At 72.3% G+C, this 56,182-nt stretch carries 18 protein-coding genes; 4 read left to right on the plus strand and 14 right to left on the minus strand.

Annotation, left to right across the window (positions count from 1 at the left end):
* Both ACGFNH_RS31945 and ACGFNH_RS31950 read right to left on the minus strand, forming a co-directional pair.
* On the minus strand, window positions 1-2,528 hold a 2,528-nt coding region (locus ACGFNH_RS31945; RefSeq protein WP_393659775.1), incomplete at its 3' end, for a type I polyketide synthase.
* A gap of 141 nt (window positions 2,529-2,669) precedes the next feature.
* On the minus strand, window positions 2,670-14,648 hold the full coding sequence (locus ACGFNH_RS31950; RefSeq protein WP_393659777.1) for an SDR family NAD(P)-dependent oxidoreductase: 11,979 nt from the start codon (window positions 14,646-14,648) through the stop codon (window positions 2,670-2,672).
* Between the two features lie 392 nt (window positions 14,649-15,040).
* On the opposite strand from ACGFNH_RS31950, the gene ACGFNH_RS31955 reads away from it, so the two are divergent.
* Both ACGFNH_RS31955 and ACGFNH_RS31960 read left to right on the plus strand, forming a co-directional pair.
* A complete protein-coding gene (locus ACGFNH_RS31955; RefSeq protein WP_393659779.1) occupies window positions 15,041-16,216 on the plus strand; it encodes a cytochrome P450 in 1,176 nt (391 codons plus the stop codon).
* Window positions 16,217-16,256: 40 nt separating this feature from the next.
* Entirely contained in the window at window positions 16,257-17,471 is a 1,215-nt protein-coding gene (locus tag ACGFNH_RS31960) for a cytochrome P450 (RefSeq protein WP_393659781.1), read from the plus strand.
* Window positions 17,472-17,553: 82 nt separating this feature from the next.
* Here the strand turns inward: ACGFNH_RS31960 and ACGFNH_RS31965 are convergent, their stop codons facing one another.
* Complete coding sequence (locus tag ACGFNH_RS31965; RefSeq protein ID WP_393659783.1) at window positions 17,554-19,149, minus strand: ArnT family glycosyltransferase; 1,596 nt, start codon at window positions 19,147-19,149, stop codon at window positions 17,554-17,556.
* Window positions 19,150-19,544: 395 nt separating this feature from the next.
* Between ACGFNH_RS31965 and ACGFNH_RS31970 the strand changes: the two genes are divergently transcribed.
* Complete coding sequence (locus ACGFNH_RS31970; RefSeq protein WP_393659785.1) at window positions 19,545-20,462, plus strand: ATP-binding cassette domain-containing protein; 918 nt, start codon at window positions 19,545-19,547, stop codon at window positions 20,460-20,462.
* Window positions 20,459-21,700: an ABC transporter permease gene (locus tag ACGFNH_RS31975; RefSeq protein WP_393659787.1), complete on the plus strand. Its 1,242-nt coding sequence runs from the start codon at window positions 20,459-20,461 to the stop codon at window positions 21,698-21,700. The genes ACGFNH_RS31970 and ACGFNH_RS31975 overlap by 4 nt, the downstream gene beginning before the upstream one ends.
* 194 nt (window positions 21,701-21,894) lie before the next feature.
* Here the strand turns inward: ACGFNH_RS31975 and ACGFNH_RS31980 are convergent, their stop codons facing one another.
* The 11 genes from ACGFNH_RS31980 to ACGFNH_RS32030 all read right to left on the minus strand — a co-directional run bounded on the left by ACGFNH_RS31980 (window position 21,895) and on the right by ACGFNH_RS32030 (window position 56,119).
* Window positions 21,895-22,542 (minus strand): nitroreductase family protein, encoded by a 648-nt coding sequence (locus ACGFNH_RS31980; RefSeq protein ID WP_393659789.1) that lies wholly within the window; start codon window positions 22,540-22,542, stop codon window positions 21,895-21,897.
* Complete coding sequence (locus tag ACGFNH_RS31985) at window positions 22,539-23,438, minus strand: hypothetical protein (RefSeq protein ID WP_393659791.1); 900 nt, start codon at window positions 23,436-23,438, stop codon at window positions 22,539-22,541. Before ACGFNH_RS31985 ends, ACGFNH_RS31980 begins: the two co-directional genes overlap by 4 nt.
* A 15-nt stretch (window positions 23,439-23,453) precedes the next feature.
* On the minus strand, window positions 23,454-24,476 hold the full coding sequence (locus tag ACGFNH_RS31990) for a ScbA/BarX family gamma-butyrolactone biosynthesis protein (RefSeq protein ID WP_393659793.1): 1,023 nt from the start codon (window positions 24,474-24,476) through the stop codon (window positions 23,454-23,456).
* A 21-nt stretch (window positions 24,477-24,497) separates the two neighbouring features.
* Window positions 24,498-25,493: a nucleoside-diphosphate kinase gene (locus ACGFNH_RS31995; protein WP_393659795.1), complete on the minus strand. Its 996-nt coding sequence runs from the start codon at window positions 25,491-25,493 to the stop codon at window positions 24,498-24,500.
* The gene (locus ACGFNH_RS32000) at window positions 25,490-26,581 is read right to left on the minus strand and encodes an SDR family oxidoreductase (RefSeq protein ID WP_393659797.1); all 1,092 of its coding nucleotides are present in this window, start codon (window positions 26,579-26,581) and stop codon (window positions 25,490-25,492) included. The genes ACGFNH_RS31995 and ACGFNH_RS32000 overlap by 4 nt, the downstream gene beginning before the upstream one ends.
* 28 nt (window positions 26,582-26,609) lie before the next feature.
* Window positions 26,610-28,262, minus strand: a complete 1,653-nt coding sequence (locus ACGFNH_RS32005) for a hypothetical protein (protein WP_393659799.1) — start codon at window positions 28,260-28,262, stop codon at window positions 26,610-26,612.
* The gene (locus ACGFNH_RS32010; RefSeq protein ID WP_393659801.1) at window positions 28,259-31,102 is read right to left on the minus strand and encodes a phosphoenolpyruvate synthase; all 2,844 of its coding nucleotides are present in this window, start codon (window positions 31,100-31,102) and stop codon (window positions 28,259-28,261) included. Before ACGFNH_RS32010 ends, ACGFNH_RS32005 begins: the two co-directional genes overlap by 4 nt.
* Before the next feature lie 96 nt (window positions 31,103-31,198).
* Entirely contained in the window at window positions 31,199-32,317 is a 1,119-nt protein-coding gene (locus ACGFNH_RS32015; protein WP_393659802.1) for a beta-ketoacyl-ACP synthase III, read from the minus strand.
* Between the two features lie 294 nt (window positions 32,318-32,611).
* Window positions 32,612-33,625, minus strand: coding sequence for a Gfo/Idh/MocA family protein (locus ACGFNH_RS32020; protein ID WP_393659804.1), 1,014 nt, complete (start codon window positions 33,623-33,625; stop codon window positions 32,612-32,614).
* Window positions 33,625-48,819 (minus strand): type I polyketide synthase, encoded by a 15,195-nt coding sequence (locus ACGFNH_RS32025; RefSeq protein WP_393659806.1) that lies wholly within the window; start codon window positions 48,817-48,819, stop codon window positions 33,625-33,627. The genes ACGFNH_RS32020 and ACGFNH_RS32025 overlap by 1 nt, the downstream gene beginning before the upstream one ends.
* Window positions 48,820-48,913: 94 nt before the next feature.
* Entirely contained in the window at window positions 48,914-56,119 is a 7,206-nt protein-coding gene (locus tag ACGFNH_RS32030; RefSeq protein ID WP_393659808.1) for a type I polyketide synthase, read from the minus strand.
* Window positions 56,120-56,182: the final 63 nt, after the last annotated feature.

Raw genomic sequence — 56,182 nt, forward strand, 5'->3', positions numbered from 1 at the left:
TCGTCCGCCACGGACTGCTGGGCGAGAGCGGTCAGGGTGCCGTCGGGGCCGAGTTCGAGGAAGCGGTGGACGCCCTGGCCGTCCATGGTGCGTACCGCGTCGGCGAAGCGGACGGTACGGCGGACGTGCTCCACCCAGTAGTCCGCCGAACACAGCTCCTCGCCACTGGCCACCTCCCCGGTGACGGTGGAGACGACCGGCAACCGCGGCTGCTCGTACGACAGACCCTCCGCGACCGCACGGAACTCGGCGAGCATCGGCTCCATCAACGGCGAATGGAAGGCGTGGCTGACGCGGAGGGTGTTCGTCCTACGGTCCTGGGCACGGAAGTTCTCCGCGATCTCCTGCACCGCATCCCGGTCACCGGAAATCACCACCGACCGCGGCCCGTTCACCGCAGCGAGTCCCACCCGGTCGTCGAGAAGCGGCTCGACCTCCTCCTCGGAAGCCTCCACCGCCACCATCGCCCCACCCTCGGGCAACGCCTGCATCAAACGGCCCCGCGCAACCACAAGACGGCAGGCGTCCTCCAGCGACCACACACCCGCCACATGAGCCGCCGCGATCTCCCCGATCGAATGACCCGCAAGCAGATCCGGCCGCACCCCCCACGACTCCAACAGCCGGAACAGCGCCACCTCCAGCGCGAACAACGCAGGCTGCGCAAACTCCGTACGATTCAGCAGATCGCCGTCCTCACCGAAGACGACCTCCCGCAGACCGAAGGGGAGTTCCGCGTCCACCGCATCGAAAGCCTCGGCGAAAACCGGGTACCTCTCGTACAACTCCCGGCCCATTCCCAGCCGCTGCGCACCCTGCCCCGCAAACAGGAACGCCGTACGACCACGGACCACCGCACCCCGCACCACCCGCGGATCCGCATCACCAGCCGCCAACGACACCAACCCGGAACGCAGTTCCGCAACATCCGAACCCACGACCACCGCACGGTCCTCGAACACCGACCGCGTCACCGCAAGCGAGAACCCCACATCGGCCACAGAAGACCCCGGCGACTCATCCAACGCCTCCAGCAACCGCCCCGCCTGCGCCCGCAAAGCCCCCTCACCCCGCGCCGACACCGGCCACACCACCACCGAGCCACCACCGGACCCCACAGGCCCCGCAGCCTCCTCGACCGCCCCCGCCTCCGCCCCCGCCTCCTCGAGAATCACATGCGCATTCGTGCCGGAGATGCCGAACGACGACACACCCGCCCGGCGCGGACGGTCGGCGGTCAGCGGCCAGTCCCGCGGTTCGGTCAGCAGGCTCACCTCGCCCGCCGGCCAGTCGACATGGGACGACGGCTCGTCGACATGAAGAGTGCGCGGCAGCGTCCCGTGACGCATCGCCAGCACCATCTTCATGACACCGGCCACGCCGGCCGCCGCCTGCGTGTGCCCGATGTTGGATTTCACGGAGCCCAGCCACAACGGCTGGTCCCGGTCGCGCCCGTACGTGGCGAGCAGCGCCTGGGCCTCGATCGGGTCACCCAGCGTCGTCCCGGTCCCGTGCGCCTCCACCGCATCCACGTCCGACGCCGACAATCCCGCATTCGCCAACGCCGAACGGATCACCTGCTGTTGGGACGGACCGTTGGGCGCGGTGAGGCCATTGGAAGCGCCGTCCTGGTTGACGGCGCTGCCGCGGACCACCGCCAGCACGCGGTGACCGTTCCGCCGCGCGTCCGACAACCGCTCCAGCAGCAGCAGACCCGCACCCTCGCCCCAACCCGTACCGTCCGCACCGTCCGCGAACGGCTTGCAGCGGCCGTCGGGGGCCATGCCGCCCTGGCGGCTGAACTCGACGAAGGCACCGGGGGTGGACATCACGGCGACACCACCCGCCAGCGCGAGCGAGCATTCCCCCGCGCGGAGGGCGTGCACCGCCAGGTGCAGTGCGACGAGGGACGAGGAGCAGGCCGTGTCCACCGTCACCGCCGGGCCCTCCAGGCCCAGGGTGTAGGAGACCCGACCGGAGACCACGCTGCCGGTGTTGCCGGTCAGGATGTGGCCCTCGACTCCCTCGGGGATCTGGCGCAGCCCGGATCCGTACTCCTGGTTGCTGCAGCCGACGAAGACACCGGTGCTGCTGCCGCGCAGGGCGGCGGGGGCGATGCCCGCGCGCTCCACGGTCTCCCAGGCGACCTCCAGCAGGAGCCGCTGCTGCGGGTCCATGGCCAGGGCCTCGCGGGGTGAGATGCCGAAGAAGTCGGCGTCGAAGCGGTCCGCCTCATGGACGAACCCGCCCTGGGCGGCGGCGCTGCCACCGCCGGTGTCGTCGTCCCGGAGCAGCGCGTCGAGGTCCCAGCCGCGGTCGGCGGGGAAGTCCGTCATGGCGTCCGTGCCGTCGGCGAGGAGCCGCCAGAAGTCCTCGGGGGTATCGGCTCCGCCCGGCCAGCGGCAGGCCAGGGAGACGATCGCGACCGGCTCGGTCATCACCTCCTGCAGCTGCTGGTTGTGCTTGCGCAGCCGTTCGTTCTCCCTGAGCGAGGCACGGAGGGCTTCGACGACTTTTTCGGAGGACATGCTCAGCTCCACACTTCGCGCTTCGTTGAAGAGGCAGGGCCGGACGTACGGCAGGGGGCGCGGGAGTTGGCGGGACCTGAGGACCGGCGAACGGCGCGGGACACGACGTGCGGGGGACGTGTGGGGCGGGGGCCCGGGCGCTCAGTCATCGGCGCCCAGGGCCATCCGGACGAGGTCGTCCACGTCCATGTCGTCCACGTCCCTGGTGGCGACGTCCTCATCGGTGTCCTCGTCCGTGATGGGGTCCGAGCCGTTGCGGGCGGCGGGGATGGCCGCCGGTGCCAGGTCCATCAGGGCGTCCAGCAGCCCGGATTCGCGGACCCTGCTGATCGGGATGGACGTCAGCAGCTTGCGGATGGTCGCTTCGTCGGGCTCACCCGCGGTGGCCGTCTTCGCTCCCGCTGCGGCCGGGCCGGGGTCGGTGCCGCCGCCGAAGTGCTCCCGGCAGAGGTGGTCGGCGAGCACGGCGGGGGTCGGGTAGTCGAAGACCAGGGTGGCGGGGAGCAGTACCCCGGTGGCGGCGTTCATCCGGTTGCGCAGTTCGACGGCGGTCAGCGAGTCGAAGCCGAGTTCCTTGAAGGACTGGTCGGGGTCGAGCCGGGCCGCTGAGGTGTGCCCGAGGACGGCGGCGACCTGGCGGCAGACCTCTTCGACGAGCCTGCGAAGCCGGTCGGCTATCCCGATCCCGGCCAGTTCGGCGGCGAGGCCCGCGCTGTCACCCGTACCGGGGCCCGGTACCGGGTCGCTGACGGTGCGCCGGGTGCGGGCCAGGCCGGTCAGCAGCGGGTGTACGGGGTCGTGGGCGCCGAGCCGGGCCGTGTCCACCGCCAGCGGCAACTGCACGGCGGCCGGCTGGTCGAGGGCCTCGGTGAACAGGGCCAGGCCCTCCTTCACGGTGAGCGGCGGCAGTCCGGCGCGCTCCATGCGGCGGACGTCGGCGTCGGTGAGGTCGCCTGTCATTCCGGTGGCCTGGGACCAGGGTCCCCAGGGCAGCGACAGTGCGGGCAGGCCCAGGGTGCGCCGGTGCTCGGCGAGTGCGTCGAGGAAGGCGTTGGCGGCGGCGTAGTTGCCCTGGCCGGGGGCGCCCAGGGTGCCGGCGACCGAGGAGAACAGGACGAACGCGCCCAGGTCGAGATGGCGGGTGAGGTCGTGCAGATGGGCGGCGCCGTCCAGCTTGGGGCGCAGTACGGCGTCCAGCCGCTCGGGGCTGAGCCGGTCCACGACGGTGTCGTCGAGGACGCCGGCGGCGTGGACGACGGCCGTCAGGGGGTGCTGGTCGGGGACGGAGGCGAGGAGCGCGGCCGTCTGCGCGCGGTCGGCGATGTCGGCGGCCTCGATCCGTACGTCGGCGCCCGACTCGGCCAGTTCGGCGGCGAGTTGGGCGGCGCCGGGCGCGTCCTGGCCGCGGCGTCCGGCGAGCAGCAGATGGCGTACCCCGTGCTCGGTGACCAGGTGGCGGGCCAGGAGGGCGCCGAGGCCGCCGGTGCCGCCGGTGATCAGGACGGTGCCGTCCGGGTCGAGGGGTGCGGGGACGGTCAGGACGACCTTGCCGATGTGGCGGGCCTGGGACATGTACCGGAAGGCTTCGGGTGCGTGGCGTACGTCCCACGGGGTGACGGGCAGGGGGGTGAGCACTCCGGCCTCGAACAGGTCGACGAGGGCGGTGAGCATCTCGCCGATGCGGTCGGGGCCGGCTTCGATGAGGTCGAACGCCTGGTACCGGACGCCGGGGTGCTGCGCCGCTACCTCCTCGGGGTCGCGGATGTCGGTCTTGCCCATCTCCAGGAAGTGTCCGCCGTGCTGCAGCAACCGCAGGGAGGAGTCGACGAACTCGCCCGCCAGGGAGTCCAGTACGAGGTCGACGCCGCGGCCGCCGGTCGCGGCGCGGAAGGCGTCCTCGAAGGCCAGGTCGCGGGAAGAGGCGATGTGTGCGTCGTCCAGTCCGGCCGCGCGCAGGGCGTCCCATTTGCCGGGCCCGGCCGTGGCGTACACCTCGGCACCGAGATGGCGGGCGAGTTGGGTGGCGGCCATGCCGACGCCGCCGGCCGCCGCGTGGACGAGGACGGACTGCTCCTCGGTGACTCCGCCGAGGTCGACGAGGGCGTAGTACGCGGTGAGGAAGACGATCGGGACGGTGGCCGCCTGGGCGAAGGTCCAGCCGTCGGGAATGCGGGCGACGGTGCGGGCGTCGGCCACCGCGACGGGTCCGTAGGCGGCGGGGAACATGCCCATGACGCGGTCGCCGACGGCGAATCCGGTGACACCGGGGCCGATCTCGGTGATGACGCCGGCACCTTCCAGGCCGAAGTCGCGGGCCGGGCCGGGGTACATGCCGAGCGCGTTGAGCACGTCGCGGAAGTTGACGCCCGCGGCGCGGACGGCGATCCGTATCTCGCCGTCGCCCAGGGCGCGTTCGGCCTCGGGTGCCGCGACGAGTTCGAGGCCGTCGAGGGTGCCCTTGCGGACCGTGTCGAGCCGCCAGGCACCCCTGGCCGAGGCGTGCGGCGGGCGCAGCGCGGCGTCCGGGTCGGTGCGGTCGATCCGTGGCAGGTGCACGGAGCCGGCGCGCAGGGCGAGTTGGGGGTCGGTGCCCGCGAGCGCGGCGGGCAGCGCGGCGAGTGAGGCGTCGACGCTGTCGGTGTCGAGGAGGACGAACCGGCCGGGGTGTTCGGACTGGGCGGAGCGGACCAGGCCCCAGGCCGCCGCCGCGGCGGGGTGGCGTACGCCGTGCCCGGCGGGTCCCTCCGGCATGATCGCCTCCCGGGTCACCAGCACCAGGCGGGTGGCGTCCAGGCTCCGCTCGGCCAGCAGGTGCCGTACGAAGGTGAGGGCCTGCTGTGCCGCCGCGTGCCCGGCCTGATCGAGGGCGCCGCTGTCGTGGGGTACGACGGCGAGGACGGTGCCGGGCGGGGCCGATGCGGGCTTTCCGGCACCGGTGATGAGGGCAGCGAGCTCGGTGGCTTCGGTGAGGTCGACGGACACGCCCGCGGCGGTGAGTTCGGCGGCGAACTCCCGCCCCGCGGCGTCGCCCAGGACCGTCAGGGCGTCCCGGCTCGGGGCGTCCGGGGCCTGCTGGTCGGCGGACCGGCCGTCGGCGCGTGACTGCGGCCGCCAGTCGAGCCGGAACAGGTCGCCCGATCCCCGGTGCGGCCGTGCGCGCATCCGCTCGGGATCGATCTCGCGCAGGGTGAGCGCGCCGATGGAGGCGACGGCCCGTCCGGTGGTGTCGGCGACGTCGAGGGCGACGGCGTCTCCGCCGCGGAGGCTGAGCCGGACGCGTACGGCGGTGGCGCCGGTGGCGTGCAGGGTCACGTCCCGCCAGGAGAACGGCAGTCGGCCCGGCGCGGAGTCGTCCATCGGCAGGTAGGCGGTGGCGTGCAGAGCGGCGTCCAGGAGCGCGGGGTGCATGCCGTAGTGGGGGGCGTCGGTGTGGGCCTGTTCCGGGAGGGTGACCTCGGCGTACACGTCGCCGTCGATCCGCCATGCCGCGCGCAGCCCCTGGAACACGGGACCGTAGCCGAACCCGGCCTCGGCGAGGCGGTCGTAGGTCTCGCCCACGGGCAGTTCTTCGGCGTCCGCGGGCGGCCAGGCGGCGAGCGGGGTGGCATCGGGCTCCGGGCGGGCGCCGGTGGCGAGGATGCCGTCGGCGTGCAGTGTCCAGGCCCGGTCGGGGGCGGCGTCGGCGGGACGGGAGTGCATACCGAGGGGGCGGTTGCCGTCGGCGTCCGGTGCTCCGAGGCGCAACTGCAGGGTGACGGGCTCGTCCTCGGCGAGCAGCAGCGGTTCGACCAGGGTCAGTTCGGCCACGCGGTCGCAGCCCACACGGTCGCCGGCGAGCAGGGCGAGATCGAGGTAGGCGGTGCCGGGCAGGACGGAGGTGCCACCGACGGCGTGGTCGGCCAGCCACGGCTGGTCCGGCAGGGAGAGCCGGCTGGTGAAGACGTGTCCGCCTGCGTCGGCGAGGTCGACGCGGGCGCCGAGCAGCGGATGTCCGGCCTCGGCGAGGCCAGCTGCGGCCAGGTCGCCCGGGCCGCGTCCTCCTGCGGCCGGCCAGTAGCGCTCCCGCTGGAACGGGTACGTCGGGAGGTCGACGACCGTGCCGGAACTCTGCGTCGCCGCGCTCCAGTCGACGTCGACGCCATGGGCGTGGGCACGGGCCAGACCCGCCAGCAGGCTGCCGGGTTCGTCCCGGCCGGGCCGCAGCAGCGCGATGGTGGGAGTGCCGGCGGGGTCGGCGAGGGCGTCGGCCGCCATCGCGGCCAGGGTGCCGTCGGGGCCGATCTCGAGGTACCGGCTGACACCGAGGTCCTCCAGCGTCCGTACGCCGTCGTGGAAGCGGACGGCGTGGCGCACATGGCGCACCCAGTAGTCGGGAGAGCCGAGCTCGTCGGCGGTGGCGGGCCGCCCGGTGAGGTCGGAGATGACGGGGATACGGGGCTCCTCGTATCGCACCGAGGCGGCGACCTTGCGGAAGTCCCCGAGCATGGGCTCCATGAGCGGCGAGTGGAAGGCGTGGCTGACGCGCAGCCGCTTGACACGCCGGCCGAGGCCCTCGACGTGGGCGGCGAGGTCGAGGACCGCGGCCTCCTCGCCGGAGACCACCACGGACCGAGGGCCGTTGACGGCGGCCACGCCCACCCGGTGGTCCCGGCCGTCCAGGAGCGGCAGCACCTCGTCCTCGGTGGCCTGGAGGGCGACCATGGCGCCGCCGGCGGGGAGGGCGTCCATCAGCCGGCCGCGGGCGGCGACCAGCGCGCAGGCGTCGGAGAGGGAGAGGACTCCGGCGGCGTGCACCGCCGCGAAGGAACCGATGGAGTGGCCGAGCACATGGCCGGGCGTCGCACCGAGGCTGCGGACGAGCCGGTAGAGGGCCACTTCCAGCGCGAACAGGGCGGGCTGGGCGTAACCCGTGCGGTCGAGCAGCCCGTCGGTGCCGTCGCCGAGGACCGCCTGATGCAGCGGGACGTCGAGTACGTCGGCGCCGAAGTGCGCGCACACCTCGTCGAAGGCTTCGGCGAAGGCCGGGAAGGCCGCGTACAACTCGGCTCCCATGCCCGGGCGTTGGGCACCTTGCCCGGTGAACAGGAACGCGGTGCTTCCGCCGCGCGCGGCGGCGCCGGGTTCATCGGTGCTCAGTTCGCCCGAGGCGAGACGGGCGAGGTCGGCGAGCAGGTCGTCGCGGCCGGCGCCGAGCAGCACCGCCCGGTGTTCGAACGCGGGCCGGGTGGTCGCCAGGGAGCGGCCGAGGTCGGCGACGGAGAGATCGGGGCGCCGGGCCACGTGGTCGAGCAGCCTCCCGGCCTGGGCGCGCAGCGCCTCGGGGGTACGGGCGGACAGCGGCCAGGCCGTGATCCCGTGTGCCGCCGCCGGGGCGGGGGCTGTCGCGGCCGGGGCGGGCGGTGCCTCTTCCAGGATCACATGGGCGTTGGTGCCGCTGAAGCCGAAGGAGGAGACCCCCGCGCGCCGTTGCCTGCTCTCGTCCTGCGGCCACGGCTGGGCCTCGGACAGCAGCCGTACGGCGCCGGAGGTCCAGTCGACGTGGGTCGAGGGACGGTCGGCGTGCAGGGTCCGCGGCAGTTCACCGTGACGCAGCGCCAGCACCGTCCTGATGACACCGGCGACTCCGGCGGCGGCCTGGGTGTGGCCGAGGTTGGACTTCACCGAGCCGAGCCACAGCGGCCTGTCACGGTCCTGGCCATAGGCGGCGAGGAGCGCCTGTGCCTCGATGGGGTCGCCGAGAACGGTGCCGGTGCCGTGCCCCTCGACGGCGTCGACATCGGCCGGGGTGAGCCCGGCGTCCGCCAGCGCGGCCCGGATCACCCGTTCCTGGGAAGGGCCGTTGGGGGCGGTCAGACCGTTGCTGGCGCCGTCGGAGTTGACGGCGCTGCCGCGGACCACGGCGAGTACCCGGTGCCCGTTGGCGCGGGCGTCGGAGAGCCGTTCCACCAGCAGCATCCCGGCGCCCTCGCCCCAGCCGGTACCGTCCGCGTCGTCCGCGTACGCCTTGCAGCGCCCGTCCGGTGCGAGGCCGCGCTGGCGGCTGAATTCCAGGAACGCCGCCGGGGTCGACATCACGGTGACGCCGCCCGCGAGCGCCAGGTCGCACTCGCCTGCGCGCAGCGCCCGCGAGGCCCAGTGCAGAGCGACGAGGGAGGAGGAGCAGGCGGTGTCGACGGTGACGGTGGGCCCCTCGAGACCGAGGGTGTAGGAGATGCGGCCGGAGACGACGCTGGCGGCATTTCCGGTGCCGAGGTAGCCGTCGACGTCCTCCGCCGAGGTGCGCAACAGGGCCGTGTAGTCCTGGCCGTTGGTGCCGGCGAAGACGCCCGTACGGGAGCCGCGCAGGCTCCGCGGGTCGACGCCCGCACGCTCCACGGCCTCCCAGCACACTTCGAGCAGCAGCCGCTGCTGGGGGTCCATCGCCAGCGCCTCGCGCGGCGATATCCCGAAGAAGGCGGGGTCGAACCGGTCGACGCCGTCCAGGAAGCCGCCGGTGCGGGCGTAGCTGGTGCCCTCGTTGGCGGGGTCCGGATGGTACAGGGACGCGAGGTCCCAGCCCCGGTCGTCGGGGAAGCCGGTCACGCCGTCGCTTCCGGAGGTGAGCAGGTCCCACAGCGACTCGGGCGTATCGGCACCTCCGGGAAGCCGGCAGGCCATGCCGACGATGGCGATGGGCTCGTCCGCGCCGGGGCCCGCGGCGAGGGCCGGGGTGGTGCCTGCTCGGGCCCGCGGGTCGCCGGCCGGAAGGGAGCGCAGCAGATGGCCGGCGAGCGCGGCCGGGGTGGGGTGGTCGAAGACGACGGTGGGCGTGAGCCGCAAACCGGTCCGGCGTTCCAGCGCGTTACGCAGGTCGACCGCGGTCAGCGAATCGAAGCCCAGGTCACGGAAGGCGCGTTCGGGGTCGGCGGGCGGACTGTCCGCGGCATGGCCGAGGACCGCGGCGATCTCCGCGAGGAGCAGGCGCAGGACGGCGGCCGGGCGCTCGGACTCCGGCAGCGCGGCGAGCGTACGGGCCAGCCGCCCGCCCGACCGTGCCGCGCCCGCGGTACGGCGTGCGGAGGCGACGGGGTCGCGCAGCAGGGCAGGGGTGGGAGTGGCGGCACGTGCGGCAGCCAGGTCCAGCCGGACCGGCAGCAGCACGGCCCGGTCCTGCGCCAGCGCAAGGTCGAGCAGGGCCAGGGCGTCCGCGGTGGGCAGGGGCGCGACGCCCGCGCGGGCCATCCGGGTGCGGTCGGCTTCGCCGAGCCCGGAGGTCATGCCGCTGTCATCGGCCCACATGCCCCAGCCGAGTGCGAACGCCGGCCGGCCCTGCGCGCGCAGTGAGGCGGCAAGCGCCTCCAGGAACGCGTTGGCTGCGGCGTAGTTGCCCTGGCCGGGACCACCGAGCCTGGCGGCGGCGGACGAGAACAGGACGAACGCCGACAGGTCCATGTCCTGTGTCAGCCGCTCCAGATGGACGGCTGCGTCGGCCTTGGGCCGCAGTACGGCCGAGACGCGCTGCGGGGTGAGCGCGGAGATCACCCCGTCGTCGATCACCCCGGCGGCGTGGAAGACGGCACCGAGCGGATGCTGCCGCGGTACGGCGCCCAGCAGCGCGGACAGGGCGGAGGGATCGGCGACGTCGCACGCGGCGGTCGTCACCTCCGCTCCGGCTTCCCCGAGCTCGGCGCGCAGTTCGGCGGCACCGGGGGCGTCCGGGCCGCGACGGCTCGCGAGCAGCAGATGGCGTACTCCGTGCTCAACGACCAGGTGCCGGGCGATGGCTACCGCGACGGTGCCACCCGCGCCGGTGATCAGCACGGTCCGCTCCGGATCGAGAACGGGCGCGGCGGACCCGTCCGGGAGGTGCCGGGTGAGGCGGGGGGCGTACGTACGGCCTGCGCGCAGGGCGATCTCCGTCTCCTCCCCGTCCACCGCGTCGGCGACGGCGGCGAGGAGGACCTCCGCGTCCGAGCCGGACTCCGGCGTGGTGTCCGTGCCCGTGTACGTGTACGTGTCCGGGTCCGTGTACGTGTCCGCGGCGGTGCCGTTGGCGGTTCCGGAGCCGGTGTCGGTGTCGGTGTCGGTGTCCACGAGCAGGAAGCGCCCCGGGTTCTCCGACTGGGCCGAGCGCACCAGACCGCGTACGGCTGCGGCAGCGAGGTCGGCGACCGGCTCACCCGGCCGGATCGCCACCGCGTTCCGCGTGACCAGGACCAGCCGCGCGTCGGCCGTCCGCTCGTCGGCCTGCCAGCGTTGCAGCGCCTCCAGAGCCGCGGTGGCCGACTCGTGTGCGGCGGCGGGCAGGTCCGCATCGCCGCCCCGACAGGACACGAGGACCAGTTCCGGTACGGCGGCGTCCGCGGCCTCGATGGCGGTGAGGAACCCGTCCAGGTCCGGATAGCGGTCGGCGTCCGCGGGAGCGGGTACGGGACCCACAACGGCCACCGGCGGGCGACGCACGGGCCGTGCGGTGGTGGGCAGTTCGGCCCATTCGACGGCGAACAGGTCGTCACTCGACGGGCCCGCGGCGGGCAGGGACAGCTCGGCGGCCGGGGTGAGGCCGACCGCGCCCACGGAGGCGACCGAGGCACCCGACTCGTCGGCCAGGTCCAGCGACAGCCCACCATCGGGCAACGCTCGCATCCGGACCCGCAGCACCTCCGCGGAGGCGGCGTACAGGGTGCAGTCCCTCCACGTCACGGCGAAGCCGCCGGAGTGCCCGAGCGCGGGGGCCAGATGCAGAGCCGCGTCCAGCAGTACCGGGTGCAGCGCGACCCGCAGGGCGTCTGCCCGGAACTCCTCCGGTACGGCGACCTCGGCGCACACCTCTTCCCCGGTCCGCCACACGGCGGTGAGACCACGGAAGGCCGGGCCGTGGTCCAGCCCCCGCTCCCGCAACGCCTCGTAGATCTCGTCGACTTCGTCGGCGTCGAGCGCCTGGGCGCCGGGCGGCGGCCATGTCCCGTCCCGCTCGTCCTGCCGCGGGTGGATCGCCGTGGCATCGGCCGGAGCAAGCACACCGCGCGCGTTGCAGATCCAGGGCCGGTCGGACTCGTCCTCGCCGACCGCCGCGGCGACGCCGGTCGTGGCCGGCCGGGAGTAGCAGGCGAACGGCCTGACGCCGTCCTCCCCCGGGCCGTCGAGCACGGCCTGGATCTCCACGGGCGCACGGCCGTCGAGGACGAGGGGCTGCTCCTGGCCGAGTTCGACGAGATGGTCGCAGCCGACCCGGCCGCCGAGATGCAGGGCGAAGTCGAGGTACGCGGCCGTGGGCAGCACGACCGCCCCGGCCACGGTGTGGTCGGCCAGCCACGGGTGGGCACCGGTCGAGAGCACGGTGGTGGAGAGCACGGCCGAGGAGTCCGCCAGGGTCACCGCGGCACCGAGCAGCGGATGCCCCGCTCCACGCCGCCCGCCCCCGGGGACGGGGTCGAGCCAGAACCGGCGCTGCTGGAAGGCGTAGGTGGGGAGGTCGACGCTGCGGGCGCCGGGGAAGAGCGCGGACCAGTCCGGGCTCTGCCCACGCACATGCAGGGCACCGACGGCCGCGAGCAGGCTTTCCGCCTCCGACCCGTCCTTGCGCAACGCGGGCACCAGAATGCGACGGTCGTCGTCGAGCAGGGTCCGGGCGAGAGCGGTGAGGGTGCCGTCGGGACCGAGTTCGACGAACCGGGTCGCCTTGCTCTCCGCGAGGGTGCGGACGGCGTCGGCGTACCGGACCGTCCGGCGGACGTGGTCCACCCAGTACTCCGGCGAGCACAACTCCTCTGCCGTCGCGGCTTCACCGGTGACCGTGGACACGACGGGCAGGCGCGGCTGCTCGTACGACAGACCCTCCGCCACCGCACGGAACTCGGCGAGCATCGGCTCCATCAACGGCGAATGGAACGCATGACTCACCCGCAGGAACGTCACCTTGCGGTCCTGGGCACGGAAGTTCTCCGCGATCTCCTCCACCGCATCCCGGTCACCCGAAATCACCACCGACCGCGGCCCGTTCACCGCGGCAAGACCCACCCGGTCATGCAGAAGCGGCTCCACCTCCTCCTCGGAAGCCTCCACCGCCACCATCGCCCCACCCTCGGGCAACGCCTGCATCAAACGACCCCGCGCCACCACAAGACGGCAGGCGTCGGGCAGCGACCACACACCCGCCACATGAGCCGCCGCGATCTCACCGATCGAATGACCCGCAAGCAGATCCGGCCGGACCCCCCACGACTCCAACAACCGGAACAGCGCCACCTCCAGCGCGAACAACGCAGGCTGCGCAGACTCCGTACGACTCAGCCGCTCCGCATCCTCACCGAAGACGACCTCCCGCAGACCGAAGGGGAGTTCCGCGTCCACCGCATCGAAAGCCTCGGCGAAAACCGGGTACCTCTCGTACAACTCCCGGCCCATCCCCAGCCGCTGCGCACCCTGCCCCGCAAACAGGAACGCCGTACGACCACGGACCACCGCACCCCGCACCACCCGCGGATCCGCATCACCAGCCGCCAACGACACCAACCCGGAACGCAGTTCCGCAACATCCGAACCCACGACCACCGCACGGTCCTCGAACACCGACCGCGTCACCGCAAGCGAGAACCCCACATCGGCCACAGAAGACCCCGGCGACTCATCCAACGCCTCCAGCAACCGCCCCGCCTGCGCCCGCAAAGCCCCCTCACCCCGCGCCGACACCGGCCACACCACCACCGAGCCACCACCGGACCCCACAGGCCCCGCAGCCTCCTCGACCGCCCCCGCCTCCGCCCCCGCCTCCTCGAGAATCACATGCGCATTCGTGCCGCTGACACCGAAGGCGGAGATACCCGCAGACCGCGTACGGCCTTCCGTCTGCGGCCATGCCTGGGGTTCGGTGAGCAGGTTCACCCGCCCCGCCGACCAGTCGACGTGGGCGGAGGGGGCATCGACATGGAGAGTGCGCGGCAGCGTCCCGTGCTGCATCGCCATGACCATCTTGATCACGCCGCCGACCCCGGCGGCGGCCTGCGTGTGACCGATGTTGGACTTCAACGAGCCCAGCCACAGGGGGCGTTCGCGGTCGCGCCCGTACGTGGCGAGCAGCGCCTGGGCCTCGATCGGGTCACCCAGCGTCGTCCCGGTCCCGTGCGCCTCCACCGCATCCACGTCCGACGCCGACACCCCGGCACTTCCCAACGCGGCACGGATCACACGCTGTTGGGACGGACCGTTCGGTGCGGTGAGGCCACTGCTGGCGCCGTCCTGGTTGACGGCGCTGCCGCGGACCACCGCCAGCACACGGTGACCGTTCCGCCGCGCGTCCGACAGCCGCTCCAGCAGCAGCAGACCCGCACCCTCGCCCCAACCCGTACCGTCCGCGCCGTCCGCGAAGGACTTGCAGCGGCCGTCGGGGGCGAGCCCGCGCTGCCGGCTGAACTCGGTGAAGGTGACCGGGGTGGACATCACGGCGACACCGCCGGCCAGGGCGAGCGAGCACTCCCCCGCCCGCAGTGCCCGGCAGGCCAGGTGCAGCGCGACGAGGGACGAGGAGCAGGCCGTGTCCACGGTGACCGCCGGGCCCTCCAGGCCCAGGGTGTAGGAGACCCGACCGGAGGCGATGCTGCCCGCGCTGCCGTTGCCGATGAAGCCCTCCAGGCCCGGCGGCGGCACGTCGAAGCGGGAGCCGTAGTCGTTGTACATGACGCCGACGAAGACACCGGTGGGGCTGGAGCGCAGCGCACTCGGGTCCAGGCCTGCCCGTTCCAGGGCCTCCCAGGAGATTTCCAGGAGAAGCCGCTGCTGCGGGTCGGTGCCGAGGGCTTCGCGCGGCGACATGCCGAAGAAGTCGGGGTCGAAGTCGGCGGCGTCGTGCAGGAAGCCGCCCTCGCGGGTGTAGCAGGTGTCGGGGTGCTCGGGGTCCGGGTGGTACAGGGAGTCGACGTCCCAGCCGCGGTCCTCCGGGAAGGGCGTGATGGCGTCGGTGCCGTCGGCGACGAGCCGCCACAGATCCTCGGGGGTGCGGACGTCGCCCGGGTAGCGGCAGGCCATGGAGACGATCGCGATCGGTTCGCGGTCCCTGGCCTCCAGCTCGCGTACGCGGGTGGTCGTGCGATGCAGGTCGGCGGTGACCCGCTTCAGATAGTCCCGCAGGCGATCTTCGCTCACAGCTCGCCCCTCAGGCTCGGGTCCCGCACTACGACGGGCGTGGCCGGGGGCAGGCCCGCTGCGCTCGGAACGGTCAACAACACCGGATCTCCTCAGGCTCGGGACAACCCACGCACTCCGCATGGCGTCTCGAACACCTCGAACCCGGTCAAGTCTGGGGGCGCCCGCGTGGTCATCGGCCGCTTGACCTCCGACTCTGAAAAATCCCCTAGTAGCCCCACGGGCGCGTAGGGGTGGCCGGGCACCGGCAAATCCCTAGAGTTGCGCGCGATTTCTGGCCTTCGCTTCACCGGGCGTGCTGCGCTGGGGCCGCTCCCGGCCTGCCTCCTGTGCGGCCTGCCCGAAGAAGGGGGTCCCCAATGACCGCCGTGCCCGCTCCACCGACTCCTGACGTGTCCGCTCCCCCCGAGGTGGGACTCGACGGGGGTGCGACGCTGTTGGCCTGGCTGCGGCGCATGCGGGACGAGCAGCCGGTGTGGCGTGATCCGGCCGGTCGTGTCCACGTGTTCCGGCACGAGGACATCCAGCGGATCACCGCCGATCCGGCGCTCTTCTCCTCGGACACCGTGAGCCGGCTGTCGGGCGGTGAGCGCCAGCCGCCCGGCGGCACGCTGCTCCTGCTGGACCCACCCCGGCACGGCAAGTTGCGGAGGCTGGTGAGCAAGGTCTTCACCGCGAAGATGATCACCGAGCTGGCTCCGCGGATCACCGATGTCGCCACTGAGCTCCTCGACGGCCTGGACGGCAGCGACCGCTTCGACCTGGTCGACGCCTTCGCCAATCCGCTGCCGGTCATCGTGATCTCCTCCCTGCTCGGTGTGCCGCCCTCCGACCGCCCGCTGTTCCAGGTGTGGGCCGACAGCCTTCTGACCGTGGACTGGGAGACGCCGGAGGGCGCCGAGGTTCTCGGCAGGACCGTGCAGGAGCTGGACGCCTATCTGCGGCAGCACGTCGCCGAGCGGCGTGCCCGCGAGCACGACGACCTGATGAGCCTGCTGGTGCGGGCCGAGGTCGACGGGGAGAGCCTGAACGACGACGACGTGGTGAGCTTCGCCGCGCTGCTGCTGCTCGCGGGCCATGTCACCACCGCCGTACTCCTCGGCAACATGCTGCTGACGCTGGATCTGGAAGAGGGACTGCAGAACCGGTTGCGCGCGGACCGCGGGGCGATCGCGCCGTTCACCGAAGAGGTGCTGCGCTGCCGGCCGCCGTTCCTGAAGATCGAACGCGTGCCGACGTCCTCCGTGGAGATCGCCGGGGAGAGGGTGCAGGAGAACACGATGATGTTCCTCTGGCTGCTGTCCGCCAATCGCGACGAGCGCGTCTTCTCCGAGCCCGACCGGTTCCTGCCGGGCCGGCCCAACGCCAAACAGCTCGCCTTCGGGCATGGCATCCACTACTGCCTGGGCGCCCCGCTCGCCCGCATGGAGGGACAGATCGCGCTCAATCTGATGCTCGACCGCTACGCGGACATCCGGGTCGACCACGACAGCCCGCTGTCCTATTTCGACAACCGCGTCAACGTCTTCGGTCTTCGGCAGCTGCCGCTCATGGTCCGGCGGGCCTGACCGGCGCAACCGGGCGACGAACCGACCAGACGGAGGATTCATGGCCTACCAGCCGAAACCACCAGTGATACCGACCGACCGCACCTGCCCCTTCGACCCCGACCCGGAGTACCGCCGGCTGCGCGAGGAAGAGCCGATCAGCCCGGTCACGTTCGACATCGCGCCGGGCCGCGACGACGGCTGGCTGGTCACGCGGCACGAGGACGTGCGGGCCATCATGACCGACCCGCGGTTCAGCCACAGGGCCGAGTTGCTGGCGCTCGTGGCCTCGCCGCCGTTCGAGGTGGAGAACTACGACCCGCAGCCGTCGGGTCCGGGCTCCTTCGTCCGGATGGACGCGCCGGACCACACGCACTACCGCCGCCTGCTGACCGGCTTCTTCACCGTCCGAAAGATCCAGGAGTACGAGCCGACGCTGGCCGGGATCATCGACGACGTGCTGGAGGAGATGGCCGGGCTGGAGCCGCCGGTGGACCTGCTGCCGGCGTTCATTCAGAAGGTCGTCTACCGCTCCGTGCACTCGGTGATGGGCGTGCCGGAGGAGGACATCGCCGAGCTCGACAAGCACTTCTCGGCGATCATGCGGATCGATTACACGGTCGAGGAGTTCATCGAGCACAACACCGCGCTGGACCAGACGCTGGCGCGCATCGTGAAGGATCTGTTCGCCGAGCCCAATGACAAGCTGCTCGGCAAGTTGGTGAAGACCGGTGAACTGACCGAGCAGGAGCTGGCGAACATCTCCTGGATCACCATCGGCGGCGCGCTGGACACCACCCCGAACATGCTGGGCCTCGGCACCTTCGCGCTGCTGCAGCATCCGGAGCAACTGAAGAAGATCCGCACGCGGCCGGAGCTGATGGAGCGGGCGGTGGAGGAGCTGCTGCGCTACCTGACGATCTCTCATATGGGTGCGAGCCGGGTCGCGTTGGAGGATGTGGAGATCGGCGGCAGGACCATCGAGGCCGGGCAGACCGTGGTGCTGTCGCTGCCTGCCGCCAACCGGGATCCGGATCAGTTCGAGGATCCGGAGTCGTTCGACGTCACCCGGCCCTCCCGACGCCACCTCGCCTTCGGTTTCGGCATCCATCAGTGCCTGGGGCAGCATCTGGCCCGGGCGACCCTGCGCATCGGCTTCCAGAAGCTGTTCGACCGTTTCCCGGACCTCCGGCTGGCCGTCGAGCCGAAGGAGATCCCCCTGCGCGACAAGGCCATGCACTACGGCGTGTACGCGCTCCCCGTGACCTGGGGGTGAGCGCGCACACGTGTGCCGGCCGCGGGCCGTCCCGGCGAGGGACGGCCCGCAGTCCTGTTCACGGATGCGACCCGCAGTCCTGTCAGGGTTTCGAGGAGTCGCTCGCCGAGTCGGCGTTCAGGTGGGAGAAGCGGGGCCACAGGGTGCGCCACGGCCGCCGCTCGCCCTCGCAGACCCATATCGGGGCGCCCCAGTTGAGGTTCCGCACGTCGTGCCGGTTGGTGACCGTGCCGCGCTTGCGCACGCTCGTGAAGAACTGCCGCAGATAGCGGGCGTCGCCCCCGACGAAGACCACGGGCGCGGTGTCGTCGGCCGGGCGGCGCAGATACCAGTAGCCGCGGTGGCCGCTGTAGGGCCGCGGCAGGCCGAGCGCCGGGCCGTACCGGTCCAGGGCTCCCGCCTGGTCGTACCGGTCGGTGATCAGCAGGGCCCGCCGGCGCTTGTCGGCGGGCAGTTCCCGGTAGACGCGCGCCACGGAGGCCGCCAGGTCGGGCCAGCCCACGCTCTCCTTGGCCAGCCCGTCCCCCTTGGGCTCGGCGAGCCGCTGGACCGGATAGATGGGCAGCAATTGGACGGCCAGGGCCGCCGAGGCCACATACGGCACGACGGCCGCCCAGGCGCGCGGGCGGGTGGGGCGCAGCCGCTGCAGTCCCGTGGCGGCCGCCGCCCACAGGACGGCGAAGAGCCCGGCGACGTAGTACGGCCGCCCGTGGACGGCGAGGTAGACGGCGCACAGCCCGGCGAAGGTCAGTCCGAGAAACCGGTAGGGCCGCACCTCCCGGGCGGCGAGCAGCCGCCACAGCCCGTAGCAGAGCAGTACGGCGCCGACCAGGCCGGCGGTCGTGAGCACGGTGGGCAGGAACCGGGCCTGGCCGCCCTCCTCCGCCGCGACCTCCTGGGAGATGACCTTGGTCATGGCCAGTTGGGGCCAGTCGTTGCGGGCCTGCCAGAGAAGGCCGGGCACCGCGGTGAGCAGGGCACCGGCCGCCGACACCCACAGCAGGGGGCGGCGCAGCAGGTCCCTGGGACCGGCAAGCACCACGGCCACCAGCAGCACGGCCCAGAAAGCGGCGCTGAGGAACTTGATCTGGAGAGAGAGCGCGGCGGTCAGGCCGATGAGGACCAGCAACCGGTCCTGCCGGGTGCGCACCCATCGCACCAGCAGCCAGGTGGTGAGCGTCGTGAGGAAGATGTCCAGGGTGGCGGTGATGAGCAAATGGCCCATCTGCAGCATGACGGGTGAGACGGCGTACGCGCCCGCGGTGGCGAGCTGGGCGGGCCGTCTGCCGCCCAGCTCGCGGGCGATCAGAGCCGCGGTCAGCACGCCGAGTGCTGTCGCGGCTGCGGCCGGTGCCCGCAGCCACACCAGCGAGCCGTTGGAGGCGGTGTCGATCGCGTGGGCGAGCAGCGGCAGCAGCGGCGGCTGGTCGGCGTAGCCCCAGGCGGGATGGCGGCCCGCCACGAGAAAGTACAGCTCGTCGCTGAAGTATCCGAAGCGGTCGGCGGTGAGCAGCAGCAGCGCTGCGGTCGCGCAGGCCAACACGGCCACGGGCAGCAGGGCCAAGGGCGGGAGCGGGCCCGTACGCGGGGCGGCGGGGGCCCGTGGATGCACGGCGGCCCCGGGTCGGCCGGGTCCTCCGTCGCGGTTCACGGCCTCGTCCCGGGCTGTGGGGGCCATCGTGTCGTCCTCGATCCTGTCGCTCGGCGGCGGAAGGTCTCCACGGATCTCTGATGGACGAAACGTACGACCGCCGGCCGGCGCCCGAGCGGTGCTACCCCGTTCCCCGAAGCAGAGTAGGGGCGATTCCCTAGTCTTCGACGCCTGTGATGGCCGTCGCAGCGGCGCCTGTGCTGGTGTGGAGTACCGAACCGCCGAAGAGCGCCACCCGCTCCCGACCCTGTTCGGCCTTCTGCCGGCCGCCGGCGGTCGGACGCGGGCGGAGGGCCCGGGCCCCCGGCCCGGTCCGGCCCGATCCTCAACCGATCACGGAAAGACGACAGTCGAGTGATGGACCTTCAGTACATCCGCGGCGGGGCCGGAACACGGCTCCGCCCGATCAGGACGGTCACGACATGACGGCGGCGATCATCGCGGACGGCGTCCGGAAGCGGTACGGGGACATCCAGGCCGTCGACGGGGTCTCGCTGAACATCGAGAAGGGCGAGTTCTACGGCATTCTGGGCCCCAACGGCGCGGGGAAGACCACCACTCTGGAGATTCTGGAGGGCGTCCGCGAGCCCGACGAGGGCCGGATCGAGGTGTTCGGCAACAGTCCCTGGCCGCGCAACCCCGAGCTGCTCACGCGGATCGGAGTGCAGTTCCAGGCGTCGTCCTTCTTCGACAAGCTGACCACGCGGGAGACCATCCGCCTCTTCGCGTCCTTCTACCGGGTCGGGGGCCGCCAGGCGGACGCGATGCTGGAGCGTGTCGGCCTCACCGAGTTCGGGAAGATCCCGGCGGACAAGCTCTCCGGCGGCCAGGCACAGCGGCTGTCCATCGCCTGCGGCCTGGTGCACGACCCGGAGATCGTCTTTCTGGACGAGCCCACCGCCGGACTGGACCCGCAGGCCCGCCGCAATCTGTGGGACCTGCTGCGCATGGTCAACCAGGAGGGCCGCACGGTCGTCCTCACCACGCACTACATGGACGAGGCGGAGATGCTCTGCGACCGGGTGTCGGTCATGGAGCACGGCAAGGTGCTCAGGACCGGCCCCCCGGCCGCCCTGATCCGCGAACTCGACGACATGGTGCGGGTGACCGTGGAGTCGGGACTCGTCCAGCCCGACGCCATGCGGGAGTTGCTGGAGTCGGCCGGTGTCGGGGGCGTCACCGTCGAGGACGACGGGGTGTCGTTGTCGGTCGCCACCCGTACGCCGGGGCCCGTGCTCTCGATCCTGGCCGACCAGGGAGCCCTGCGCGGCCTGGAGGTACGCGGCGCCACCCTGGAGGACGTCTTCCTCCAGCTGACCGGACGGGAGTACCGCGCGTGAGCACGGAAGAGACCACGCAGGACCGGAGTACGGTGCGGCAGGACCGTGGTGCGGAGAAGCCGGACCGGAGCCGGGCGCTCCCGCAGGCCCCGCCTCTGGACCTGCCTCCGTCTCCGCCCCCGAAGCCCTCCGGGCACAAGCACCGCCGTGAACGCGGGGGCAAGGCCGAGCGACTGAGCCCGGTCCGCGAGTTGTCCCGGGCGATGATTCTCAGCGTGCTGCGGGACAAGGGCACGATCTTCTTCCTGCTGATCTTCCCGATCCTGTTCCTGCTGTTGTTCGGCTCACTGTTCAAGAGCACCGGCAGCTCGCACATCAAGGTGGCCCAGGTCGGCCAGGTGCAGGTGCTCGACTCGCTCGACAAGTCCCAGCAGAAGCAGTTGGACAAGGCCGCCTCGGTCACCAAGGTGAGCAGCGAGTCGGCCGCGCTGGAGAAGGTGCGCAACGGCGACTACGACGCCCTGGTCGAACAGGACGGCGACACCGTCATCCTGCGGTACAGCGCCGCCGACTCCGTGAAGGGCGCATCCGCCCGCGCGACGCTCAACGCGGTGCTGGACAAGGCGAATCTGGCGGTGACGGGCGAGTCGCCCAAGTACTCGCTCAGGGCGGGCCAGGTCGAGGACGAGTCGGTCAAGCCGATCCAGTATCTGACTCCCGGCCTGATGGGCTGGGCGGTCGCCTCCAGCGCGGTGTTCAGCACGTCGCTGACGCTGGTGACGCTGCGCCGCAAGAAGATCCTCCAGCGGATGCGGTTGTCTCCGATCCGGGCCTGGGAAGTGGTCGCCGCACGTATCTCCATGACCATGATCATGGCGCTCTCGCAGACGGCCCTGTTCCTGCTGGTGGCGACGATGCCGTACTTCGGTCTGAAGCTCACGGGCGACTGGTGGCTGGTGGTGCCGCTGGTCATGTGCGGAACGCTGTCCCTGATGGCGCTGGGTCTTCTGATCGGCTCGGTCACCAAGACCGAGGAGTCCGCCGGCGGTCTCGCCCAACTCCTGGTGCTGCCGATGTCGTTCCTGTCCGGGTCGTTCTTCTCGCTGGACAACGCACCGGACTGGGTCCAGGGAGTCTCGTACATGATGCCGTTGCGCTATCTGGTGACGGGCAGCGAGGCCGTGCTCAGCCGGGGCGGCGGTGTGACGGACATCCTGCCCACCATGGGCGGGATGCTGGCCTTCACCGCAGTGGTCACCGCACTGACGTTGCGCTTCTTCAAGTGGAACGACACCTGACGGGCCGTTGCCCCGGGAAGCCGGGCACCGGGACCGAAGCCCTTCGCCGATACGCGGCGGAGGGCTTCGGTCTCACCGTGTGCCGACGACGTCTCCCCGTCGTCGAGGCGGTCTCACCGTCCCCGGTGACGGGGGATGCCGACGGATGCCGACGGATGCCGACGGGGGTCAACGCCCGGGCATGTCCGTGCAGTTCAGCTCTCACCCTGCCAGCCGTTGACGTGCAGCACCTCGTCCAGCGGCAGCCGGGGCCCGGCCCGGAAGGTGGTGCGCAGCGGGTACGCCGTCGGCAGCAGTGCGCCCTGGCGGACGGTGGGAGGGAGTCCGAGCAGCTCGGCGACGTCCCGCTCACGGTCGAGGTGGACGGTCGTCCAAGCGGTGACCAGGCCGCGGCTGCGGGCGGCGAGCGCGTAGCTCCAGGCCGCGGGCAGCAGTGACGCCCACAGGCCGGCCTGGTTGCCCTCCGGCAGCCGCTCGCCCGCCAGTTGGAGACAGGGAATCACCAGGACCGGCACACGGTGCAGCCGGTCGGCCAGATATTTGGCGCCGGTGATCATGCGGCGGGTCTTCTCGGGAGCCTCGTCGAGCTTTTCGAGTGCGGAGGCGTTGCGGGCGTGGAAGGCCGCCCGGTACACCTCCGCTACATCGCCGCGGACCCGCGGGTCGGTGAGGACCAGCCAGCGCCAGTTCTGGCGATTGTTGCCGTTCGGCGCCTGGAGTGCCATGCGGAGGCAGTCCTCGACCAGCTCCGGGTCCACCTCCCGTTCCAGGTCGAGACCGCGCCGCACGGTACGGGTGGTGGTCAGCAACTCCTCGCACGTCAGGGGGGATTCGGCGGTCATGGCAGCACCACCGCCCAGGCGATCAGGGCCAGATGGCTGCCCAGGACGAAGCCCATCGCCGCCGGCAGGGGCCAGCCGCCCCGGCGCGCGGACAGGAAACGCCAGGTGCCCCAGACCGGCAGGGCCGCCATCAGGCAGGGCAGCAGCCCGAGGGGGCTGTCGGCACCGAAGAGCACGACCTCGCAGATCACCGCGCCGGCAGCGAGGCCCGCGGCGACGGCCGCGCTGCCTCTTGCGCCCAGGTCCTGCGAGTACAGGTGCGCGCCCGGGTCGTCCTCCCAGGCGGTCTTGCGCGCGAACTCGAAGTGGAGGAACACGCAGGCGCACAGCGCCAGAAGCGGCACCGCACGCCAGTCGGCGGTGACCGTTCCGGATGCGGCCGCCGACAGGTATACGTAGAGGCCGAGCATGATCTGCACCGGGTAGGTGACCGCGAGGTTGAGCAGCTGCCGCTCGGCCACGGCTGCCGACAGGCGCTCCAGAGCCACGAGCAGGAGTCCGTAGCCGAGGGCGAGCAGGATCAGCAGGACGGCCGTTGGGGACAGTACGGCGTTCAGGAGCGCCACCACGACCGTGATCGCGGCCATGCCGCCCCGGAGTTCGGCGACCGTGATGGCGCCGGTGACCAGCGGGCGGTCCGGATGGTGCACCCGGTCGTACGCGAAGTCCTTCTGCTCGTCCAGCATCCGCAGGAACAGCAGCGCCAGGACGACGCTGACCACCCGTATCCAAGTACCGCCGGACGGCCTCCAGGCCGTGCCCGACAGCGCCACCGCCGAGCCTTCCAGCGCGAGGACCCACAGCAGTCCGTACGTGACGTAGATGTGGGGCCGGAACATGCGCAGCACGAACCGGCCCAGCCGGGCGGGCACCCTGGGGAGGGCGACGGTGGTCACGGACGGCCCCTTGTCTCAGGTCCGGGCGGGGGTCGGGGCACCGGCGGCGACACCTGCCGGGGCGGGCAGGAAAGCCGCCTGCCCCTGCGCGCGGTGAGCGAAGGCCGGGGCGCGGTCGGCGAACCCGATCCTGGCCTCGGCGACGACTCCCCCGCTCTGGTGCAGGGTGCACGGGATGTCCGCGCCGGGCGGCGCGGGAGCGGTCCGGCATTCCAGTGGCAGATCCATCTCGCCGAATCGGCGGAACCGCGCGGAGAGCCGGACCGTCAGCGCCGCGGGGGTGGTCAGCGTGCCGGCGTCCACGGCCGCGGTGAGGGCCAGTTGCCGCAGAGCCTCCAACTCCAGCATTCCGGGCACGTGGTCGACCCAGTGGTCGAACATCACCGGGTGCGCGGTGTCCGGCACCAGGAGTGCCTTGCGGCCGCCTTCGCCGGTGGAACATGACACCGAGATCACCGCGTTGGCGGGGTCGCGGCGGTCCACCAGGGCCGGTTCGATGCGCGGCACGGGCAGCGCGAGGGGGGTCTCGAGAAGACCGAGCCTCGTGCGCTGTTCGGTCCGCACACGCGTCCACTCGTCCGGCGGCATCCAGGAGTACGCGATGCACGCCGACATCGCCTCGCGCCCGGCGATGGTCGTGGTGAAGCGCAGCCGCAGCCCCGTCAGGCCGGACCGTCCCTTCATCCGGTGCTCGATACGGGCGACGATGACGAGCTCGGTCGGGGTGCTTCCGGGCATCAGGGCTGTTGGGTCCCGCACCTCGAAGTCGACCGTCCGCAGGAGGAACCTGTGGTCCGCGGGTACGTCGAAGAACCGGTGGGCCACCACGAAGATGCCCTGGCGGCACGCCTCCAGCAGCAGCATGGGGGCATGGTCGGTCCGCAGGCCGAGGGTGTCGTCGTAGAAGGCGTGGAGCCGGGGCAACTGCCCCGCGAGAACCACCTCGTCCTCGCCGCGGCGCTCGGCGTCGGTCAGGAAGACCTCGGCGATCGCGGCCCGGTGCACCAGCGACTTCGGGAGTGTCCGGGTGAACTGCATCGGCTGCTCCTGCTCCTCGTTTCAGGCTTCGGTTGCCCGTACAGCGGTCAGGTGGTGGCGCCATTCCTCGACGCCGGCTCCGTCCAGCACCGGGGCGCGGCCGGGCCGGCGCATGGGGAGCACCGCGGAGCCGACGATGACCGCGTCCCACGGGTCCAGCTCGACTCCGTGGTTCCATGCCGTCTCCAGCAGGTCGCGCGGGGCGGCCGACGGGTCGAGCCCGGGGTGGCGGGAGACGGCGTCCCGCAGGCGTTGGGCGGCGGGCTCGAAGTCGAGTTCGCGGGGCTTGGTTGCCGCGTAGAGGCGGTCGGCGAGCTCCCTGGCCCGCGGGGTGCGGTCCTGATCGGAGAGCGCGGAGCGGAAGAGGCGGTCGCGTTCCGCGTCGTCGAAGTGGACGGCCAACTCCCGCAGCACATCGGCCGGTTCGTCGGGGGTGTGCACCAGGTTCAGCAAGTAGCTGTAGCGGCCCAGCAGATGGCGCAGCTGTCCTGGAACCCGGGCTTCCGGGTCGGTGGGCCCCTTGAGGTGGGTGAGCAGGACCGAGGCGGGGATGTCGGTCGCGGTCTCGGGGCGGACGACCAGCACGAGGGCGTCGGCGTTCTCCAGGAAGAGCGCGGCGAGCCGCCTGCGGTAGGGGGTGGCGAGGTTCCACTGGAAGTACCACAGGGAGCGGATCATGGTCCGGGTCAGCCGGGTCGTCTCCGCGCCGACGATCCGGAAGCCCTGTTCGGCCAGCCAGTCGACGGCGGCGTGCAGTCTGCGGGCCGCCACGGCATCGGGTTTGAGGAGCAGCGCGGCGTGGCGGTGGGCGAATCCGGTGACGTCGTCGGTGAGCGCGGCGAGCTGCTCGTGACTCTCCTGGTAGTAGGTGTCGGCGCCGTACAGGCGGCGCTTGCGGGGTTGGCAGCTCAGGAGCGGCGACAGCACTGCGCCGTGGACGGGCTCAGAGTTGTCCGGCCGCTGCGGGGTGCCAGGCCGCTCCGCGGTGTCCGCATGCCTCGGGTGCTCCGGGTTCATCGTGGGGCGCTCCGCTCGGATCGCGCCAGGGAGGGCTCCCGCGGCACGGGCGCGCCGAGGTAGCCGACCTTCAGGCAGTGGTCGAGGAGCCGGCGCAGGTACGGGCGCCCGCCCGCGGGTACCGGTCGGCCGCTGAACGCGGCGGCCCGGGTGGCGTCGAAGTGGATGCGCCGGCGGAAGTAGGTGTCGTACAGCGAGACGACCCGGTCGTAGAAGGGGCGTTCCGCATCGGGCAGCGCTGTCGCGGAGAACGAGGACGGCGGCACGAACCTAGGCACCTGGAAGGAGGGGTACTCGGCCAGGACGTCGGAGAAGTCCCGGAGGGTCAGCACCTGGCCCACGGCGTGCAGGGTCAGTCCCTGGGCGTCCTCGAAGCGGGTGGCGGCCTCGGTCACCAGGTCGGCCACGCGGTCGACCGGCACCAGGTCCAGGGCGGCGTCGTAGTGGCCGGGGATGGTCCGCACCAGTCCTCTGGTGACGATTCTGAGGACCGGGTAGATGGTCTTGAAGTCGCGGACGCAGCCGTTGCGGGCGGCGCCGGTGACGATGCTGGGACGTACGACCGTGACCGGCAGGCCCTCCCCGGCGGCTCTGTGCACCAGGGTCTCGCCTGTCAGCTTGCTCTTCTCGTAGGCGTTTCCGGGGCGCTGGCCCACGTCGAGTTCGTCCTCGCGGGCGATACCGTCCCGTTCCCCGCACACGTAGGCCGTGCTGACGTGCACCAGCGGGATGCGGTGGGCCGTCGCGACACCCAGCACGTGGCGGGTGCCGGCCACGTTGACGCTCTCGTAGCGCTCCTCGGGCAGGCCGAAGTCGGTGATGGCGGCGCAGTGCACGATCCGGTCGGCGGCCGCGACGAGGCGCAGCTCGTCGTCGGCCAGGCCGAGTCCGGGGCGGGTGATGTCGCCGGTGAGCGGGGTCAGGGTGCCGGGCGCCGGATTGAGCTTTCTGCCGTTGTTGCGGACGAGCAGCCCGTTGCTGTGCACGAGGGCCAGCACGGTGTGACCCGCCGCGGTGAGACGGGCGGTCACCTCGGCGCCCACGAGGCCGCTGGCGCCGGTCACCAGAACCGTCATCGCACTGGCCATCGGTCGGTCCTCCAGGGATGGTTGGCGGTCATACGGCGGGGTGGGGCTGGGTGCCGCTGCTGGCGAGAAGGTCGCGGGCCTCCTCGATGGGCAACTGCGCGTCGAGGTAGGCGCCGATGCGGAGCCAGTCGTAGCCGAGCTCCAGCGTGGCCCTCCAGGTATCGGCGGAGTCGAAGGAGGAGGGGAAGGCGTCGGCGCCCGCGCTCTGCCGTACCAGGTCCACGACGGCGTGCAGTTCGGTGCGGACGGCGTCCCCGGTTCGGGGCGAGTCGATGGTGCGGCGCAGGAGTTGCTCGGCGCGCGCCCGCAGGGGCCGGGCGTCCTCCGGGAGCAGGCCCATCCGGCGTACGAGGTCGGAGTCGGCGGGCAGCGGGTTGATGCCGTGGGCGCTGAACAGGCCGCGCAGTGCGGCGTGCACGGCGCGGCGCGCGGCGAGTTCCGCGACCTTCCACTGGCCTCGCTGCAAGGCACCCCTGAGGTCCTCAAGGGCGTTCTCGGCGACGACGTTGGACCACACCACCGCCATGCCGGCCGCTGCGAACCGTTCGGCGGGCAGCGGAACCAGGTCGATGGCGTCGGGCCCGCTGACGGCCGCGCCCCGCAGCGAGAGCACGGGCCGGGCGGTGGTCGGTGGCGGGGTGAGAGGTCCGGGCGGCGCGGCCAGTGGCAGGGACGGGGTGATGGTGCCGCCGCCTTTCCACGCGAGCCGTATCAGCCCGTAGCGCAGGAACGCGGCCAGGAGCGGCCCCGGTTCGGCGACTCCGGTGTCCTCGGCGGCGGCCAGCACCTGGGGCAGCGGGCGGCCGAGCACCAGGGAGCGCCAGACCGTTCCGGCCCGGTCGCCGAGGGCGAACACCTCGCGCATCCCGCGGACGACGTGGACCTGCGGGCCGGTCTGCCAGGTCGTCACCCGGGCGGCTCGTTCGACGGTGAGCCGCTCGGGGCGCCACGGTACGCCGGTGATGCCGAGGTCGGCGGCGAACGCGAGGCAGGCGGAGAGGTAGGCGCGGGCCGCTTCGGCGTCGCCGGCCACGGGAGCGCCGGCCTCCAACTCCCAGTACCGGTCCCGGATCTCCGGCCGGTCCGCACGGTCGAGTTGCAGGGACAGCCACTTGGGTTCCAGATAGGTCTCGCCCCGGCCCGCCGCCCACGACTTGACCGCCTGGACGAGCCCGGCGCGGGCCCAGTCGGCCGCTTCGTCTCCCTCACCGAGGCAGAGCAGCGCCATGGCGTGCCGCAGGGAGTGCCGGGCATGGTGCGCCCACCAGTCCGCGGCGATCGTCCGGAACCGCTCGACCGGCAGCATGCCCTTGACCGTTTCGATCAGGGCGTGACCGCGCAGCGGATGGCTGTGCAGGAGCCGCTGACAGCGGTTGAGCAGGTCCTCCGAGAGGCGGCCGGGTCGTTTGGCGCCCGCATCCAGGACGCCGAACTGCTCGGCGATCTGACGGACCGACCGGGTCCGGATCTCCACTCGACGGCCGTCGACGAAGAGCAGCGACGGCATCGTCGGCAGGTCGTGCTCGTCACGGCCGATGAGCAGGAAGTCGATGTCGGAGGAGGGGTTGCCGAACCCCTCCGCTATCGAGCCTTCGAGCACGACGGACCACTCGGTGCCGTCGGGCAGTTCGGCAAGGGACTTGTCGAGCAGCCCCTGCAGCTGCTCCTCGCTGAGGATCACGGGTGCGTCTCCGTCCTGGCAGTGTCGGGGGTCCCGGTGAGGTCCCCGTCGTGAGGCGGGGGCGGGTCGCCCAGTACGGTGACCGTGCCCGCGGCGCCGTCGACGCGCAGCGGCGTTCCGGTCCGGATCTCGGTGGTGACGTCCCTGACCTGGACCACGGTGGGGATGCCCAACTCCCGGGCCACGACGGCGACATGGGTCAGCGGACTGCCGCGCTCGATGACCAGAGCGGCGGCCGAGGACAGTGCGGACACCCAGCCGGGGTCGGTCCGGTACGTCAGCAGGATCCCGCCACCGATGTCGCGCGGGGTGTCGGTGACGACGGCCGGGCCCTCGGCGACGCCTGGGCAGCATGGGGTGCCGCGCAGCTCCCCCGCCCCGCTGCGGACGGCCGGCCCCCTGGACCAGCCGGCGTGCTCCAGGTTGCCCGACCAGTACGGCGCGCCACGCGTGGTGAACCGGGACGGGGCGAACAGTTCGGCGTCGGCGGCGAGTTGCTTGCGGCGCAGCGCCACCAGGTTCTTCAGCTCGGCGTGGACGACCATGCCCTCGTACGTACCGCGGACCTCCTCGAGACGCAGCATGAAGACGTCGTCCCAGGCGTCGATCGCCCCGATGCGGGCCAGGTCGCGGCCTGTCGCGCGCAGCATGCGCTTGGCCGCCCCGAACGCGCGGGTGCGGCAGAACCGCAACCGCTCCCGGTCGGCGAGGGCGTTGCGGGCCTTGCGCCGGACGCGTTCGTAGACCCAGCGGCGGGGGCCGCGCAGATGCCGGTCGAGATAGGCCTCGGCCTCATTGCGGCGGTCACCCGCGCCATCGCTGCCGGTGCCCGTGCCGCTGCCGCTGCCAGTGCCGGTGCCGGTGTCCGTGTCGGGTGGCGCGTCGCGCAGCAGGGCGAACAGCCCGGCCGGATCCTCGTACAGGTCCGGCACCTCCAACTTGAGCTCGTCCGGGCTGCGGTAGCCGTAGTCGGCCACATACGCGTCCACGGCGGCGAGGACCTCGGTGTGGCCGCCGTCCCGCAGCGCCCGGTGGGCGTCGGCGTCGGGGGTGCGTTCCAGCAGCTCCCGCACCTCGTCGTCGGCGCGGACCAGCGCGGCCAGCTCGGCCAGCGCCCACACCGGTTCGGCGGACTCCACGTCCCTTCCCGGGCCGGCCGCGGCCCAGGTGAACCACTCGGGGGCGTCCGGCAGCCAGCGCCGGGTCAGCAGGGCCAGCATCCCGACGGACAGCAGGATGGTGGCGTCCAGCGCCTGCATCGGGCCCCACTTCTCGATCAACTCCCGTTGCAGGCGCCGCAGTCGGCGGTAGGTCTCCTCACCCGGCAGTGCGTCGTAGTCGATGTTGTTGAAAATCTCGTACGCGCGGTAGAAATCCCGGTGGAAGGTCTCCACGGACTTTCGGATGGTCAGGAACCTCCAGCCGAAAACGGCGGCACGGAACAGCCGTGACCATCGGCCGCGCAGCCCCTTCCGGGGAGTGAACGGGTGAAGGCGCTCCGCAGTTTCGTCGGAAATCCCTTCCGCCACTCCCAGTGACTTCTCCAGCACCCGGCGATTCAACGCGTAAAAGGGCGCCAGTCGCACCATCCGGTACCAGTGGAAAAGGTTGTAGTAGACCCGCCCGTGGAAATAGCCGAGCATGTTCGGGGTCCACTCCCGCACTTCCCGCAGTTGTTCGGACCTCACACCCAAGGTGCGGGCGTAGCTCTCGTACACCTTGGCGTAGGTGTCGGCGGCGAAGCTGTAGGTCAGCGGGGAGACCACGCCGCTGAAGCTCTCGATGATGTTGGAGTTGTCCCAGATCCGCAGCTGTCCCTCGGACTCCGGGACGGATCCGGACCCCTGCGGTGCGGACGGCGCGTCCGGGGCGGTGAGCGTCGTGGTGACGGGACGGCTCTGCAGCACCCACAGGGTGCCGTCGGCGATCGCCCACTCGATGTCCTGCGGGGCGCCGTAGTGGTCGGCGGCGCGCACCCCGAGCATGTGCAGCCGGGCGAGGTCCTCGGAGCTCAAGGAGAGCACCTTGCGGTTCTCGTCCGCGACCGGCCGCACCGCGCAACCGGGTCCTGCGCCGGCGCCGAAGCTCTCCTGCTTGTCACCGATCACCGTGCTGAGCGGCTCGCCGTCGCCGGCGTCGAGGACGACGGTGTCCGCGTCGACGGCACCGGAGACCAGGCCTTCACCGAGCCCGTAGACGGAACTCAGCACAAAGCGTTCGGTGCTGCCCGTCGTCGGGTCGACGGTGAACAGGACGCCGCTGCGCTCGGCGGGCACCATGCGCTGGACGACGACGGCGACACCGCCGGCGCCGGGCGGCAGTCCGCGCTGCGCGCGGTAGCGCAGCGAACGCTCGGAGAAGCCGGAGGCCCAGCACTTGCGGACGTGCTCGGTGACCTGGTCGATGCCGGTGACATTGAGGAAGCTGTCGAACTGGCCCGCGAACGAGTGCTCGGTGCCGTCCTCCTCGTCACCCGAGGACCGTACGGCGACGAGTCCGCGACCGACGTGCCGGTAGGCCGCGTCGACGGCGGCAGCAATCCTGTCGTCGAGGGGAGCCGCCTCGACGAGTGCGGCGATCTCGCCGGCGATCTCCCCGGCCCGCAGGTCCCAGCCCTCGGACAGCAGCTTCTCGATGCGTTCGGACAGACCGCTTCCGCGGGCGAATTCCGCGAAGACGTCGAGGCCGAGCACCGACCAGCCCGGAACCTGGAAACCGGCCGTGGTGAGGGCGTGGAGATTCCGTCCTTTCCCGCCCGCCCGGCGCACGACTTCGGCTTCGTCACTGGAAGAGCTCAGAACAGGAAGAGGCTCGTCATCGAATCCCGCACCGAGCGACATCTGATCGACCTCCCGAGGAATTTGCCGAAACCGTACCCAAATCCCTGGCCAGGAGAAGTCGCATTCTCCCGGTGAGGGCGATCGTTAGGCATTGCCCTAAAAGTTGGCCGGTGGCCGCTGCCCGCGCGGCGAGTGGGAGGGTGCCGGACCCGCGGGGTACGGGCCGGTCGCGTCGGAGCCCGCGCCCACGCGGGAATCGGCGGGCCCCTCCGGTTCGGCCGGACGCAGCTGTGGCCATTCCAGTGCCAGGGAGCCCCACGTGAGCCCGCCGCCGAAGCCGGCCAGCACGACACGGTGTCCGGGCCGGAGTTCACCGGTTGCGACGCCGTCGGCGAGGGCGAGGGGAATGGACGCGGCGACCGTGTTGCCCAGCCTGCCGATGTTGGACAGCAACGTCTCCCGGGGCAGCGCGAGCCGCCGGGCGACGGCGGCAAGGATGCGGGCGTTGGCCTGGTGCAGCACCAAGGAGTCGATCTCCGTCGGCTGCCAGCCGATCCGTGAGGCGGTCTCCCGCACCGACTCGGCCATGCGACGCACCGCCTCGGCGAAGACGGCCTGGCCCTGCATCGTGAAGTAGGTGTCCTCGGCCTTGACCGGCAGCCCGGTGGAGCGCTCGCGCGATCCTCCCGCCGGTACCTCGATGAGGTCGCTGCGGCTGCCGTCGCTGCCCAGGTTCATCCCCCTGAGCGCGCCCGGTTCGCCGTACGACCCCGTGCGCAGGACGACCGCACCCGCACCGTCACCGAAAATGACCCGGGTCGAGCGGTCGGACGGGGAGAGCAGGGTGGAGAACGCGTCCGCGCCGACGACCAGGACACGATCTGCGGTGCCCAGAGCGATCAGTCCGGCGCCCGTCGCCAGGGCGTAGACGAAGCCCGTGCACACCGCCGCCACGTCGAACGCCGGGACCGGGCCCAGCCCCAGTCGGCTCGTCACCTCGGGTGCGGTCCCCGGGCAGGGCCGGTCCGGGGTGCTCGTGGCGAGGACCACCGCGTCCACGCTGTCGGTGCCGGCGGACCACAGGGCGCGCCGGCCCGCCTCGACGGCGAGGTCGCCGGTGGACTGCCCCGGGGAGACCCAGCGCCGCTCCTGGATACCGGTGCGGCTGCGGATCCACGCGTCGTCGGTGTCCAGTACGGCTGCGAGCTGGTCGTTGGTGACCACCGTGGGCGGTACCCAGCCTCCCAGCCCGGCCACGACTGCAGCTCGGTCCATGGAGTCCACATCCTTCCGCGCTTCGCCACCGGCCGCGGGACCATGTCCCGACAGCCGTGCGGAGCCCGGCGGAGGCGCCGAGCCTCAGGCCAAGAATTCACCCCAAGTGGCTGAGGGTTTCCCCAGAACCGCAACCGCCGGGCCGATTCCCTGCGCCCCGGGCGCACGCGCGCCGCGTGACTCTCATGCCGCTTGCCTGCCGACCGGGGCGCGGAGCCACTCGCGCAGGCGGGCGAAGCGCTCAGCGGCAGGCCCTCACCGCCGCCACCGTGTCAGAAGAGGAACGGGATGGGGTCACCGCTCGCCGGCCGATCGCACCGCGTCCACCAGCTCCGCCTGGCGCTGAGCGTCGTCCCCCGGAGTCTTGAGGTCACCGCCCTCCAGTGCCGTGCGGGCGAAAGAGGCGACCAGCGTGGCGAACTGGTGGCCCGCCGGCAGGGTGCGTTCCTCCAGGCGGTCCTGGCGCCGCAGCCGCAATAGGGGGCGCAACGTGGGCGGAGCCGTGAAGGCCCGGTCGAGCGTGATGCTGCCCTCGCTGCCCCAGATCGTGCACGCACACCGGTAGGAACGGTCGAAGCCGAACGCCAACTGCCCGGTGCGGCCGGCCACGTCGCCGACCAGGGCCGCTCCCGCCATGTCGACCCCGGTGCCCGGGTCGTGGCGCAAAACCGCGCCACGGACCGTCACGGTCGGGCCGAGGTACAGAGAGGCCGCGCGCAGGGTGTAGACGCCGGCGTCGAGCAGCGCGCCGCCACCCAGCGCGGCATCGTTCCGGATGTCGTCCGGGGGCAGCGGAGGGAACCCGAACTCCGCGGTGAGGTGGCGGGGTTCACCGATCGCACCCTCGTCGATGAGGGCGCGTACGGCGTCGTGCTGCCCGTGGTGCAGGAACGCGAAGTTCTCCATCAGCAGGAGGCCGGAGGCGCGCGCCGCGGCGACCAGTCCGGCGGCCTCCGCCCCACTCACGGCGAGCGGTTTCTCGGCCAGGACGTGCTTGCCCGCCTCCAGCGCCTTGCCGACCCACTCGGCGTGCAGGGCGGGCGGCAGCGGTACGTACACGGCGTCGATGTCGTCGCGGGCCAGCAGGGGGGCGTAGCCGGTCACCGCCTCGCAGCCGAACCTGCGGGCGACGGCCTCGGCCTTCTCTCGCGTGCGGCTTGCCACCGCGACCAGGCGCACCGACGGGTCGGCCACCAGCGCGGGGATGGTGTTGCGCCGGGCGATGGCGGCACAGCCGACGACACCGACGTTCAGGACCCGGTCGGCCACGGTCGCGTTCTCCCTCGGGTTGTCCGTCCGGTTGTCCATCATGCCGACCCGAACCGCTTGTCGATGAAGTCGAAGAGGTCGTCGTCGCTGGCCGCGCCGATCTCGTCCTCGACCGCCACCCCGGCGGCCTGGTCGCCCGCGCCGTCCGGCGGGAGCCCGGCGCCCGCCGGTGCGGGGACGTCCAGACGGGACAGCAGCCCCCGCAGCCGGCCGGCCAGCGCGGAGCGGACCGCCTCGTCGGCGGCCACCTCGTCCAACGCGGCTTCCAGCCGGTCGAGTTCGGACAGCATCGGCTGAACGGCCGCCGCGGCACCCGGCGTTGTCTCGGACCGCAGATGGCGGGCCAGCCCGGCCGGCGTCGGATGGTCGAACAGGAGAGTCGCGGGCAGCCGCAGTCCGGTGACCGTGTTGAGCCGGTTGCGCAGTTCGACGGCAGTGAGCGAGTCGAAGCCCATCTCCAGGAAACCCCGCTCGGGGTCGACGGCGTCGGAGTCGGCATAGCCGAGGACGGCCGCCGTCTGGTCCCGTACGACGTCCAGGAGTGCCGCGAACCGGCCCTCCGCGTCCAGGTCCGCGAGCCTGCGGCGCAGCCGCTCGGCGGGGGCGGCGCCGTCTGCGGCGGCGGTGCCGGTACGGCGCCGGACCGCGGGCTTGACCAGGGACCGCAGCAGGGCCGGGACGTCGCCGTCGGGTGTGCGCAGTCCGGCCGTGTCGAAGCGGGCCGGTACCAGCACCGCCTGATCGGCGGCGACTGCGGCATCGAACAGCGCCAGCGCCTCTTCGGAGGCCATGGGGACGACTCCGCCGCGCGCCATCCGCAGCAGGTCGGCCTGGTCGAGCTTGCCGGTCATCGCCGAACGCCGCTCCCACAGGCCCCACGCCAGCGACTGCGCGGGCAGGCCCTGGGCCCGCCGCTGCTGGGCGAAGGCGTCGAGGAACGCGTTGGCCGCCGCGTAGTTGCCCTGTCCCGAGCCGCCGAAGATGCCGGCCAGGGAGGAGAACAGCACGAAGGCGCTCAGCTCCTTGTCGCGGGTCAGCTCGTGCAGGTGCAGCGCCGTGTCGACCTTGGCGGCGAGGACCGTGTCCAGTCGTTCCTGCGTGAGGGAGCCGATGACGCCGTCGTCGAGGACGCCCGCGGTGTGCACCACGGCGGTCAGCGGGTGCTCGGCGCCGATCGTGCCGAGCAGCCGGTTCAGCGCCTCCCGGTCGGAGGTGTCGCAGGCGACGAGGTCGGCGCGTGCGCCGAGTTCGGCCAGCTCGGCCACGAGTTCGCGGCCGCCCGGCGCGTCCGGACCGCGGCGGCCGGCCAGCAGCAGGTGCCGGGCCCCGTGCCGGGTCACGAGGTGACGGGCGATCAGGCCGCCCAGCGCGCCGGTGGCACCGGTGACGAGGACCGTGCCGTCCGGGTCCAGCAGCGGGTCGCCGGCACCGGCGGGCTCCGCCGTTCCGGCGAGGCGGATGCGGACGAGCCGCGACGCACGCAACTCGCCCTTGCGCAGGGCAAGTTGCGGCTCGTCATGGCCCGCGGCCCGGGGCAGGGCCTCGTACGAATCCTGCGCACCGTCCCAGTCGAGGAGCACGAACCGCTCGGGGTTCTCCGACTGTGCCGTCCGCACCAGGCCCCAGACGGCGGCGGCCACCGGGTCGGGCGCCCGGTCACCGTCGTACACCGTCATGGCGTGCCGGGTCACCAGCACCAGCCGCGAGGCGTTGAAGGTGTCCTCGGCGAGCCAGCCCTGCAGCAGGCGCAGCGCCTCGCCGGTCGCGTGGCGTACGGCAGCGGCCGGGTCGCCGTACGCCGCCCGCCCTCCGTCGTCCTCGACGAGGCCCGGCACGGCGGCCAGCACCGTATCGGGAAGGGCCACGTCTCCGGCGGCGACGGCCCGGGCGAGGGCCTCCAGGTCCGGGTGGTGTGCGGCGGTGAGTCCGGCTGCCGTCAGAGCGCGGCCGATGTCCGGGTCGCGGTCGCCGTCCAGGACGGCCCAGCCGCCTCCGGCCGGGCGCACCGCGGCAGTGGCCGGGTTCACCCACTCCACCTGGTGCAGGTGCCGGGCCGCGGCGCGGGTGTCCCCCAACTGCCCTGCGGGCAGCGGCCGCAGGGTCAGTCCGGTCACCGCGGCGACGGGGCGCCCCGCGGTGTCGGCGACCCGCAGCGCGACCGTCTCGGGGCCGGTTGGGCTGAGTACGACCCGGAGCGCAGCGGCGCCGGGCGCGTGCAGCCGTACGCCGGTCCAGCTGAACGGCATCAGACCGGTGCCGGCCGCGGCGGTGGAGGCCAGGCCGATCGTCTGCAGCGCGGCGTCCAGCAGAGCGGGGTGAAGCCCGTACCCGGCGGCGTCGTCAGCGGCCCCTTCGGGCAGTTCCACTTCGGCGTGGATGTCCTCGCCGACCTTCCACGCGGCCTTGAGCCCCTGGAAGGCGGGCCCGTAGGCGAAGCCGTTCGCGGCGAAGCGGTCGTACAGCCCCTCCACGGTGACGGGTTCGGCCCCTTCCGCGGGCCACGCGGTGAGCGCCGGATCGTCGGCCGGGGCCTCCGCTTCGGGTGCGAGCAGGCCGACGGCGTGACGGGTCCAGGGCTCCTCGCCGGCGGCGTCGTCGGGCCGGGAATGCACGGTCACGCTGTGCGTACCCTGATCGCCGGGCTCGCCTACGGTCACCTGGAGGTGAACGCCGCCCTGCTCGGGCAGGACGAGCGGCGCCTCCAGGGTGAGTTCCTCGACGGTGCCGCAGCCGATCCGGTCACCGGCCAGGAGGGCCAGTTCCAGGAACGCCGTGCCCGGGAGAATCGCGGTGCCGGAGACCGCGTGATCGGCCAGCCAGGGATGGCCGGTCAGCGAGAGCCGCCCGGTGAGCAGGTACCCGTCCCCACCGGCCAGCGCGGTGCCCGCGCCGAGCAGCGGATGCTCGCCGGCCGCGAGCCCGGCCGAGGCCAGGTCCGGCGTTCCGGGAGCGGCGTCCAGCCAGTAGCGGTCGCGCTGGAAGGCGTACGTCGGCAGTTCGGCCCGGCGCACCGTGCGGCCCTCGAAGTACGCCGCCCAGTCGGGACTCACGCCGTGCACGTGCAGGGTCGCCAGGGCCGTGGTGAGCGCCAAGTCCTCGGGCCGGTCGCGGCGCAGCAGCGGCGTCACGACGGCGCTGCCCTCCGGGTCGTCCAGGCAGTCGCGGGTCATGGCGGAGAGAACGCCGTCGGGGCCCAGCTCGACGAACGCGGTCACGCCCTGGCGTTCCAGGGTGGCGACGGCGTCGGCGTAGCGGACCGTTTCGCGTACGTGCCGCACCCAGTACTCGGCCGTCTCCAACTGCCCGCTGTCGGCGGGTTCACCGGTGAGGTCGCAGATGACGGGGAGGACCGGGGACGCGTACGCGAGGTCGCGGGCAACGGCCCCGAATCGCGCCAGCATCGGCTCCATCCGCGGCGAGTGGAAGGCATGCGACACCATCAGCCGCTTGGTGCGCAGTCCGTCCGCCCGCCAGGTCTCGGCCAGCTCCTCCACCGCGTCCTCGTCCCCCGAGACGACCACGGAGGCCGGGCCGTTGACGGCTGCGACGGAGACCCGGTCCTCGTACGCGCGGAGCGCCTCGGCGACGTCCGCCTCACCTGCCTGTACGGACACCATGGCCCCGCCGTCGGGGAGTTGCTGCATCAGCCGGCCGCGGGCGGCGACCAGGCGGCAGGCATCGGCGAGGTCGAACACCCCCGCCACGTGAGCCGCGGCGAGCTCACCGATGGAGTGGCCGACGACGACATCGGGGCGCAGCCCCCAGTGCTCCAGCAGCCGGAACTGCGCAACCTGGAGGGCGAAGAGTCCGGCCTGCGTGTAGGCGGTGCGGTCCAGCAGGTCGGCATCGGGGGTGCCGGCCTCGGCGAACAGCACCTCCAGCAGGGGCCGTTCGAGTTCGCGGTCCAGCTCGGCGCAGGCGGCGTCGAGGGTTTCGGCGAACACGGGGTGCGCGGCGTACAGCTCGCGGCCCATGCCGGGGCGCTGGCTGCCCTGCCCGCTGAACAGGAACGCGGTGCGCCCGGACCGGCGACGCATCCCGCGGACCAGGCCGGGCACCTCCCGGCCCTCGGCCAACGCCCGTACAGCGGCGAGCAGTTCGTCCCGGTCGCGGCCGACGACGGCCGCCCGGTGCTCGAACGCGGAGCGCCCGTGGGCGAGCGAGTACGCGATGTCGCCGGGGTCGGCATCGCTCTCCCGCTCCGGGTCCGACAGATGGGACACCAGGCGGGCTGCCTGCGCGCTCAGGGCACCGGCGCTGCGGCCGGAGAGCACCCAGGGGACCACGGCGCCGGAGGCGGCGGGCACGGATGCCGCCTGCGGCGGCACGGCCGTCCCGGCGAGCGGTTGCGGGTCGGCGTCGGACGGCTGCGAGGCAGCGTCCGACGCCCGCGAGGCGGTGGCTGCTTCGGAGAGCAGCGGGGCGGCCGCCTCGGAGCGCACCTCGTGGCTCTCCACGGGCGGCTGCTCCAGAATCACATGGGCGTTGGTGCCGCTGATGCCGAACGCCGACACCCCGGCCCGCCGCGGACGACCGGTCTCCGGCCATTCCGCCGCCTCCGTCAGCAGCGCCACCGCACCCTCGGACCAGTCGATCTGCGTCGACGGACGGTCGGCGTGCAGGGTGCGGGGCAGTTCCCCGTGCCGCATCGCCAGCACCATCTTGATCACACCGCCGACGCCCGCAGCTGCCTGGGTGTGTCCGACGTTGGACTTCAGGGCGCCGAGCAGCAGCGGCCGGTCGGCCGGACGGTCCTGCCCGTACGTGGCCATCAGCGCCTGCGCCTCGATCGGGTCGCCCAGCAGGGTGCCGGTGCCGTGCGCCTCGACCGCGTCGACGTCCGCGGCGGACAGGCCGGCCGAGGCCAACGCCTGGCGGATGACCCGCTGCTGAGCGGGGCCGCTCGGTGCGGTGAGGCCGTTGCTCGCGCCGTCCTGATTGACCGCGGAACCGGCGAGCACGGCGAGCACCGGATGCCCGTTGCGGCGGGCGTCCGAGAGCCGCTCGATGAGCAGCAGGCCCACGCCCTCGGCCCAGCCGGCGCCGTCGGCCTCGTCCGAGAAGGCCTTGCAGCGCCCGTCGGCGGACAGCGCCCGCTGCCGGCTGAACTCGATGAAGGTGTCCAGCGAAGAGATCACGGTCACGCCGCCGACCAGCGCCATCGAGCACTCACCGCTGCGCACCGCCTGCGCGGCCATGTGCAGCGCCACCAGCGACGAGGAGCACGCGGTGTCGACCGTGACGGCCGGTCCTTCCAGCCCGAAGGTGTACGCGATCCGGCCTGAGGCCACGCTGCCCGCGCTGCCGGTGGCCAGATAGCCCTCGAAGTCCTTGGGCGCGCGCTGCACCCGGGAGCCGTAGTCGTGGTAGTTCGAACCGACGAAGACCCCGGTCCGGCTGCCGCGCGCCGCCGACGGGTCGATGCCGGCCCGCTCGAACGCCTCCCACGACGTCTCCAGGAGGAGGCGCTGCTGCGGGTCGACGGCCAGCGCCTCCCGTGGGCTCATCCCGAAGAACTCCGGGTCGAAGTGGTGCGCGTCGTACAGGAATCCGCCGCCCCGGGCGTAGAAGGTTCCCGGGCGGTCCGGGTCGGGGTCGAAGGCCCCCTTCAGGTCCCAGCCGCGGTCCTCCGGGAACGCCGACACCGCGTCGCCGCCCTCCGCGAGCAGCCTCCACAGCTCCTCCGGGCTCCCCGCGCCGCCGGGGAAGCGACAGCTCATCGACACGATCACCACGGGATCGTCGTCCACCGCTGCGGGGCGGGACGCGGCCGGTGCCGGCGCGGCGGCCGCGGGAGCGGTCCCGGACAGGTCCTCGTGCAGCTTGCCGGAGAGCGCGACGGCGGTGGGATGGTCGAAGACCAGCGTCACCGGCAGCCGCAGCCCGGTGGCCTCGGCGATGGAGTTGCGCAGCGCGACCGCCGTGAGCGAGTCGAAGCCCAGGTCACGGAAGGCCCGCTCCTCCTCGACCTCCTCGGGGCCGGAGCACCCGAGCGCGGCAGCGGCCAATGTCCGTACGAGATCGAGGAGTTCACGACGCTGCTCGTCGTACGGCAGGGCCGCGAGCCGCGCCGTGAGCGCGTTGCCGTCGCCGCCGTCCTCCCCGGGCGCGGTCCGTGCCGCCAGGGCCGCCCGCACCTCGGGCAGATCGGCCAGCACCCGGGGCGCCACGTCGGAGTGGGCGAACGCATAGGTCTCCCACCGTACGTCTGCCACGGCCAGCACGGGTTCACCGCCGACGACGGCCTCCTCCAGCGCGGTCAGGGCCAACTCCGGGTCCATGGCGGGCATTCCGGAACGGGACAGCCGCTCTCCCGTCTCACCGGACGCCAGTCCATCGCCGCCCCACGCACCCCAGGCGATCGACGTCACGGGCAGGCCGTCGGCATGCCGCTGCCGGGCGAGCGCGTCGAGGAAGGCGTTGGCGGCGGCGTAACTCCCCTGACCCGGACCGCCGAGCGTGCCGGCGAGCGAGGAGAACAGCACGAACGCGGACAGGTCCATGTCGCGGGTCAGCTCGTGCAGATGCAGCGCTGCCGCCGTCTTGGGACGCAGTACGGTCTCGGCCCGCTCGGGAGTGAGGGCGTCCAGCACGCCGTCGTCCAGCACGCCCGCCGCGTGCACCACGGCGGTGAGCGGCTCGTCCTCCGGCACAGCGGCCAGCAGCGCCGAGAGCTGCTCACGGTCGGCGGCATCGCACGCAGCAAGGGTGACGCGGGCGCCGAGCCCGGTCAGCTCCGCCTCCAACTCGGCCGCACCGGGCGCCTCCGGGCCCCGGCGGCTGATGAGCAGCAGATGCGTGGCGCCGCCACGGGCCAGCCGGCGGGCGACCTGTGCACCCACTCCCCCGGTGCCGCCGGTCACCAGGACCGTGCCGCTCGGCGTCCACTCGCCGGGCGTCGCTTCCGGGAGCGTGGCCCGCACCAGCCTCCGCGCGAACAGCCCGGAACCCCGTACGGCCACGTGGTCCTCGCCGACAGCCCCCGACAGGGCGGTCACCAGCCGTGCGACGGCACGCTCGTCCAGTTCCTCCGGCAGATCGACCAGCCCGCCGAAGCGCTGCGGATACTCCAGCGCCGCGATCCGGCCGAGGCCCCACGCCTGTGCCTGAACGGGTGCGGCCGGCCGGTCGGCACGGCCGGTGGTCACAGCACCCCGGGTCGCCATCCACAGAGGGGCGGCGACACCGGCGTCCCCGAGAGCTTGCAGGAGCGCGGTGTTGAGGGCGAGTCCGTTGTCGAGCGGACTGCCGGGGGCGTACGGGGACTCGTCCAGCGCGAGGAGGGACAGGACACCGGCCGGACGGGGACCGTCCTCGCCGTTCAGGGCGGTGCCGAGCAGAGCGGCGAGCCCGTCACGGTCGACTCCGGGGGCGACATCGACGGTGACCACGTCAGCGCCATGGGCCACCAGGCCGTGGGAGAGGGACGTGGTGAGGTCGGTGGTGGAGTGCTCATGCGGGACGAGGAGCAGCCAGGTGCCGGTGAGGGCGGTGGCCCGGGTGTCCCGGCCGACGGGCTTCCATACGACCTTGTACCGCCAGCCGTCCACAGCGGATCGGGCCACCTGCCCCTTGCGCCAACTCGACAACGCGGGGAGTACTCCGGCCAGCGGCTCGCTCCCCGGCAACCGCAGCGTCTCGGCCAGGCCCTCCAGATCCTCGCGTTCGACCGCCTCCCAGAAACGCGCATCAACCTCCCGACCCGAAGCCTGAGCGGATGCAAGGGCCGGAGCGGTCCGCTCCAACCAGTAACGACGATGCTGGAAGGCATACGTGGGCAGGGAAACGCCACGAGCGTCCTGGCCCGCGAGAACCGCGGTCCAATCGACCGGGATACCGCGCACCCACGCCTCGGCCAGCGAGGTCAGGAAACGATCCGCACCACCGTCGTCACGGCGCAGACTGCCCACCACCACGGCATCAGGGGCAGCCTCCTGCACCGCCATCCCCAGCACCGGATGCGAACTCACCTCCACGAAGGCGTCATACCCCTGATCGACCAAACCCTGGATCGCCTCGCCGAAGCGCACTCGCTGACGCAGATTCCGGTACCAGTACCCGCCGTCCAAAGCAGTGGTGTCGACCGACTCCGCCTGGGTCGTGGAGAAGAACGGCACCTCACCGGTGCGGGGAGCGACCGGCCCGAGCGCCTCGGCGAGTTCCGCCTCGATCTCCTCCACGTGCCGGGTGTGCGAGGCGTAGTCCACCGGAATACGACGCGCCCGGATCTCCTCCCCCTCGCAATGCGCCATCAACTCATCCAGCGCATCCGCATCCCCGGCCACCACAACCGAACCCGGACCATTCACAGCAGCGATGTCGATCCGGCCCGCCCAACCGGACAACAACTCCTCGACCTCGGCCTCCGACTGAGCAACAGAGACCATGCCGCCACGCCCGGCAATCGCCCGGATCGCCTTCGAACGCAACGCCACCACGCGCGCCCCGTCCTCCAACGACAAACCACCCGCCACCACCGCGGCCGCAATCTCCCCCTGCGAATGCCCGACCACCACCGACGGCTCAACCCCGCTGGCACGCCACACCGCAGCCAGCGACACCATCACCGCCCACGTCACCGGCTGCACCACATCAACATCCACCAACTCCGCCCCGTCGCGGACGACCTCGCTCAACGACCAATCGACAAACGGACTCAGCGCCCGCCCACACGCCTCCATCGACTCCGCGAAAACCGGGGAGCCCTCCCAGAGCTCCCGGCCCATCCCCACCCACTGCGCACCCTGACCCGGGAACACGAACGCCACCCGGCCAACGTCACCCGCCACCGCGCCACGCACCACACCTGCAGCACTCACACCACCGGACGCCAACACCCCAAGCGCGGACGCGAGTTCAGCCACGTCAGCGCCCAGCACAACAGCCCGGTTCTCGAACGCCTCACGTGTCGCCGCCAGCGACCACGCGACGTCCCCAGGTCGTACGTCTTCGGATGCGGACGCCACGAACGAGGCCAACCGGCCCGCCTGACCGGCCAGCCCCTGCCCACCACGCCCCGACACCACCCACGGCACCGGCCCCTCGGCCGCGAAGACCTGTGGGGCAATGCTCCCGACCTCGGGCTCCGTCTCCGGCTCCCGCTCAACCGGCGGCGCCTCCTCCAGCACCACATGCGCGTTCGTCCCGCTCACCCCGAACGACGACACTCCTGCCCGCCGCACGCGCCCCTCGGTGCCGGGCCACTCCACCGACTCCGTCAGCAACGACACCGCGCCCGTCGACCAATCGACGTGCGGAGTCGGCTCATCCACATGCAGCGTCCGCGGAAGAAGACCGTGCTGCATCGCCAGCACCATCTTCATCACACCGGCCACACCGGCCGCCGCCTGCGTATGCCCGACATTCGACTTCAACGACCCCAACCACAAAGGCCGTTCACGATCCCGACCATAGGTGGCCAGCAAAGCCTGCGCCTCGATCGGATCACCCAGCGTCGTCCCCGTACCATGCGCCTCGACCGCGTCCACATCCGCCGGGGACAGTCCCCCGTTGCTCAGAGCCGCCCGGATGACCTGCTGCTGGGCGAGGCCGCTGGGGGCGCTCAGGCCGTTGCTTGCACCGTCCTGGTTGAGGGCTGTCGAGCGGACCACGGCAAGGACCGGGTGCCCGTTGCGGCGGGCGTCCGACAGCCGCTCCAGCAGTAGTACGCCCGCGCCCTCGGCGAGTCCCATGCCGTCGGCGGCCTTGGCGAACGCCTTGGAACGGCCGTCCTTGGCGACGCCGCGGGTGCGGGCGAAGCCGATGAAGCCGATCGGCTCCACCATCACGGCGACGCCGCCCGCGAGGGCCATCGAGCACTCACCGGAGCGCAGCGCCTGAACGGCCATGTGCAGGGCTACCAGCGACGACGAGCACGCCGTGTCCACCGTGACCGCGCTGCCCTCGAGACCGAGGGTGTAGGCGATACGGCCGGACAGGACGCTCGTGGCGCTACCGGTGACGATGTGGCCTTCGACGCCTTCGGGGAGGTTGTCCAGACCGCCGAAACCCTGGTTGGCGGCGCCGACGAAGACGCCGACAGGGGTACCGCGCAGTGTCTCGGGCAGGAGCCCGGCCCGTTCCAGCGCCTCCCAGGAGGTCTCCAGCAGCAGCCGCTGCTGCGGGTCCATGGCGATGGCCTCGCGCGGTGATATGCCGAAGAAGCCGGGGTCGAAGTCGCCCGCGTCGTAGACGAATCCGCCCTCGCGGGCGTAGCAGGTTCCCTCGCGGTCCGGGTCGGGGTCGTAGAGGGTGTCGAGGTCCCAGGCGCGGTCGTCGGGGAAGGCGTCGATGACGTCGCGGCCCTCTGCGAGGATCCGCCACAGCTCTTCGGGGCTGTTGGCGCCGCCGGGGTAGCGGCAGCTCATCGAGACGATGACGATCGGGTCGTCGTCCGCGGCGGGTCCGCGGGCCGGGGAGGCCGCTGTGGCCGCAACGGGAAGGGCGCCGGACTCGCCGACCAGTTCCTCCCGGACATGGCGCGCGAGGGCGGTGACGGTGGGCCGGTCGAAGATCACCGTAACGGGGAGGCGCAGCCCGGTCGCGGTGTTCAGCCGGTTGCGCAGCTCGACGGATGTCAGCGAGTCGAAGCCCAACTCGCGGAAGGCCCGGCCGACTTCGACGCTGTTCGGGCTGCTGTGACCGAGCACTCCGGCGACCTGGGTCCGGACCAGGTCCAGTACGGCCTGGTCCTGCTCCTCGGCGGTCATGGCGCGCAGCCGGGAGACCAGACCTGCGGTCTCCGTGTCCGGCTCCCTGCGATTGCGGTCGTCCTCGGCACGCAGCAGTTCGGCGACCTCGGGCACTTCGGTGAGCAAGGGGCGCGGGCGGGCCGCGGTGAAGACGGGGACGAAACGCTCCCAGTCGATGTCGGCGACGGCGACGAGGCACTCGTCGCGGTCGAGGACCTGCTGCATGGCGGCGACGGCGAGGGCCGGGTCCATGAAGGGGATGCCGCGCCACCGCAGTTGCTCCTGGACGACCTCGAGGGCCATGCCGCCGCCGTCGTCGCTCCAGATGCCCCAGGCGATCGACGTACCGGCCAGGCCGCGGGCGCGCCGGTGTTCGGCCACGGCGTCGGCATACGCGTTGGCCGCCGCGTAGGCGCCGTGGTCGCCGCTGCCCCACAGGCCGGCGACGGAGGAGAAGACGACGAACGCGTCGAGCCGGTCGTCGGAGAAGAGCGCATCGAGGTTGGCGACGCCGGAGAGCTTGGCCTCGGCGCCGTCGGCGAACTCCTGGAGCGTCGTCGTGGCCAGAGGAATGAGGATGCCGACGCCCGCGGTGTGCACGACGGTACGGATCGCGGGCCCGTCGGCCTCGACCTGTTCGACGAGCGCGGCAAGCGCGTCCCGGTCGGCGATGTCGCAGGAGGCGATGGTGACGCGAGCCCCCAACTCGCTCAGCTCGGCCTCCAGTTCGGCGGCACCGGGCGCGTCCGCGCCGCGGCGGCTGACCAGGACCAGGTGCTCGGTCCCGTTGCGGGCGAGCCAGCGGGCGGTGTGTCCGCCGAGGCCCCCGGTGCCGCCGGTGATGAGCGCGGTGCCGCGCGAGGTCCAGGTGCGGTCGCCGCCTGCGGACCCGACGGGGGTACGCACAAGACGGCGGATCAGGACACCGGTACGGCGGATGGCGATCTGGTCCTCGGTCCGTGCGTCGGCGAGGAGCCCGCACAGCCGGGTAGCGGTGCGGTCGTCGGGCGTCTCCGGAAGGTCGACCAGGCCGCCCCAGAACTCGGGGTGCTCCAGCGCGGCGACCCGGCCCATGCCCCAGGTGCCGTTCTGCACCGGGCTGCGCAGTGGGTCGCTGTCACCGGTGGTGACGGCTCCGCTGGTGGCCAGCCACAGCGGGGCGCGTACGCCGGTGTCGCCGCACGCCTGGATCAGTGCCAGTCCGGCGACCAGACCGGCCGCGAGGCCCGGCTGTTCGGGGTGCGGGTGTTCGTCGAGCGCGAGGAGGGAGAGCACGCCGCTGTACTCGTCGGTGCCGATGCCGGAGTGCTGGGCCGTCTCGGTCAGCAGGGCGGTCAGCCGCTCCCGGTCGGTGTCGGCGGAGTCGACGAACAGCGGCGCGGTCTGCGCGCCGTGCGTCGCGAGCCCGTCCAGGCAGACCTGGACGAGTTCGGAGTCCGCGTGGCTCGCGGGGACGACGACCAACCAGGTCCCGCTGAGAGCCGCCGCGGTGGGATCGGCCGTGGGCCGCCACGCGAGGCGGTAGCGCCAGGAGTCGATGGTGGACGCGGCACGGCGGCCCCGGCGCCACGCCGACAGAACGGGCAACGCCTGGGCCAGCGCCTGCCCGCTGTCCTCGGTGACATCGAGTGCGCCGGTCAGCGCCTCGATGTCCTGCTCTTCGACAGCTGCCCAGAACTCGGCGTCCGCCGGATCCTGGGCGACGCCGGCCGCCCCTGCGAGCTGCGGCGATGCCGAGTCGAACCAGTACGGGCGGTGTTGGAATGCATAGGTGGGGAGAGCGACGGTACGGGCGTCATGGCCGGTCAGGACCCGCGTCCAGTCGACCGGAACACCGCGCACCCACGCCTCGGCCAGCGAGGTCAGGAAACGATCGGCGCCACCGTCGTCGCGGCGCAGGCTGCCCACCACTACCGCGTCCGGGGCGGCCTCCTGCACCGCCATCCCCAGCACAGGATGCGAACTCACTTCCACGAACGCCGAATAGCCCTGCTCCACCAGGCCATCGACGGCCTCGCCGAAGCGCACTCGCTGACGCAGATTGCGATACCAGTAGCGGCCGTCCAGCGCGGTGGTGTCGACCGGCTCCGCCTCGGTGGTGGAGAAGAACGGCACCTCACCGGAGAGCGGGGTGACCGGCCCGAGCGCCTCGGCCAGCTCCGCTTCGATCTCCTCCACGTGCCGGGTGTGCGAGGCGTAGTCCACCGGAATACGACGTGCGCGGATCTCCTCCCCCTCGCAGTGCGCCATCAACTCATCCAGCGCATCCGCATCCCCGGCCACCACAACCGAACCCGGACCATTCACAGCAGCGATGTCGATCCGGCCCGCCCAACCGGACAACAACTCCTCGACCTCGGCCTCCGACTGAGCAACAGAGACCATGCCGCCACGCCCGGCAATCGCCCGGATCGCCTTCGAACGCAACGCCACCACGCGCGCCCCGTCCTCCAACGACAAACCACCCGCCACCACCGCGGCCGCAATCTCCCCCTGCGAATGCCCGACCACCACCGACGGCTCAACACCACACGCACGCCACACCGCAGCCAGCGACACCATCACCGCCCACGACACCGGCTGAACAACATCAACATCCACCAACTCCGCCCCGCCGCGGACGACCTCCCTCAACGACCACTCGACAAACGGACTCAGCGCCCGCCCACACGCCTCCATCGACTCCGCGAAAACCGGCGAAAGCCCCCAGAGCTCACGCCCCATCCCCACCCACTGCGCACCCTGACCCGGGAACACGAACACCGCACCATCGGGTACGACGTCGAAGCTCCCGGACACGACGCCGGGGGCAACGCCGCCGGATGTCAACACGCCCAGGGCGTCGATGAGTTCGGCGCGCTCGGCGCCCATCAACACGGCTCGGTTCTCCAACGCCGCACGTGTGGCCGCCAGCGACCACGCGACGTCCACCGGCCGCACGCCCTCAGGAGCCGAGTCCACGAACGAGGCCAACCGGCCCGCCTGACCGGCCAGCCCCTCACCACCACGCCCCGACACCACCCACGGCACCGGCCCGCCGGCCGCGAACACCGGGGTGACGGTGACGGTGTCGTCGGTGGTCAGCGGCGCCCCCGTACCGGGCTCGGGATCCGTTTCGGAGTCGGGCTCCGTCTCGGGGTCGGGCTCCTTCTCCGGGCGTGCCGCGGGCGCCTGCTCCAGGATCACATGGGCATTGGTGCCGCTGCCTCCGAAGGACGACACGCCCACGCGGCGCGGACGGCCCGTCTCGGGCCAGTCCTGGTTCTCCGTGAGGAGTTCGACCGTGCCGGTGGACCAGTCGACGTGCGGCGTCGGCTCGTCCAGGTGCAGCAGCCTGGGCAGGACGCCGTGCCGCATGGCGAGCACCATCTTGATGATGCCGGCGACACCGGAACTCGCCTGAAGGTGGCCGATGTTGGACTTCAGCGCGCCCAGGCGCAGGGGCTGTTCGCGGTCCTGGCCGTAGGTGGCGATGACGGCCTGGGCCTCGATGGGGTCGCCCAGTGTCGTGCCCGTACCGTGCGCCTCCACCGCGTCCACGAGGTCCGGGGTGAGCCGGGCGTTGGCGAGGGCCGCCCGGATCACCCGCTCCTGCGAAGGCCCGTTGGGCGCGGTGAGACCGTTGCTCGCACCGTCCTGATTGATCGCCGAACCGCGAATCACCGCCAGTACGGGATGACCATTGCGCCGGGCGTCCGACAGCCGCTCCAGCAGCAGCACACCCACACCCTCGCCCCAGCCCGTACCGTCCGCACCCGCCGCGAACGGCTTGCACCGGCCGTCCGGCGCCAGCCCCCGCTGCCGGCTGAACTCCACGAAGTTGCGAGGACCGGCCATGACGGTGGCGCCGGAGGCGAGGGCGAGGCGGCACTCGTCCTGACGGAGGGCCTGCACCGCGAGGTGCAGTGCGACCAGCGACGAGGAGCACATGGTGTCGACGGTGACGGCCGGCCCCTCGAAGCCGAGGTTGTAGGCGATACGGCCGGACAGCACCGCGCCGGAGCCGCCCGTCAGCATGTGGCCCTCGACGCGGTCCCGGGCGTGGGCGGCCGAAGCACCGTAGCCCTGATCGCTGCTGCCGACGAAGACGCCCGCCTTCTCGCCACGCAGGGTGCCCGGGTCGATGCCCGCCCGCTCCAGCACCTCCCAGGAGGTCTCCAGCAACAGTCGCTGCTGCGGATCCATGACCGTCGCCTCGCGCGGCGAGATGCCGAAGAAGCCGGGGTCGAAGTCGGCCGCGTCGTACAGGAAGGAGCCGGAGCGGGTGTATGTCGTGCCCTGGTGCTCGGGGTCGGGGTGGTACAGGCCCTCCAGGTCCCAGCCGCGGTCCGCGGGCAGTTCGGAGACGGTGTCCACGCCCGCCACGAGCAGATCCCAGAAATCCTCAGGGGTGTGGGCGTTCCCGGGCAGGCGGCAGCTCATCGAGACGATGGCAATCGGCTCCTGCTGGCGGGCCTCGACCTCCTGGAGGCGTCGGCGGGCCTGCCGCAGGTCGGTGGTGACCCGCTTGAGGTAGTCGCGGAGCTTGTCCTCGTTAGCCATGAACGTCATCAGTCCCTAGGAGCAGGCCCGAAGGCTTGGAGTCACTCGTACCGGGTCGGCCGTGGAGCGTTGGCGAACCAGCACGTCGGGCGGTCTAGTTGAGGCCGAGCTCCTTGTCGATCAGATCGAACATCTCGTCGTCGGAGACGGCCTCGAGCACTTCGTCGTCGGAGTCGCCGCCGTCCCCCGGTTTCTCCGCCGCGCTGTCGGACAGCCGCCACAGCAGGGCTTGCAGCCGGGTGGTGATCCTGGTGCGGGACGCGTCGTCGGCCGGGTCCAGCGCGGCGACGGCGGCCTCCAACTCGTCCAGCGGGGTCAGGTCCTGCCCGCCCGCCGGTTCCGAGTCCGGGGCGAGCTCGGACAGCAGCCGCTCGCCGAGGACGGCGGGCGTGGGATGGTCGAAGACCAGAGTGGCCGGAAGGCTGAGCCCCGTGGCCTCCTTGAGGCGATTGCGCAGTTCCACCGCGGTCAGGGAGTCGAAGCCCAGATCGCGGAAGGCGTGGCCCGGGCCGATCGCGCCGTTCCCGTCATGACCGAGGACGGCCGCCGCCTGGGTACGGACGAGATGGAGCACCATCCGTTGCTGCTCGGCCCGGCCGGCACCGGAGAGTCGGAGAACGAACGGCCGCGTCCCGTCGGCCGTCGCCCCACCGGCCATCGCTCCGGCCGTGACGCCGTTACCGGCCGCGCCTGCCCGGGCCGCCTCGGCGTGGATGCGCCGGACGTCCGGGATCTCGTCGAAGAGACGGCGGCGACGGGCGGCCGAGTAGGTCGCCGCGAACCGGTCCCAGATCACATCGGCGACGACCAGGAACGTTTCGTCGTACGCAAGAGCCTGCGGTACGGCGGACACGGCCACCTCGGGGTCCATGGTGGACACGCCGTAGCGGCGCAGCCGGTCGCCTTCGGCCTCGTGGACCATGCCGCCGCCCGCCCAGGCTCCCCAGGCGATGGAGGTGGCCACGCGACCGCGGCTCCGGCGCCACGCGGCGAAAGCGTCGAGATAGGCGTTGGCGGCCGCGTACCCGAAGTGGCCGCCGTCGCCCCACACACCCGCGCCCGACGAGAACAGGACGAACGCCTCCAGCGGACGGTCCGCGAGCAGCGCGTCGAGGTGGAGAGCTCCCGCGATCTTCGCGTCCGCCACCTCCTGGAGGGCCCCGAGATCCATGTCCCCGATCGCGACGGCCGGCGGCTCGATGCCCGCCGCGTGCACCACGGCGTTGACCGGCGCGCTCTCCGGCACATTCGCCAGCAGCTTGGCCAGCGCCTCCCAGTCCGTGATGTCGCACGAGGCGGTGGTGACGCGGGCGCCGAGCGCCCTCAGCTCCGCCTCCAGTTCGGTCGCACCGGGCGCGTCCGGGCCCCGGCGGCTGACGAGCAGCAGATGCTCGGCACCGGCCGCGGCCAATCGCCGGGCCAGGTGCGCGCCGAGTGCTCCCGTGCCACCGGTGATGAGCGTCGTACCCGAGAAGGCGACCGCACGGCGCTCGCTCGCCTCGGCGTCGACCGGCTTGCGCACCATGCGGCGTACGTACAGGCCGTCCGAACGTACGGCGAACTGGTCCTCGCCCTCGTCTCCCGCCAGGGCCGCGAAGAACCTGTTCCAGGTGTTCGCGTCGAGCTTCGCGGCAGGGGCGAACGGGGCGGTGCCGCCGTCCGGTTCGGGGCGATCGGACGGTACGGGCAGGTCGACCAGGCCGCCCCACCGCTCAGGGTGGTCGAGGCCGTAGACCCGGCCGAGGCCCCATACAGCAGCATGTTCCGGAAGGGGTCCGGTGGTACGTGTCGCCTCGGGGCCGGGCAGGGCGACCGCTCCCTGGGTGATCGTCCACAGCGGCGCCGCGCACTCCGCGTCCGTCAGTGCCTGCATGAGGAGGAGAGTCGCCGTGACGGCTCCGGGCACCACGCAGGACTGCGGCTCGGCAGCGGGACGGGGATCGCCCTTGGCCAGTGGTAGCAGATTGAGCACGCCACCGGTGAGCGGGCTCTGCTCCAGGGTCTCGCGCAGGCGGTCCGCGAGAGCGGCCCGGTCCTCACTCGTCACGTCGAACGCGACCGTGACGACCCCTTCGACCTCCTTGTGGCCCCCCAGCTGATCGACCAGCTCGTCCACCGTGCTGTCGGCAGCACCGTCGGAACCGGGTACGACCACCAGCCAGTGCGACGGCAACGGGCCGGCCCCTGTGGCCGATGCATCCCCCGGCTGCCACGTCACCGTGTAGCGCCAGGAGTCCAGCAGTGCGCTCTCGCGCTTGCGCCGACGCCACTCGGCCAGCACGGGGAGCATCGGTTCCGCCGTGCCCAGCGTCCCGCGCCGCTCCGGCGCGAGGTCGAGCGTATCGGCGAGAGCCTCCAGGTCCTCGGCCTCGACCGCCTCCCAGAAGCGGACGTCCATGTCGTCGACCCGGGCATCTCCGGACTCGGCCCGGGGGGCGGATTCGGAGACGTCGAGCCAGTGGCGGCGGTGTTGGAAGGCGTAGGTGGGGAGGGCGACGGTGCGGGCGTCCTGGCCGGCCAGAACCCGCGTCCAGTCGACCGGAACGCCGCGCACCCACGCCTCGGAGAGGGAGGTCAGGAAACGGTGCGCGCCACCGTCATCGCGGCGCAGACTGCCCACCACTACGGCGTCCGGGGCGGCCTCCTGCACGGCCATCCCCAGCACCGGATGCGAACTCACCTCGACGAAGGCGTCATACCCCTGATCGACCAAACCCTGGACGGCCTCGCCGAAGCGCACTCGCTGACGCAGATTCCGGTACCAGTACCCGCCGTCCAAAGCAGCGGTGTCGACCGACTCCGCCTGGGTCGTGGAGAAGAACGGCACCTCACCGGTGCGGGGAGCGACCGGCCCGAGCGCCTCGGCGAGTTCCGCCTCGATCTCCTCCACGTGCCGGGTGTGGGAGGCGTAGTCCACCGGAATACGACGCGCCCGGATCTCCTCCGCCTCGCAGTGCGCCATCAACTCATCGAGAGCATCCGCGTCCCCGGCCACCACAACCGAGCCCGGACCATTGACCGCAGCGATGTCGATCCGACCGGCCCAACCGGACAACAACTCCTCGACCTGGGCCTCCGACTGAGCAACAGAGACCATGCCGCCACGTCCGGCGATCGCCCGGATCGCCTGCGAACGCAGTGCGACGACCCGCGCCCCGTCCTCCAACGACAGACCACCGGCCACCACCGCAGCGGCGATCTCCCCCTGCGAATGCCCGACCACCACGGACGGCTCAACACCACACGCACGCCAGACCGCAGCCAGCGACACCATCACCGCCCACGACACCGGCTGCACCACATCCACACCAGCGAAGTCATCCCCGCTGCGGACGATCTCGCTCAGCGACCAGTCGACGAACGGACTCAGCGCCCGCTCACACGCCTCCATCGACTCCGCGAAGACCGGGGAGCCCTCCCAGAGCTCCCGGCCCATCCCGACCCATTGCGCACCCTGGCCCGGAAAGACGAACCCCAACCGAACCCCGCCACCGGCCACCACACCGCGCACCACACTCCCCACACTCACGCCATCGGATGCCAAACCCCCCAGCTGACCGGCGAGTTCACCCAGCTCTACGCCAAGCACCACCGCTCGGTTCTCGAACGCCGTACGCGTCGCCGCCAGCGACCAGCCCACATCCACGGGCCGAACGTCCTCACCGGCAGTTCCGACGTAGGACGCCAACCGGCCCGCCTGACCGGCCAATCCGTCCCCACCACGCCCCGACACCACCCACGGCACCGGACCACCGGCCGCAAACACCGGCACCGCAGCCCCATTGGCCGTCCCCGGCTCAGGCTCGGGATCCGGCTCCGGATTCGGCTCGGGACTCGGCTCGACCTGCGGCTGTTCCAGGACCACGTGCGCGTTCGTCCCGCTGATACCGAACGAGGACACACCGGCCCGGCGTACTCGCCCCTCGGAGCCCGGCCACTCCACCGACTCCGTCACCAACTGCACCGCGCCCGCCGACCAATCGACGTGGGAGGAGGGCGCGTCCACGTGCAGCGTGCCGGGCACGTGGCCGTGCCGCATCGCGAGCACCATCTTCATCACGCCGGCCATGCCGGACGCGGTCTGGGTGTGCCCGATGTTGGACTTGACCGAGCCGATGAGCAGCGACCGGTCGGGCGTACGGTCCTGCCCGTACGTCGCCAGCAGGGCCTGCGCCTCGATGGGGTCTCCCAGCCGCGTCCCCGTACCGTGCGCCTCGACGACGTCCACGTCACCGCCGGTGAGGCGGGCGTCTGCCAGCGCGGCCCGGATCACCCGCTGCTGCGAAGGCCCGTTGGGCGCGGTGAGACCGTTGCTCGCACCGTCCTGGTTGATCGCCGAACCGCGTACCACCGCGACTACGGGATGACCGTTGCGCTGTGCTTCCGACAGCCGCTCCAGCAGCAGCACACCCACACCCTCCGCGAGGGAGAATCCGTCGGCGGCCTCGGCGAAGGGCTTGCAACGGCCGTCCGGCGCGAGCCCCCGCTGCCGGCTGAATCCGACGAACGGCGCCGGGTCGGCCATGACCATCGCGGCCCCGGCCAGGGCCATCGAGCATTCGCCGGAACGCAGTGCTCGTACCGCGAGGTGCAGCGCGACCAGCGACGACGAGCACGCCGTGTCGACGGTGACCGCCGGTCCCTCCAGGCCGAGGACGTAGGAGACGCGGCCCGATGCGACGGCCGTCGAGGCGCCGGTGACGAGATAGCCCTCGGTACCGTCGGTGGCGCGCCCGAGGAGCGTGCCGTAGTTCTGGTCGGTGATGCCCGTGAAGACGCCGGTGTTGCTGCCGTGCAGGGTCTTCGGGTCGATTCCGGCCCGCTCGAACGCCTCCCAGGAGGTCTCCAGCAGCAGCCGCTGCTGCGGATCCATCGCCGCCGCCTCGCGCGGGGATATCCCGAAGAAGGCCGCGTCGAACTCCCCGGCGTCGTGCAGGAATCCGCCGTGCCGGACGTAGCTGGTTCCGTGGCGGTCGGGGTCGGGATCGTAGAGCAGCGTGGTGTCCCAGCCGCGGTCGGTGGGGAAGCCGGTGATGACGTCCTCCCCGGCAGTGACCACACGCCACAGGTCGTCGGGGGACGCGATGCCTCCCGGGTAGCGGCACCCCATGGCGACGATGGCGATGGGGTCGTCGTCGGAGGCGGGCCCGAGTGAACCGGCCGCGGCTGCGGGCGAGTTCGTGGCGGGGTGCGGCGTCGTACCGCCTCCCTGGGCCAGTTCACGAAGGCGGGAGGCGAGGGCGAGCGAAGTGGGGTGGTCGAAGACCACGGTCGTCGGGATCCTCAGTCCCGTACGGGAGGTGAGGCGGTTGCGCAGTTCGACCGCCCTCACCGAGTCGAAGCCCAGCTCCTTGAAGGCATAGGTGGCGTCGACGTCGTCCGCCGAGGCATGGCCGAGCACGGCAGCCGCCTCGGACCGTACGAGGTCCAGTACGAAGCGGTCGTGTTCAGCGGCGGGCAGAGTGCCGAGCCGCTGGGCGAGCGTCGATGCCTCCACTCCCCCGCCCTGCCCGCCCGCTCCCCCGGCGTGGGTCGCCCCGCCGCTCGGCCTCGGCTCCAGATCGGCGATGAGCGGGGCGGGGCGAGCGGCGCTGAAGACCGGTACGAACCGGGCCCAGTCGACGTCCGCCACGGCCACGACCGTGTCGTCGTGGTCGAGGGCCGTCTGCAGCGCCACCATGGCCGGTTCCGTGCCGATGACGGGGATCCCGCGGCGGCTCAGCGGACCGCGCATGTCCTCCGCGATCATGCCGCCGCCGTCCCATGGTCCCCAGGCCACCGACAGCACCGGCAGCCCGTGCGTCCGGCGGACACGCTCGGCGAGTGCGTCCAGGGTGGCGTTCGCCGCGGCGTACGCCGCATGGTCGGCGACGCCCCACACCCCGGAGATGGAGGAGAAGAAGATCAGTGCGTCGGTCTCGGCCGGGTCGAGGACATCGGCGAGGTGCCACGCACCGGCGACCTTGCCCGCCGTGACCTCGGCGAACTCCGCGAGGTCGAGGCCGTCCAGCGCCCCCAGGGTGCCCACACCGGCGGCGTGCACCACCGTCCGTACGGTACGTCCCTCGGTACGGAGGGAGCCCAGCAGATCCACCAGCGCGTCGCGGTCGGCCACATCGCAGGCGGCGACGGTCAACCGGGCGCCCAGTGCGGCGACTTCGGCCTCCAGCTCCGCCAGCGCCGGGTCGTCCGTGGCACCTCGGCGACCGACCAGGACCACGTCCTCGGCCCCGCCACGCGCCAGCCAGCGGGCGACATGCGCGCCGAGCGCACCGGTACCGCCGGTCACGAGCGCTGTGCCGCGCGGCGTCCAGTACCGCCCGGAAGACCTGCCGTCAGGCGGGTCCGCCTTGCCCGACAGCGAGGCCGGCACGAGCCGCCGTACGAACGTGCTGTTGGCGCGCAGGGCGACCTGATCCTCCGTGCTGTCACCGCGCGACGCGAGCACGGCGCAAAGGGCGGCGGCATCCCGACTCGCGAACGGCTCGGGAAGGTCGATCAGCCCGCCCCAGCGCTCCGGGAACTCCAGGGCGGCAACCCTTCCCAGCCCCCAGATCGCCGCCTGCGCCGGGTGGGCAAGCGGCTCCTGGTCCCCGACGGCCACGGCGCCCCGAGTGGCACACCACAGCGGCGCGCTCACCTCGGCTCGCCCGAGCGCCTGCACGAGGGACACGGTGAGTGCAGCGCCGGTGGGCAGTACGGGATGGTCGGGCAAAGGGGTCTCGTCCAGCCCGATCAGCGACAGCACACCGCCGACGGGGGCCGCCGGGTCGGCCAACGTCTCGTTGAGCGCGGCCTCCAGGACTTCGCTGTCGGCGTGGCGATGCGTGAGTTCGAGTACACGGACGTCGGCGCCTTGGAGGGCGAGCGCGTCGGCACACGCCGTGGTGAGGTCGGTGGTGGAGTGCTCATGCGGGACGAGGAGCAGCCAGGTGCCGGTGAGGGCGGTGGCCCGGGTGTCCCGGCCGACGGGCTTCCATACGACCTTGTACCGCCAGCCGTCCACAGCGGATCGGGCCACCTGCCCCTTGCGCCAACTCGACAACGCGGGGAGTACTCCGGCCAGCGGCTCGCTCTCCGGCAACCGCAGCGTCTCGGCCAGGCCCTCCAGATCCTCGCGTTCGACCGCCTCCCAGAAACGCGCATCAACCTCCCGACCCGAAGCCTGAGCGGATGCAAAGGCCGGAGCGGTCCGCTCCAACCAGTAACGACGATGCTGGAAGGCGTAGGTGGGGAGGGCGACGGTGCGGGCGTCCTGGCCGGCCAGAACCCGCGTCCAGTCGACCGGAACGCCGCGCACCCACGCCTCGGCCAGCGAGGTCAGGAAACGATCCGCACCACCGTCGTCACGGCGCAGACTGCC

It is taken from the genome of Streptomyces sp. NPDC048639 (assembly GCF_043199075.1).
Taxonomy (GTDB): Bacteria; Actinomycetota; Actinomycetes; order Streptomycetales; family Streptomycetaceae; genus Streptomyces.

Bases quoted from the DNA above. Each gene is read 5' to 3' on its own strand.
- ACGFNH_RS31965 (WP_393659783.1), bottom strand. From the start codon at position 19,149: ATGGCCCCCACAGCCCGGGACGAGGCCGTGAACCGCGACGGAGGACCC.
- ACGFNH_RS32010 (WP_393659801.1), bottom strand. From the start codon at position 31,102: ATGTCGCTCGGTGCGGGATTCGATGACGAGCCTCTTCCTGTTCTGAGC.
- ACGFNH_RS31980 (WP_393659789.1), bottom strand. From the start codon at position 22,542: ATGACCGCCGAATCCCCCCTGACGTGCGAGGAGTTGCTGACCACCACC.
- ACGFNH_RS31970 (WP_393659785.1), top strand. From the start codon at position 19,545: ATGACGGCGGCGATCATCGCGGACGGCGTCCGGAAGCGGTACGGGGAC.
- ACGFNH_RS31990 (WP_393659793.1), bottom strand. From the start codon at position 24,476: ATGCAGTTCACCCGGACACTCCCGAAGTCGCTGGTGCACCGGGCCGCG.
- ACGFNH_RS32020 (WP_393659804.1), bottom strand. From the start codon at position 33,625: ATGGACAACCGGACGGACAACCCGAGGGAGAACGCGACCGTGGCCGAC.
- ACGFNH_RS32015 (WP_393659802.1), bottom strand. From the start codon at position 32,317: ATGGACCGAGCTGCAGTCGTGGCCGGGCTGGGAGGCTGGGTACCGCCC.
- ACGFNH_RS32025 (WP_393659806.1), bottom strand. From the start codon at position 48,819: ATGGCTAACGAGGACAAGCTCCGCGACTACCTCAAGCGGGTCACCACC.
- ACGFNH_RS31995 (WP_393659795.1), bottom strand. From the start codon at position 25,493: ATGAACCCGGAGCACCCGAGGCATGCGGACACCGCGGAGCGGCCTGGC.
- ACGFNH_RS32000 (WP_393659797.1), bottom strand. From the start codon at position 26,581: ATGGCCAGTGCGATGACGGTTCTGGTGACCGGCGCCAGCGGCCTCGTG.
- ACGFNH_RS31960 (WP_393659781.1), top strand. From the start codon at position 16,257: ATGGCCTACCAGCCGAAACCACCAGTGATACCGACCGACCGCACCTGC.